Below are 57,157 nucleotides of genomic sequence, written 5' to 3' on the forward strand. Positions count from 1 at the left end.
CGGGTCGGCGAGGCCGGCGCGGTTGGTGCGGATCGCCTGCGCGATCGCGGCCAGGGCGTGCGGCTGGCCCACCACGCGCTCCTCCAGCCTGTCCTTGAGGTGCAGCACGGTGCGGATCTCGTCGGCCACCATCCGGCCGAGCGGGATGCCGGTCCAGGTCGCCACCACCTCCGCCACGGCCTGCCCGTCCACCACCGGATGCACCAGCGGCTCCTCGCCCTGGAGGGTGCGCAGCGCGGCGGTGGCCTCGGCCAGCTCCGCCTTCGCCCTGTCGAGGTCGACCGGCGACTGCGGCGTCGCGGCATCCTCGCCGGCGGCGGCGGGCTCGGCGGCCGGCCTGCCGCTCTCCACCTCCTGGCGCAGCGCGCGGATGCGCCCGACCAGCTCGCCCTCCTGCTTCCAGCGCGCGCGCAGCGCCTCCAGCTCGCCGGTCAGCCGCTCGCGCTCGGCCACCAGCGCGTCGTGGCGCTTGGCGTGGTCGGCGCCGGAGGCGGTCTCGCGGCCGATCGCGGCCAGCTCGGTGGCGATCAGCTCGATGCGGCGCTGGCGGTCCTCGATCGGCGCCGGGATCGCCGCCTGGCTCATGGCGACGCGGGCGCAGGCGGTGTCGAGCAGCGAGACGGCCTTGTCGGGAAGCTGGCGGGCCGGGATGTAGCGGGCCGAGAGGCGCACCGCCTCCTCCACCGCCTCGTCCAGGATGCGCACGCCGTGGTGCTTCTCCAGCGTCGCGACCAGGCCGCGCAGCATGGCGCCGGCGAGGCCGAGCGCGGGCTCGCCCACCGCCACCACCTGGAAGCGCCGGGTCAGCGCCGCGTCCTTCTCGAAGTACTTCTTGTATTCCGCCCAGGTGGTGGCGGCGAGGCAGCGCAGCTCGCCGCGCGCGAGCGCCGGCTTGAGCAGGTTGGCCGCGTCGTTCTGCCCCTGCTGGCCGCCGGCGCCGATCAGCGTGTGCGCCTCGTCGATGAACATGACGATCGGGATGGGCGAGGACTTCACCGCGTCGATCACGCCCTTCAGGCGGTTCTCGAACTCGCCCTTCACCCCGGCGCCGGCCTGCAGCAGGCCGAGGTCGAGCGAGAGCAGCCGCACCTTCTTCAGCGCGTCCGGCACGTCGCCCGCCGCGATGCGCAGCGCGAGGCCCTCGGCGACGGCGGTCTTGCCCACGCCCGGCTCGCCGGTGAGGATCGGGTTGTTCTGGCGCCGGCGCGTGAGGATGTCGATCACCTGCCGGATCTCGCCGTCGCGGCCGAGGATCGGGTCGATCTTCCCCGCCTTCGCCTGCGCCGTGAGGTCGGTGCAGAACTGCTCGAGCACGCCGCCCCCGCGCGGCGCGTCGCCCGAGGGGGCACCGCCCGGCGCGCCGCCGCCCGTCACGCTACCCTGGGCCGCCGGGGTCGCGGCCGCCTCGGCGGCCTCCTCGCTGCCCTCGGCCAGGGCGGCGAGGTTCTGGCGCACCGCGTTGCCCTCGATGCCGCCGAGGCTCGGCGCGCTGTCGCGCACCTTGCGCTGCAGGTCCTCGTCGGTGAGCAGCGTGGCGAGCAGGTGGCCGGAGCGGATGCGCTGCGCCGGATCCTCCAGCGAGGCGATCAGCCAGGCCTCGCGCAGCAGCGTCAGGATGTCGCGCGAGAGGCTGGGGGCGCGGGCATTGCCGCGCTGCACCCTGTCGAGCGCGCGCGTCAGCTCGGCGGCGACGCGGCCGGCATCGACGCCCTGCCGGCGCAGGATCACGGCGAGGTCGGAACCCGGCGTCTCGACCAGCTTGAGCAGGAAGTGCTCGACCTCGACGTTGTAGTTGGTGCGCGTGACGGTGAGCTTCAGCGCCTCCTGGAACTGCCGCTGGCAGAGCGGCGTCAGGCGGCCGTTGAGAGCCTTGAGGTTGATGTCCACCATGGCCGACGCCTTCCCTGGAGCGGCTCGCGGGGACATCCCACGGCGCGGCGCGGGGACTATCCACGGTGAGCCATGAAAGCCGGCGTGCGGCTTCGCACAGCATGGCGGCACGGCCCGTCGGCCGCGGGCCGGCCCGCTCCGCGTCGCGCCGGCCAACCGGCGGTTTCGGGCGGACGGTATCGGAGGGTCGCGCGGCCGTCCAGCACGGTTGCGTTCCGAATCAGTATTGCCCGTGTTATAAGCGTTTCAGGGGAGTAACCATGGCCGAGGCGTTGCTGGATCTGGAAACGCTGCTGGCGCCGCTGCCGGCGGGCGGCGGGGCGGGCGAGGACCCGCGCGAGGACATCACGCCGGCATCCCTGTACCAGCAGCTGCGCGACCGCCGCTTCGAGGCGCGCGCGGTGGAGCGGCGGCAGGATTCCGGCGACCCCGAGGCGCCCGAGGGCGTGCCGACGCAGTGGCGCGACGTGCTCTCGCTCGGGCAGCGCTGCCTCGCCGGCCAGGGCCGGGATTTCGAGGTGGGGGCGTGGCTGGCCGAAGCGCTGGTGCGCCTGACCGGCCTGTCCGGCCTCGCGGAAGCGGCGCGGCTGCTGGACGGGCTGCTCGACGCCTACTGGGAGAACGGCTTTCCGCGCCTGGACGGCGAGGACGGGCTGGACGACCGCGCCATCGCGCTGGGCGGCCTCTCGGGCAGCGGGGTCGACGGCACGCTGATGCAGCCTCTGCGCCGCATACCGCTGTTTCGCCGCGCCACCGACGGCACCGATGTCGGGCTGCACCTGTGGAAGCAGGCGGAGGACACGGCAGGGCTGCCGGCCGAGGACGAACGCAAGCAGCAGCGCCTCGATGCCGGCGTGCCGGACTTCGAGCGGCTGAGCCAGGAGGCGAAGCAGGACCTGCCCTTCGTGCGCGCGATGCGGCTGGAGGCGCGCGCGGCGCAGGCGGCGTGGCAGGCGCTGGACGAGCGCTTCAGGGAGCGCTTCGCCGGCACCGGCGTGGCGGTCCCCTCGACCAGGCAGGTCGTCGAGGCGCTCGGCCAGATGCTCGAGGTGGCGGACCGGATCGCCGGCCCGCTGCCGCGGGAGGCCGCGCCGGCCATGGCGCCCGACCCGCGGCCGGCCGGCGCGGCCGACATGCCGGCGGCGCAGGGCACGGCGCCCGCCGCCGCGGCCGCCCCGGGCGCCGCCTGGAGCGGGCAGGTGCCCGCGGGCGCGATCGCCTCGCGCGAGGAGGCGATCCACCAGCTCGGCCTGCTGGCCGAGTTCTTCCGCCGCACCGAGCCGCACTCGCCGCTGGCCTACACGCTGGCCGAGGCGGTGCGGCGCGCCCGCATGCCGCTGCCGGAGCTGCTGGCCGAGGTGCTGCCGGACGACATGGCGCGCCGCATGATGCTGACCATGCTCGGCATCAGGCCGGCCGACGGCATGGCGACGCTGTTCGGCGCCGCGCCGGCCGCGGCCGAGGCCGGCGGCCATGCCGATGACGCGTCCGCCCCCGAGGAGGCGCAGCCCGCGGCCGCGCCCGACGAGGAGACGGGCGCCTCGTCCTCCTGGTAGCCGGGCCGGTAGCCGGGCGGGCGGGTCGCGCGGGGTGCCGCGCAAGAAGTGCTCGGGCAGAGGGGCGGTGCGAATGCTTTCCGAAAGCGCGGAAGACATGCCGGGCAACTTCCGTTGACCAGGGTCCGCCCGCGGAATTAAAGTAGTCTGGACGTAAGCTGCCGCGGCGAGTGTTCCGGCGACGTCGCGTCGGATGCGGGCGCGGACGGGGGAGACTGCAGCATGAGCAGCGTGCACGACAAGCTGGCGCGGGTCCGCAAGCCGCGCGTCCACATCACCTACAACGTCGAGACCGAGGACGCGCAGATCGAGCGCGAGCTGCCCTTCGTGGTCGGCGTGATGGGCGATTTCGCCGGCGACCCCGACCCGGCCGCGCCGCTCAAGCCCCTGGCCGAGCGCAAATTCGTCAAGATCGACCGCGACACCTTCAACGACGTGATGAAGAGCATCGCGCCGAACCTGAATCTCAAGGTGGACAACACGCTGGCCGGCGACGGCAGCCAGATGGCGGTCAACCTCAAGTTCCGCTCGATGGACGATTTCGAGCCCTCGAAGGTCGCGGAGCAGGTGCCGGCGCTGAAGGCGCTGCTCGAGACCCGCGCCAAGCTGCGCGACCTGATGAGCAAGGTGGACCGCTCCGAGGAGCTGGAGAACCTGCTGGAGCAGGTGCTGCAGGACAAGCAGAAGCTCGCCGGGCTGTCGAGCGAGCTCGGCCTCGAAGAGCCGAAGAAGGAGGGCTGAGCCATGAGCGCGACGCAGTCCGCCGGCGCCCCCGGCGCCACGACCACGGAGGCCGACGGCCTCGGCCTGCTGGAGCAAGTGATCGGCGCCACCAAGCAGACCGAGCGCGACCGCGCGCAGGAGCTGATCAAGGCGCTGACCGAGGAGGCGCTGAAGGGCACCGTCACCTTCGACAAGAACCTCACCAAGACCTTCGACCGCGCCATCGCCGAGATCGACCGCAAGGTCTCCGAGCAGCTCAACGCGGTGATGCACCACCCGAAGTTCCTCCAGCTCGAGGGCTCCTGGCGCGGCCTGCACTACCTCGTGCAGAACAGCGAGACCGGGCCGAGCCTGAAGCTGCGCCTGCTGCAGATCAGCAAGCGCGAGCTGAACCGCGACCTGACGCGCGCGGTGGAGTTCGACCAGAGCCAGCTCTTCAAGAAGATCTACGAGGGCGAGTTCGGCCAGCCCGGCGGCGAGCCCTACGGCGCGCTGATCGGCGACTACGAGTGGTCCAGCCACCCGGACGACGTCGAGACGCTGCGCCTCGTCTCCAACGTCGCCGCCGCCGCCTTCGCGCCCTTCATCTCCGCCGCCGGCGCCGGCATGATGGGCTTCGCCGACTGGCGCGAGCTGACCAAGCCGCGCGACCTCGCCGGCATCTTCGAGACCGCCGAGTACGCCAAGTGGCGCGGCTACCGCGACAGCGAGGACAGCCGCTTCGTCTCCCTCGTCATGCCGCGCGTGCTCGCCCGCCTGCCCTACGGCGCCAACACCAAGCCGATCGAGGAGTTCGGCTACGAGGAGGCGCCGATCGACCAGGGCGGCCTCGCCCGGGCGATGGACCACAAGGACTACTGCTGGATGAACGCCGCCTACGTGATGGGCGCGCGCCTGACCGACGCCTTCGCCCGCAACGGCTTCTGCACCGCCATCCGCGGCGCCGAGAACGGCGGCAAGGTGGACAACCTGCCGCAGCACGTCTTCACCTCCGAGGACGGCGACCTCGACGCCAAGTGCCCGACCGAGGTCGGCATCGCCGACCGGCGCGAGGCGGAGCTCTCCGGCCTCGGCTTCCTGCCGCTCTGCCACTACAAGAACACCGACTACGCCGTGTTCTTCGGCGCCCAGACCACGCAGAAGCCGAAGAAGTACGACCGGCCGGACGCGACCGCCAACGCCGCCATCTCCGCCCGCCTGCCCTACATCATGGCGACCAGCCGCTTCGCCCACTTCCTCAAGGTGATGGCGCGCGACAAGATCGGCTCCTTCATGGAGGCGACCGACTGCGAGGCCTGGCTGAACCGCTGGATCAACAACTACGTCAACACCAACCCGCAGGCCGGCCCGGAGATGAAGGCCAAGTACCCGCTGCGCGACGCGCGCGTCGAGGTGAAGGAGATCCCGGGCAAGCCCGGCTCCTACAACGCCGTCGCCTACATGCGCCCCTGGCTGCAGATGGAGGAGCTGACCACCTCGCTGCGCATGGTGGCGCGCATCCCGCAGAAGGCGGGCTGAGCCGCCGCGCGGGCGCGGCCGGCACATGCGGCGCGGGGCCTGATTCCGGTGGCGCCGGCGCTGCGCGACATCGTGCTCCGCGGCCGCTACTTCGGCCATGCCGCGCCGGAGGGCGCGGCGGCGCTGGCGGGCTTCCTCGCCGGGCGCTCGCCGGCCGACGCGCTGCGCGCCTGGTTCGGCGAGGAGTCGCTGCGCCTGTTCGCCGGGCTGCGCGGGACGGGCGGCGACGGCGGGCCGGAGGCCGTCTGGCGCGACGCCGTCGCCTGCATCGAGGAGGCGGTGGACCGCGACATCGCGGCGATCGACGCGATGCTCGCCGCCCAGCTCGACCGGGTGCTGCACCACCAGGCGATGCGCCGCCTGGAAGGGCGCTGGCGCGGCCTTTCCTGGCTCGTCGAGCAGGTGCCCCCGGCGGCGCGCATCAGGGTCCGCCTGCTCGACCTGCGCTGGGGCGAGCTGTGCCGCGACCTCGCCCGCGCCGTCGAGTTCGACCAGAGCAACCTGTTCCGCAAGATCTACGAGGACGAGTTCGGCATTGCCGGCGGCGAGCCCTTCGGCCTGCTCTGCGCCGACTACGAGGTGCGGCACGGCCCGATGGAGGGCTACCCGACCGACGACGTGGCGGCGCTGGGCAGCCTGGCCGCCGTCGCCGCGGCCGCCTTCGCGCCGCTGCTGATCGGCGCCTCGCCGGCGCTGCTCGGCCTCGACAGCTTCGCCGGTTCCCCCGTCGCCGCCGACCTCGCCGACGCGTTGCAGACGGCCGAGCGCCAGCGCTGGCGCAGCCTGCAGGGGCGGGAGGACACGCGCTTCCTCGGCGTGCTGCTGCCGCGCGTGCTCGCGCGCGCGCCCTGGCCGGACGACGGCACGCGCCCCGACCGCTTCCGCTACCGCGAGCACGCGCCGGACGCCGAGGCGCGCGTGTGGAGCACGCCGGTCCATGCCTTCGCCGCCGTCGCCATGCGTGCCTTCGCGCGCTTCGGCTGGCCGGCCGACGTGCGCGGCGCGCAGCTCGGCGAGCAGGCGATGGGCGGCGTGGTGGACATGCTGCCCGACGAGCGCTTCCCGAGCGACCCCGAGGGCCGCCCGCCGCGTGCGCCGATGGAGCTCTACCTGACCGACGAGCAGGAGCGGCAGCTCAGCGAGGCCGGGCTGATCCCGCTCGTGGCGCTGGACGGGCTGCCGGAGGCGAGCTTCGGCACGGTGCCCTCGCTGCACCGGCCGCTGCGCATGACCGGCAGCGCGCCCGAGGCCAACCAGCGGCTCTCCGCGCAGTTCAACGCCATGCTGTGCGTCAGTCGCTTCGCGCACTGCATCAAGCTGATGGGACGGGACATGGTGGGCGTGTTCAACAACGCGAACGAGATCGAGATGCGTCTGCAACGCTGGCTCGACGGCTTCTCCAACACCCTGGCGAGCGACGATCCGGGCCTCGCCGCGCGCTACCCGCTGCGCGAGGCGCGCGTCGAGGTGCGCGAGCGCCCCGGCCAGCCCGGCGTCTACGGCTGCGTGATCCATCTCCAGCCGCACTACCAGCTCGACGAGGTGGGCGCCGCCTTCCGGCTGGTGGCCGACCTGGCGGCGCCTCGCGCGGGAGCGGCGGCATGAGCGGCAACGGCAGGGACCCCGGTCCGACCGGTGCCGGGGAGGCGTTCCGCAACGGCGACCTGCCCGGCGCCATCGCCGCCGCCACCGCCGCGGTGAAGAAGGCACCCACCGACGCCAACGCGCGCTGGCTGCTGGCCGAGATGCTGCTCTTCGCCGGCGAGGCGGACCGCGCCGACAAGATGCTGGACGCGGCCGCGTTGCAGGACCCCAACCCGGCGGTGCTGGAATTCCGCAAGCTGCTGCGCGCCGAGGTGATGCGCGGCCAGTGCTGGCGCGAGGGCCGGCTGCCGAAATTCCAGGGCGACGACCCGACGCCGGCGCAGCGCGCCGCGATGCAGGCCGCCGTGCTGCTGCGCGCCGGCGACGCGGCGGGCGCCCTGGCCGCGGCCGAGGAGGCGGAATCGCTCCGCCCGCGCGCGCCGGGCGAGGTGGCGACGGCCGCCGGTACCGTGGCCTTCGACGACCTGCGCGACGTGGACGACCTGTTCGCGCCCAACATCGAGGTGCTGACCACCAACGGCGACCACATCCTGGTGCCGGTGGAGCGCATCCGCAGCCTCTCCTTCGACCCGCCGCGCCGGCCGCGCGACCTGTGCTGGCGCCGCTGCGCCCTCGACCTGCGCGACGGCACGGAAGGCGTGGTCTACCTCCCCGCGATCTACCCGTGGAGCGACCCGGCGACGCCGGACGCGCTGAAGCTCGGCCGCGCGACGGAATGGAGCGAGGAGCCGGGGCCGGTGCGCGGCAGCGGCGCGCGGCTGCTGCTGGTGGGCGAGGAGGCGCTGTCGCTGGCCGAGATCACCTCGCTGAGCTTCGCGGGGTGATGCCGCGGCGGGGCGGCATTTCGGGGAAGGCTCTGCCTTCTCCGGACCCCATCCGCCCTCTGGGGAAGGCTCTGCCTTCCCCAGACCCCATCCGCCAGGAGGGCGAGGCCCTCCTGGACCTCTCTTCGTTTGGCGCCCGGATGTCGAAACGGTCCGGCTTTCCTCATCCATATGGGGTTTCCAAAGGGGCTTCGCCCTTTGGCGGGAGGATACCCAAGGAGGGCAGCGCCCTCCTTGGCAAGGGGGCGCGAGCCCCCGTCGCGCGATGAGCGACCGCCCCCGCCCGCGGGCCGAGACCCGCACCCGCCTGCCGCTGCTCGACCGCCTGCTCGACGGCGGCCAGCCCCTGCCGCCCGGCCACCGCGAGCCCGCGCCCCCCGAGCGCCCGCCCAGCCCCGCCGAGGCGCTGCAACGCCTGCACGACGCGGTGCGCCGCGACCTGGAGGCGCTGCTCAACGCCCGCCGCCGCCGCCTGCCGCCGCCGCCCGAATTGCAGGAGCTGTCGCTCTCGCCCATCGGCTACGGCATCCCCGACGCCGCCGCCGGCACCTTCGCCATCGAGGAGCGCCGCGTCGCCCTGGCGCGCGAGGTGGAACTGGCGATCCAGCGCTTCGAGCCGCGCCTGACCAACATCACCGTCACCCTGCGCCCGCCGGTGCGCGAATTCGAGCGCACGTTGCGCCTGCGCGTCGACGCGATGCTGCGCACCGACCCGATTCCGGAGCCGGTGGGCTTCGAGACGGTGGTCGAGGCGGGTACGCTGGACGTCGCGGTGCGGGAGGTCTGAGCCGTGTCCGGGACGCTGCTGCCCTACTACGAGAGCGAGCTGGCGGCGATCCGCCGGCTCGCCGGCGAGTTCGCCAACGCCTACCCCAAGGTCGCCGGCCGGCTGCGCCTGACGCCCGAGCAGGTGGACGACCCGCACGTGGAGCGGCTGCTGGAGGGCGTCGCCTTCCTCGCCGCCCGCGTGCAGCACCGGCTCGACGACGAGATGCCGGAATTCTCCGACGCGCTGCTGGAGATGCTCTCGCCGCATCTGCTCGCGCCGGTGCCCTCCGTGGCGACCGTGCGGCTGCTGCCGCCGCCGGAACTGGCCACCGCCGCGCGCGTGCCGCGCGGCCTCGCCGTCGAGAGCGAGCCGGTGCGCGGCGAGGTGCTGCGCTACCGCACCTGCCACGACGTCACGCTCTGGCCGGTCGCGGTGGAGAATGTCCGCCTCACCGGCCTGCCGCTGGCAGCGCCGCCCAACCCGCGCGCCGCCGGCGCCGTCGCCTCGCTGCGCCTCACGCTGCGCACCACCGTGCCGGACATGCCCTTCAGCGCGCTGGGGCTGGACCGGCTGCGGCTGCACCTGCGCGGCGTCGGCCAGCACGCGGCGCTGCTGCACGAGCTGCTCTGCACCGCGACCCTCGGCCTCTCGCTCGCCGACGGGCCGAACGACCCGCGCCCCACCTTCCTGCCCGCCGCCGCGCTGCGCCCGGCGGGGCTGGAGAACGAGGAGGCCGCGCTGCCCTGGCCGAGCCGCGCCTTCGCCGGCCACCGGCTGCTGACCGAGTACTTCGCCTTCCCGGAGAAATTCCTCTACCTCGACCTCGACGGGCTGGAGGCGCGCACGGCGCTGCATGCCGGCGCGCGGCTCGACATCTTCGTCTATCTCTCCCGCCCCGTGCCGGAGCTGGAGCGCGTCGTCGCGGCCGAGAGCGTGGCGCTGGGCTGCACGCCGGTGGTCAACCTGTTCCCGCAGCGCTGCGAGCCGATCGCGCTGGACGGCACCCAGGCCGAATGGCTGGTCGTGCCGGATGCGCGCCGGCCGGCCGCGCTGGAGGTGTACGCGCTGGAGTCGGTGCGCCTGTCGCGCCCGGACGGGCGGCGCCAGGCGGTGCTGCCCTTCCACCGCCTCGGCCGTGCCGACCGCGACGAGGAGGTGGCGCCGGTGAACTGGGTGGCGCTGCGTCGCCCGGCCGTGGCGCCGCTGCCCGGCACCGAGACGCGGCTGATGCTGCGCGAGCCCGACTTCCAGCCCGCCGCCCCGGCCGACGCGGTGCTGACCATCGAGGCGCTGTGCTGCAACCGGGACCTGCCGGTGCTGCTGCCCTTCGGCGGCGGCCAGCCGCACCTGCACGCGGGCGGCAGCGCCGCGGTGGGCGGGGTGGAATGCCTCTCGCCCGCCACCCCGACGCTGCGGCCCGTGCTGCGCGAGCGCAGCGCCTGGAAGCTCGTCTCGCACCTCGCGCTGAACCATCTGGCGGTGACGGGCGGCGAGGCGGCGGCGCTGTCGCTGCGCGAGATCCTGCGCCTGCACGACCTGCGCGACGCGCCGGAGACCCGCGCCGCCATCGCCGGGCTGCTCGCCGCCGACGCGGTGCCGGGCGTGGCACGCCTGCCCGGCGGCCGGGCTGGCGCCTTCGGGCGCGGGCTGGACGTGACGCTGACCTTCGACCCGCAGGCCTGGCAGGCGGCCGGGCTGTACGGGCTGGCGGCGGTGCTGGCGCGCTTCCTGGCGTTGCAGGTCTCGGTGAACAGCTTCGTGCGCACGCGCGTCGCGCTGCGCGGGCGATCCGGCCTCGCGGCGGAATGGGCGCCGCGCAGCGGCACGCGGGTGCTGCTGTGACGGCGCCGCCGGAAGGGCCGCCAGGGGCAGGGCCGGCGCCGCCGTCCCCCGGACCGACCCCCGGACCGACCCCCGGCATGGAAGCCGGCGGCCCGCCCGGCCCGCCGGCCGACGACGGAGAGGCAACGATCGTCTGGCGCCGGCCGCCTCTGGCGCCGGCCGCGCCGCCGGCCATGCCTGCCGTCGCCGCGCCCCCGCCGCCCGGCGCCGCGCCGGCAACCCCGGGGACGGTCCCCCGGACGGCCCCCGAAACGGCCCCCGAAACGGCCTCTGAAACGGTTCCCGGGACCGGCGCCGGCGTCCCGCCCGGGGCCGCGGCGCCGACGGTCCCGCCGATGACCCCGCTGGTGGTCGCGCCGATGCTGCCGCTGGCGCCGCCGCCGGAGAGCGCTCCGGCGCGCCCCTTCCCAGCCGGGGCGCCGTCCGCCCCGCCGTCGAGGCGGCCCGACGTCCCGCCGGGGTGGTCCCCGCAGCCTGGCGGCCCGCTGCCGGGCTTCCGGCCGCCGCCGGCGCCCTCGCCGCTCCAGCGGCTGGAGCGGGAGCCGACGCGCTTCACGCTGGACCAGGCGGCCTGGGTTCTGGCACCCGACGGAGACGCGCTCTCGATCAGCTTCCGCACCCAGCCGCGCCTCGGCCTGCCGGCGGGCGAGGTGGCGCAGGCCAACCCGGCGGCACGCGAGCTGGTCGCGCCGACCTTCGGCCTGATCGGGCCGGGCGGCGTGCTGCCGCGCCACTACACGGCGATGGTGGGGGCGGAGCTGCGCCGGCGCTCGCTCGCGCTGCACGCCTTCGTGGACGTGCTGGCGCGCCGCTTCACGGGCCTCTGGGTGCTGGCCGGCGCGAAGTACCGCCCGGCGCGCGATCCCGGCCCCACCGAGCGCGCCCTGGCCGCCGCCATCGGCCTCGGCACGCCGCACCTCGCCGAGCGGCTGGAATCGCCGCTGGCGGCGCTGCTGTTCCACGCCGGCAACCTCGCCAACCGCACCGGCTCGGCCGAGCGGCTGCGGGGCATGCTGGAGGCGGAGCTGGGCCACCGGGTCGAGATCGAGGAATTCGTCGGCGGCTGGCTGCGCCTGCCCGCCGGCGAGCGGACGCGGCTGGGCGGCGGCCGGCAGCCGGGCCAGCACGCGGCCCTGGGCGGGGGCGCGGCGCTGGGCGCGCAGGTCTGGGACCCGCAGGGCCGCTTCGTGATCCGGCTCGGCCCGCTGCGGCTGGCGCAGTTCGAGGCGCTGCTGCCCGGCGCGCCGCTGCACCGGCGGCTGATCGAGCTGTCGCGGCTGCTGGTGGGGCCGGAGCAGGGCTTCGCGCTGAATCCGGTGCTGCGGGCGGACGAGGTGCCGCCGGCGCGGCTCGGGCCGGCCGGGGCGCGCATGGGCTGGACGAGCTGGCTCGGCACCGGCAGGCCGCGCCGGCGGGACGCGGCGGAGGCGATGTTCGCGGGCGGCGACTGACGCGGGCGGCGGGATCGCCGGACGACCCTTCAGGCGGGAAGGGGGGAGGGGGCTTCGCCCCTTCGCGGCGCCGGGCCGGAGCCCTCGATGGGGTGGCGAGCGCCGCCGCGGGGCATGATCCGCCGGCGGCGTCCCCGGCCCGCACCACCCCGGACCCGCCCCGATCGGTTCCATCCCGCCGCCATGCCCGTGGCCGCCCGCCGCCGCGTGGCTGGACCGCGCCGGCGCACTTGGCCATTCTCCGCCCCCTTTCGGGCGCCGGCCGGGCGTCTCCGGCATGCCGGGCCCGGGCCGCGCCCCCTCGCGGAAGACGGAATCGTTCATGGTGGATGGGCCGCGCTACGCGCGCGTGCTGCTGACGGGCGGCACGGGCTTCCTCGGCTCGGCGGCGGCGCGCGCGCTGCTCGCGGCCGGGCACGGCGTGCGCGCCCTGGTGCGGGACGGCACGCCGCGCGACGCGCTGGCCGGGCTCGACCTGGAGATCGTGCCCGGCGACCTGACCGACCACGCCTCGCTGGTCCGCGCGGCACGGGGCGCGGACGCGGTGCTGCACTGCGCCGCCGACTACCGGATCTGGGTGCCCGACCCGGCGCGCATGACGGCGGTCAACGTCGCCGGCACCGGCGCCCTGCTGCGCGCCGCCGCCGAGGCGGGGGCGACGCGCATGGTGCATGTCAGCAGCGTCGCGGCGCTGAAGCCGCGCGCCGACGGCACGCCGGCCGACGAGACCGACGCCGCCCGCCCCGAGGAGGCGATCGGCCCCTACAAGCGCTCCAAGACCGAGGCGGAGCGGCTGGTGGAGGGGCTGATCGCCGAGGGCCTGCCCGCCGTGATCGCCAGCCCCTCCACCCCGATCGGCCCGCGCGACCGGCGCCCGACGCCCACGGGGCGGATCATCCTGGAGGCGGCGCAGGGGCGCATGCCGGCCTATGTCGAGACCGGCCTCAACCTCGTGCACGTGGACGACGTGGCGGCGGGCTGCGTCGCGGCGCTGGAGCGCGGCCGGATCGGCGAGCGCTACATCCTGGGCGGCGAGGACGTGTCGCTGCGCGACATGCTGGGCGAGATCGCCCGCCGCACCGGCCACCGCGCGCCGGTGCGCCTGCCGCGCCTGCCGCTCTGGCCCGTCGCGGTCGCCGCCGAGGCCTGGGCGCGCCTGTCCGGCCGCGAGCCGATGGTGACGCGCGACGCGCTGCGCATGGCCGGGCACCACATGTACTTCTCCTCCGCCAAGGCCCGGCGCGAGCTGGGCCACGCCCCGCGCCCCTGGACCGAGGGCATCGCCGACGCGATCGGCTGGTTCCGGGAGACGGGCATGCTGCCGGCCGGAACGCGGCCCCGGGAAGTCGCGGCTTGAGCCCCGCCCTCGCCGTCGCGCTGGCCGGGGCCCTGGCCTGGGCGGTGCTGCTGCTCGGGCGCGGCGGCTTCTGGCGGTGCCGCGAGAACGACGACGACGCGGCCGCGCTGCCCGCGCCCGCCGCGTGGCCGGACGTCGCCATCCTCGTGCCGGCGCGCGACGAGGCGGAGACGATCGGCGCCACCGTCCGCTCGCTGCTGGCGCAGGACTATCCCGGCCGCTTCCGGCTGCTGGTGGTGGACGACCGCAGCACGGACGGCACGGGCGACCTCGCCCGCGCGGCGGCGGCGGGCGATCCGCGCCTCGCCGTGGTGCCCGGCACCGGCCGGCCGCCCGGCTGGACCGGCAAGCTGAATGCGCTGCGCCAGGGCCTCGCGGCGCTGCGCGAGGGGCCCGCGGCACCGCCCGGCCCGGCGACCGCCGTCCCGGAGACCGCCGCTCCGGCCATCACCGCTCCGGCGATGGCCAGTCCGGCGATGGCCAGTCCGGCGATGGCCAGTCCGGCGATGGCCAGTCCGGCGATGGGCGGCCCGGCGAAGGCGGTGGCCGCTCCGCAGGCGCCGCCGGCCGCCTCGCCGCAGGACCCGCCGCGCTACCTCCTGTTCACCGATGCCGACATCGCCCACGCGCCCGACAGCCTGCGCCGCCTCGTCGCGCGCGCCGAGGCCGAGGGCCGCGCCATGGTCTCGCTGATGGCGAAGCTGCGCTGCGACAGCCCCGCCGAGCACGCGCTGATCCCCGCCTTCGTGTTCTTCTTCGCCATGCTCTACCCGTTCCGATGGTCCAACGACCCAGGCGCCCGCACCGCCGCTGCCGCCGGCGGCTGCGTGCTGCTGCGCCGCGAGGCGCTGGAGGCGGCGGGCGGGCTGGAGCCGATCCGCGGCGCCATGATCGACGACTGCGCCCTCGCCGCGCTGATCAAGCATCGCGGGGCAACGGCCGGGTCGAGGGGCGGCCGCGCCCCGATCTGGCTCGGGCTGACCGAGCGGGTGCGCAGCCTGCGCGCCTACGACACGCTCGACACCATCCGCCGCATGGTCAGCCGCACCGCCTACGCGCAGCTCCGCTACCAGCCGCTGCTGCTGCTCGGCATGCTGCTGGCCCTGTCGCTGGTGTTCCTGGCGCCGCCGCTGCTGGCACTGGGCGGGCTGCTCGCCGGCTTCGGGCCGGCCTCGTGGATCGGCCTCGCCACCTGGCTCGCCATGGCGCTGGCCTACCAGCCGATGCTGCGCCGCTACGGGCGCTCGCCGCTCTGGGGGCTGGCGCTGCCCGCCGTCGCGCTGCTCTACATGGGCTTCACCCTCGATTCCGCCTGGGCCGACTGGCGTGGGCGCGGCGGGATGTGGAAGGGCGAGACGCGGCCGGAGCAGCCCTGAGCCGTTCCGGCCCGACCGTATCGGGCCGGAACGGCTCCAGCCTTTCGGCTTTTCGCGGTTGCCGGGTCGCCGGGTGAGTACACCCGGCCTGAAAATGCTCCAGCCTTTCGATTCGGTGTGCTTTCCGGGCCGCTGCGCGCGCGTGCTCGGCCTGAGAACACGCCGGGGCCGGCCGGGGCAGGGGCGGGAAGCTGCCGGCCCGGCCGTCCGGCGCGGAGCCGGCATCCGCCACCGGCTCGCCGCCTGCCGCCCCGGCATCACACCCCGGCGTTGCCCCGGTGCCGCCACGTCGCGCCCGTCGCCGTCCCGATCCGCCGTTCTTGCGGCCCCGGCCGGGCTGCTGCCACGCTGTCGCGATGCAGCATGAGGGGCCGGCCGCCATGAGCGAAGGCATCAGGACCGATTTCGCGCAGCGCATGAGCTACGGCGACTACCTGCGGCTCGATACGCTCCTCTCGGCGCAGCAGCCGCTGTCGGACAAGCATGACGAGATGCTGTTCATCACCATCCACCACGTGCAGGAGCTGTGGATGAAGCTGATGAACCACGAGCTCGACCTCGCCATGCGCTGCCTGCGCGAGGACGATCCCGGCCCGGCCTTCAAGGCGATGGCGCGCGTCAGCCGCGTGCAGCGCCAGCTCATCGAGGCCTGGGACGTGCTGACCACCATGACCCCCGCCGACTACCTGGCCTTCCGCGACAAGCTCGGCTCCTCCTCCGGCTTCCAGTCCTGGCAGTACCGGCTGATCGAGTTCAAGCTCGGCGCCAAGGACCCGTTCATGCTGCGCCCGCACGCGCACCGGCCCGACCTGCTGGCGCCGCTCCAGGCCGCCTTCGACGCGCCGAGCCTCTACGACGAATCGCTCCGCCTGCTCGCCCGGCGCGGCCTGCCGGTGCCGCGGGACGTGCTGGAGCGCGACGTCACGAAGCCGCACGCCGAGGACGAGGGCGTGGTCGCCGTCTGGGCCACGGTCTACCGGGACAGCGGGCGGCTGTTCGAGCTCTACGAGCTGGCCGAGGAGCTGGTGGACCTGGAGGACGCCTTCCAGACCTGGCGCTTCCGGCACATGAAGACCGTGAGCCGCATCATCGGCATGCGGCAGGGCACCGGCGGCTCCTCCGGCGTGAGCTACCTGCGCGGCGCGCTGGAGCGCAGCTTCTTTCCGGAGCTGTGGTCGGTGCGCACCCGGCTGTAGGGGCCATGCCCGGCGCGCGGCACCCCGGCGGTCCCGCCCGCCGCCGGGGCATCGCGGCGGCGCGGCCGGGGGCGGCCCCGTGCCGGAAGTCGGGAGCGTGACGGCCTTTGCGCTTCCTGGCGGTAGCCAGGGATCATAGAACCGCGGAATGATCGCCCCCTCGCCATCGACCGCGACGCCTGCGGCCCCGACCGGGCAGGAACCGGCGGGCGGCGCCGGCGGCGCGGCGTGGCGCGGCGTGGACCGCCTGCTCGCCATGGCCGGGGGCCTGCTCGACTGGCTGGCCACGACCGCCGGCGCCGACACGCCGGCGCTGCGCGGCCGCCTGCTCGGCATGCTGGCCGGCAAGCACATGGCGCTGGTCTTCGGCGTGGCGAACGTGATGTTCCTCGCCGCGATCGCCTGGCTGCGGCTCGGCGCCCCGTGGGCCGTGGCCTGGCTGCTGGTCAACCCGATCCATCCGCTGGCGCAGCGGCACAGCATCCTGCTGCTGCAGCAGGGCCTGGCGGGCGCGGCGCATCCGGGGGCGGAGCCGGACCGGGCGGTGGTCCGGCGCATCCTGGCCGGCGGCCTGTTCTGGGCCGCCACCATGGGACTCGGCTGCTATGCCTGCGTGGCGAGCGGCGACGTGCTGCTCGCCGCGCTGGCCGGCATCCACGTCGCGGGCATCAGCGCCGGCATCGCCGCGCGCAGCGCCAACGTGCCGCGCCATGCCACCGCGCAGATCCTGATCTGCGGCCTGCCCTACATGGCCGGCTGCCTGGTCACCCCGCTCCCCGGCTTCTGGATCATGGCGATCGAGGTGCCGGCCTGCCTCGCCGCGATGGTTTCGCTGACCCGCTACCAGTCCCGCCACATCGTCACCCTGATGCGCGCCGAGGAGCGCAACCGCTTCCTCGCCTCGCACGATGGGCTGACCGGGCTGCCGAACCGCAGCCAGCTCTACGGGCGGCTGCGGGACCTGCTCGACACCGAGCGCCGGTCGCCACCGGCGCCGGCGCATCGCACCGCGGTGCTCTACCTCGACCTCGACGGGTTCAAGGCGGTGAACGACACGCTCGGCCATGCCAGCGGCGACGCGCTGCTCCAGGCCGTGGCCGAGCGGCTGCGCGGGCAGGTGCGCGAGACCGACATGGTGGCCCGGCTCGGCGGCGACGAGTTCGTCGTGCTGCTGTGCGGGGTCGGGCCGGAGCAGGTGGAGGCGACGGCCTGGCGCCTGATCGAGGCGGTGTCGCAGCCCTACGAGATCGGGCATGCGGAGCCGGTGCGGGTCGGGGTGAGCGTGGGCAGCGCCCTGTCCGTCGCCGGCACCAGCCCGGAGCGGCTGATCGTGCAGGCCGACCAGGCCCTCTATGCCGCCAAGCGCGACGGCCGCGGCGTGCACCGCAGCGGTCCCACGCGCGAGCGGCCGGGCCTGCCGGTCGCGCCCGCCGTCCCGGCCAGCGCCCCCGCGGCCCGGTTCCAGGCCGACGACTTCGAGGCGACGCTGCGCCGCGCGCTCTCGGCCGGCCACGTCGTGCTGTACTACCAGCCCCTGCGCGACTGCCGGAGCGGCCGGATCGTCGGCGCCGAGGCGCTGCTGCGCTGGACCGACCCGGATCAGGGCCCGATCCGTACCGGCGACATGGTGCGGCAGGCGGAGGAGAGCGGCGCGATCCGGATGCTGGGCGAATGGGCGCTGCGCACCGCCTGTGCCGAGGCGGCCGGGTGGCGCTATCCCATCCGGCTCGGGGTCAACCTCTCCCCCGTGCAGGTGCAGGTGCCGGGTTTCGCGGCGCGGGTCGAGGCGATCCTGCGCGCCGTCGGCTTCCCGGCGGAGCGGCTGACCCTGGAGCTGACCGAGAGCTGGCGACTCGACCTGTCGGATTCGGTGCTGGCCACGCTGAACCGGCTGCGTGAGCTGGGGACCACCCTGTCGCTCGACGACTTCGGCAACGGCTACTCGAACATGGCCTACCTGAAGGACCTGCCGATCAGCGCCTTCAAGATCGACCGCGCCTTCGTGCCCACGGGCCCCGAGGATGGGCGTCGGCTCGCCATCACCCGCTCGCTCGTGGAGCTCGGCCACGCCCTCGACCTGTCGGTGGTGGCAGAGGGCGTCGAGACCCTGCCGCAGCTACATGTGCTGCAGCAGCTGGGCTGCGATCTCGTGCAGGGCTACCTGCTCGGGCCGCCGCTGCCGGCCGAGAGCCTGCGGATGCAGCTCGAAGAGGCCAGGCCGGCGGCCTTCGCGACCGGAAGCTGAGGGTCGGCCGCGCGGCCGGGCGAGGGCCTGAAGGCCGCCCGCGCCGCGGCCCTGGACGGGACGCGGCGTCCTGCCCGCTCACGGGCCTTGGCGGCGAATCATGACCCCCCGCGATCATGACCCGGGGCGGCGTTCGCCGGCCTGCCCGGGTCGTTGCCCCGGGAGTGGGTCCCGGGGAGTGGTATCCCGGGGGAGGGGAATACCACAGGCCGCCGGGGCGCGCGGTGGCGCGCCGCCGCCGGCCCGCGCGGCTCAGCCCTGGCGGGCCTTCAGGCGCGGGTTCTTCTTGTTCAGGACGTAGATGCGGCCGTGGCGGCGCACGACGACGCAGTTCTTGTCCCGCACCTTGGCGGTCTTGAGGCTGTTGCGGATCTTCATGACGACAACTCCGGACGCTGGCCGTGCGGCACGTGGCGGTGGCGCAAGTCGGGCGCCGAGCGCCCTCTTTCTATGGGAGGGCGGCGGATACAAGTGGCGGGCGGTGCTGTCAACCTCGGCGGGCGGGGGCTTCGCCCCTGCGGCCCCACCAGGGAAGGCGCCGCCTTCCCGGGACCCGTCCGCCCGGGGGCGAAGCCCCCTCGGATCCCCCGTTCCGGGAGAGACGGCCGGATGCCGGAACACCCAGGGCCGAACGGAGAGAGGGGCGGGAGGGCCTCGCCCTCCTGCCGGATGGGGGCCCCAGGGGCATTGGCGAAGGGGCCATGGGGGAAGGGGCCATCGGGGAAGGCGGGGCCTTCCCCGGAAGGGCGGCGCGGCCCGGAGCCGGCCCTATTCCGCCGCCACCGTGCGCTGGTTCTGCTCCCCGAGGCCCGCGATGCCCAGCCGCATGGTCTGGCCGGCCCTGAGGAAGACGGGGGGCTTCTTGCCCATGCCCACGCCCGGCGGCGTGCCGGTGGAGATCACGTCGCCCGGATGCAGGGTGATGAAGTGGCTGACGTAGCTGACCAGCTTCGCCACGCCGAAGATCATGGTGCGGGTGGAGCCGTCCTGCATGCGCTCGCCGTCCACGTCGCAGAACATGGCGAGGTCCTGCGGGTCCGCCACCTCGTCCTTCGTGACGAGCCAGGGGCCGAGGGGGCCGAAGGTCTCGTAGCCCTTGCCCTTGTCCCAGGTGCCGCCGCGCTCGAGCTGCCATTCGCGCTCGGACACGTCGTTGCTGACGGCGTAGCCGGCGACGTGGTCGAGCGCCTGCGCCTCGGGGACGGAGCGCGCGGTGGTGCCGATGATGACCGCCAGCTCCACCTCCCAGTCGGTCTTGGCCGAGTTGCGCGGGATGACGACGTCGTCGTCCGGCCCCTGCAGCGCGCCGAGCGACTTGAGGAAGATGATCGGCTCCTTCGGGATGGGCGAGCCGGTCTCGGCGGCATGGTCGGCATAGTTCAGGCCGATGCAGACGAAGTTCTTCATCCCCGTCACCGGCGGGCCGAGGCGCGGCCTGCCCGCCACCTTCGGCAGCGCGGCCACGTCGAGCCCCTGGAGCCTGGCGATCCCGGCCGGGGAGAGCGCCTCGCCGGCGAGGTCGGGGATGACGCCCGACAGGTCGCGGATCATGCCTTCCGCGTCCAGCAGTCCGGGCTTCTCCTGCCCCGCGGGGCCGTGGCGCAGCAGCTTCATGGCGTGTCTCCTGGATGGGGCCCGGCACGGCCGGGGCGGGATGGCGTGGCGCCGGATCGGCCGGCCGCCAGGGCGGATCGGCGGCGGGACCCTGGCCGGCGGCGGCCCGGGAACGGGGCCCGGAACCGCACGGATCCCGGCAGGCTGGCGCCGGGCGCGGCGCGCGGCCCTGCCCGGCGGCGGGCGGCCTTCAGAGCGTCCAGCCGCCGTCGATCACCATGGCCTGGCCGGTGACGAAGGCGGATTCGTCGGCGGCGAGGTAGACGGCGAGCGACGCGATCTCCTCGGCGGTGCCGAGGCGGCCCATGGCCTGGCGGGCGACGAAGGCGCCGCGCGCCGCCTCCACCGAGCCGGCGGCGGCGGCGTTGGCGGCGACTCGCTCGCCGAGGCTCGGCGTGTCGATCGTGCCCGGGCAGAGGCAGTTGCAGCGCACGCCGCGCGCCACCGTGTCGGCCGCGACCGCCTTGGTCATGCCGATCACCGCCGCCTTGGTGGTGCCGTAGACGAAGCGGTTCGGCGCGCCTTTGATCGAGCCCGCCGCCGAGGCCATGTTGATCACGCTGCCCCGGCCGCGCTCCAGCATGCCCGGCAGCACGGCGCGCATGGTGCGCCACATGGCGCGCACGTTGAGCGCGAAGGCGAGGTCCCACTCCGCCTCGGTGCAGGTGAGCGCCGTGTTCTGGTGGACGATCCCGGCGCAGTTGAACAGCACGTCGAGCATGCCGGCGGCGGCGATGGCGGCCTCCACCGCCGCGTCGTCGAGCACGTCGAGCGCGTGCGTCTCGATGCCGTGCGCGGCGAGGCCCGCGAGCTTGCCGGCGTCGCGGTCGGTCGCGATCACGGTGCCGCCCTCGGCGGCGAAGGCCAGCGCCGTGGCGCGGCCGATGCCCTGGCCGGCGGCGGTGACGAAGCAGAGCTTGCCTGCAAGCCGGCCGGCCATGGCATGTCCCTCCCGTTGGCGGCGCCATGATGACGGCGGCGCGGGCGGCGTCAATCGGCGTGGCGGATCAGGTCTCCTTGTGGATGATCGCGGTCAGGGTGCGGCAGGCGGCGACCACCACCATCAGCATCAGCCCGTCGCGCATCAGCCGCTCCGGGCTCAGCACCCAGCCGCCCACCTCCAGCGTGCGCGGCAACTGCGCGACGATCGCCTGCACCTGCGGCTCCAGGTCGAGCCGGCCGACCACGCGCAGCACGCCCCACCAGAGCAGCCCGAGCAGGAAGGCGAGCGGCGCCAGCAGCTCCGCCACCTGCTCGGCGAGGTTCAGCAGGAAGGTCAGCGTGCCCCAGAAGACGAGGCGCGCGGTGCGGTCCGCCGCGCGCTCCAGCCGGCGGAGAAGGCCGGGTCGGGCGCGATGCCAATGGGCATCCTCATCCTCGTCGCGCATCGCCATGCCGTTCGCCATCGCCCACCCGCTTCGTCATGCCCCCGAGGGAGCGGTCCGGGCGCCAAGTGAGCGGAGGGCGGGGCGGAACGCAACCGTGGCCTGCCGGGCGGTGCCGCGCCGGGGCGGCGGCCCGGCGGCCACCCCACCGACGCCGCGCGATGCCGGCCGGCGGAAGCCGGGACCGCCGCCGGCCGGCGGTCAGTGGTTGTTCCGGCTCTCGCCGCGCGTCTCGACGATGTTGAGGTAGAGCGTCGCCGGCTCCAGGCAGCCGCCGGTGCCGAGCTGGCCGACCATGGAGCGGTAGATCTCCTCCCAGGGCGTCTTGTGCTCCAGCACCGGCGGCTTCCAGTGCTGCCGGCGCGTGCGCAGCTCCTCCTCCGGGATCAGCACGTCCACCTTGCGGGTGCGCAGGTCGATGCGGATCGGGTCGCCCGACTGCAGCAGGGCGAGGCCGCCGCCCACCGCCGCCTCGGGCGAGACGTTGAGGATGGACGGGCTGGCCGAGGTGCCGCTCTGCCGCCCGTCGCCCATGGTCGGCAGCGCCTCGATGCCCGCCTTGATGAGCGCGGCGGGGGGCTGCATGTTCACCACCTCCGCCGAGCCGGGATAGCCCACGGGCCCGCAATTGCGGATCACCAGCACGGTGCGCTCGTCCACGCCGAGATCGGGGTCCTCGATGCGCGCGTGGTAGTCCTCGGGGCCCTCGAACACCACCGCCTTCCCCTCGAACACCCCCTCGGGGTCGGAGAGGAAGCGGGCGTGGAATTCCTTGTCGATCACGCTGATCTTCATCACCGCGTTGTCGAACAGGTTGCCCGAGAGCACCACGAAGCCGGCATGCTCCTTCAGCGGCTCGGCATAGGGGCGGATCACGTTGCGGTCGATGTCGGCGACGCCCGCCAGGTTCTCGGCCAGGGTCTTCCCGCTCGCGGTCATGACGTCGCCGTGCAGGCGGCCGGCGTCCAGCAGCTCGCGCATCACCGCCGGGATGCCGCCGCCGCGGTGGAAGGCCTCGCCGAGGAAGCGCCCGGCGGGCTGGCAATCGACCAGCAGCGGCACGTCGGCGCCGACCGTCTGCCAGTCCTCGATCGCCAGCTCCACGCCCATGTGGCGGGCGATGGCGATCATGTGCGGCGGGCAGTTGGTGGAGGCGCCGATCGCCGAGGCGGTGACGATCGCGTTCTCGAAGGCCTTGCGCGTCATGATGTCGGAGGGACGCAGGTTCTCGTGCACCATCGCCACGATGCGCGCCCCCGTGGCGTGCGCCATCTGGCCGCGCTCGCGGAACGGCGCCGGGATGGCGGCGCAGCCGGGCAGGGACATGCCCACCGCCTCGGCCAGCGAGTTCATCGACAGCGCCGTGCCCATGGTGTTGCAGTGGCCGATGGAGGTCGCGGAGCTGGCCACGAGCTGCATGAACTCCTCGTAGTCGATCTCCTCGGCGGCCAGCATGCGCCGCGCCTCCCAGATGATCGTGCCCGAGCCGGTCAGCCGCCCCTTGTGGTGCCCGTCCAGCATCGGTCCGCCGGAGAGCACGATGGCGGGGATGTTCACCGTCGCCGCCGCCATCAGGCAGGCGGGGGTGGTCTTGTCGCAGCCCGTGGTCAGCACCACCCCGTCGAGCGGGTAGCCGTGCAGCACCTCCACCAGCCCGAGATAGGCGAGGTTGCGGTCGAGCGCCGCCGTGGGGCGCTTGCCGGTCTCCTGGATCGGGTGGACGGGGAATTCCAGCGGGATGCCGCCCGCGTCGCGGATGCCGGCCTTCACCCGCTCGGCCAGCGCCAGGTGGTGGCGGTTGCAGGGGGCGAGGTCGGAGCCGGTCTGGGCGATGCCGATGATCGGCTTGCCCGATTGCAGCTCGCCCCGCGTCAGCCCGAAATTCAGGTAGCGCTCGACGTAGAGGGCGGTCATGCCGGGATCGGCGGGATTGTCGAACCAGCGCTGGCTGCGCAGGCGGAATTTCGGCTCTTCGTGCGCCACGGTGCTGGCTCTCCCGGGTTCCCCGACGATGCGGCGGAGGGTGCGTAGCGCCGGACGGCGCTGTCAACGGCGCCAGAAGGTTCTGCCGAGGCGGGACCTGCCGAGAAGGGCCTGCCGAGAAGCGTGTGCCGGGGGAGGGGCGGCCGGCGGGGCGCCGCCGACAGGGGCCCGGCGCCGGCATTGCCGCCTGCCCCGCCGCCGGCCATCATTCCGCCGGACGGGGGAAACGGAGACGGCCACCCATGACGCATCAGGACGCGGCCGACGCGGTGCTGCGCGCCGCCGTCGAGGCGGGCGAGGTGCCCGGCGTGGTGGCCATGGCCGCGACGCGGGACGGGGTGCTGTACCAGGGCGCCTTCGGCCGGCGCGGCCTCGACACCACGGCGCCGATGACCGTGGACACGCTGTTCTGGATCGCCTCCATGACCAAGGCGGTGACCTCGGTGGCGGCGATGCAGCTCGTCGAGGCCGGCCGCATCGGCCTCGACGACCCGCTCGGCCCGGTGCTGGAGGAGCTGCGCGCGCCGCTGGTGCTGGAGGGCTTCGACGCCGACGGCGCGGCGCTGGTCCGGCCGGCCGAGGGCGTGGTGACGCTGCGCCGGCTGCTCACCCACACCGCCGGTTTCGGCTACGATTTCTGGCACCCCGACATCGCCCGCTACATGCGCGAGCAGGGCATCCCCTCCCTCCATGGCGGCGATCCGGCTGCCTTCCGCGTGCCGCTGCGCTTCGACCCCGGCACGCGCTGGCAGTACGGCATCAGCACGGACGTGGCGGGGCGCGTGGTGGAGCGCCTCGCCGGCCAGGGCCTCGGCGACTACCTGCGGGCGCATGTGTTCGCGCCGCTCGGCATGGACGAGACCGGCTTCGGCGTGCCGCCGGCCTGGCAGGCGCGGCTGGCCACGCGGCACCGGCGCGACGCCACGGGGGCCCTGGCGCCGATCGAATTCAGGGCGCCGGAGCGGCCGCGCTTCGAATCCGGCGGCGGCGGGCTGTTCTCCACCGGGCCCGACTACCTGCGCTTCCTGCGCATGCTGCTCGGCGGCGGCACGCTGGACGGCGTTCGCCTCCTGCGGCCGGAGACGGTGGCGGCGATGGCGGAGAACCACATCGGCGCGCTCGAGGTGGAGCCCCTGCCGGAGAGCGACCCGCCGGGCTTCTCCAACCGCGCCGAATTCTTCCCCGGCATGCCCAAGAAATGGGGCCTCGGCTTCCTCATCAACACCGGGGCGGCGCCGGGCGGCGGCCGCGCCGCGGGCAGCCTGGCCTGGGCGGGGCTGGCCAACACCTACTACTGGATCGACCCGTCGCGCGGCGTCACCGGCCTGCTGCTGACGCAGATCCTGCCCTTCGCCGACCCGGCGGTGCTGGGGCTGCTCGACCGGTTCGAGCGGTCGGTCTACGCGGCGCTCGGCTGATCCGCCTCGCCGCAGGGCCGCACCGCCGCCGGCAGGTGCTGGCGCAGATGCGCCGCGATCAGCCGGAACTCCGACTCGCGCGGCGCCGAGCGGCGCCAGACCAGCCCGATCCGCCGTCCCGCCGCCGGCTCCGCCAGCTTCCGGTAGGCCACCAGCCCGCCCATGTCGCCATGCCCGGTCGCCAGCGCCGGCAGCAGCGAGTAGCCCTCGCCGGCGCCCACCATGTGCCGCAGCATCTCCAGGCTGGTCGCCTGGCGCGCATGGCGGTCCAGGTGCCCGGCCCGGCAGAGCGACAGCGCCTGGTCGCGCAGGCAATGGCCCTCCTCCAGCAGCAGCAGCTCCTCGCCCGGCAGGTCCCGCACCCGCGCGGGCGTCGCCCCGGCCAGCGGATGCGTGGCCGGGCAGGCCAGCATGAAGGGCTCGAAGAAGAGCGGCTCGGCCAGCAGCCCCTCGCCGCCCGTCGGCAGGGCGAGCAGCAGCAGGTCCAGCTCGCCGTGGCGGAGCTGGTCCAGCAGCGCCTGCGTGGCGGCCTCCTGCAGTTGCAGCCGCAGCCGGGGGAAGCGCTCCCGCATCGTCCGCAGCATGGCGGGAACGTAGTAGGGGCCGAGGGTCGGGATCACGCCGATGCGCAGCTCGCCCGAGAGCGGCTCGGCCTCCAGCCGCGCCGCGTCGAGCAGCGCCCGCGCCCCGCGCAGCACCTCCTCGGCCTGGCGCAGCAGGCGGGACCCCTCCGGCGTCGGCTCCACCCGCCGCTTGGTGCGCTCGAAGAGCGGGCAGCCGAGCAGCCCCTCCAGCTTGCGTACCTGCTCGCTGAGGGCCGACTGGCTGACCCCGCAGCGTTCCGCCGCGCGCCCGAAATGACGCAGCTCGCCGACCGCGACCGCGTATTCGAGGTCGCGCAGGGAGAGGCCGGCGAGGTTGGTATGGGCCATGCGCTGATAGGTAGAGCCGAATACAAAGGGTGGAAAGATCGATTTCACCTGTCGCGGTGATCGGGCCATCTTCCCGGCATGGAAAGCCTCGCAGGGGAAGCCGCCATGGCCGACGCGACCGATCGCCCCGTCCTGACCACCACCGCCGGCGCCCCGGTGGCCGATAACCAGAACAGCCTCACCGCCGGCCCGCGCGGGCCGGTCCTGCTGCAGGACTACCGGCTGATCGAGAAGCTGGCGCACCAGAACCGCGAGCGCATCCCGGAGCGCGTGGTGCACGCCAAGGGCTCCGGCGCCTACGGCACGCTGACCGTCACCGGCGACATCACGCGCTACACCCGGGCGGCGCTGTTCCGGCCGGGGCAGCGGACCGAGGCGCTGCTGCGCTTCTCCACCGTCGCCGGCGAGCGGGGGGCGGCGGACGCCGAGCGCGACGTGCGCGGCTTCGCGCTGAAGTTCTACACGGGGGAGGGCAACTGGGACCTCGTCGGCAACAACACGCCGGTCTTCTTCATCCGCGACCCGATGAAGTTCCCGGACTTCATCCGCACCCAGAAGCGGCACCCGCGCAGCAACCTGCGCTCGCCGACCGCGATGTGGGACTTCTGGTCGCTCTCGCCCGAGAGCCTGCACCAGGTGACGATCCTGTTCTCGGATCGCGGCCTGCCGCAGGGCTACCGCTTCATGAACGGCTACGGCTCGCACACCTACTCGTTCTGGAACGAGGCGGGCGAGCGGCACTGGGTCAAGTTCCATTTCAAGTCGATGCAGGGCCACCGGCACTGGACCAATGCCGAGGCCAACGCGGTGATCGCCGAGGACCGCGAGAGCGCGCAGCGCGACCTGTACGAGGCGATCGAGCGCGGCGAGTTCCCGCGCTGGCGCGTCTGCGTGCAGATCATGCCGGAGGCCGATGCGGCGAGGACGCCCTACGACCCGTTCGACCTGACCAAGGTGTGGCCGCATGCCGACTACCCGCTGGTCGAGGTCGGCGTGCTGGAGCTGAACCGCAACCCGGCCCACTACTTCGCGGAGATCGAGCAGGCCTCCTTCTCGCCCTCCAACATCGTGCCCGGCATCGGCTTCAGCCCGGACAAGGTGCTCCAGGGCCGCCTCTTCGCCTATGCCGACGCGCACCGCTACCGCGTGGGCACGCATTACGAGATGCTGCCGGTGAACCGCCCGCACGCCACCGTGGCGCGCACCTACCACGCCGACGGCCCGATGCGCTTCGACTCGCCGGTGGGCGGCGACGCCTACTACGAGCCGAACTCGTTCGGCGGCCCGGCGGAGCAGCCCGCGTTCCGGGAGCCGCCGCTGCGCCTCGACGGCGACGCCGACCACCACAGCCACCGCGAGGGCAACGACGACTACGGCCAGCCCCGCGCGCTGTTCCGCCTGCTCGGCGAGGCGCAGCGGCAGCGCCTGTTCGGGAACATCGCCGGCGCGATGCAGGGCGTGCCGCGCCACATCGTCGAGCGCCAGCTCGGGCATTTCCGCCGGGTCGATCCGGCCTATGCGGAGGGCGTCGAGGCGGCGATCCGCCGCGTCCACACGGCACCCGCCTCGGACCCGCGCACCGCGGCCGACGTCACCCTGGCCGTTGAAGCGGCCGGCATCACCCGAGCCGCGGAATAGGGGCTGCGGGACAGGGCCGCGGGAGCCGCCGGCGCGCCGCCACGGGCGCCGGCCCCCCTGCAACCGAGTTCCGGCCTCGTTCATTGTTCCCGGCGCGGAGCGGCGGCCGCGCCTCGTCATCCGCCGGCGATCCCTTCCGGCGGGCACCGCACCCGGCCCCACCATCCGGGCCACCATCAGGACAGGACAATCATGACCGTTGACGTGAAGTACACCACCGAAGCCACCGCCACCGGGGGCCGCGACGGCCGCGCCGAGACCGCGGACGGCGTGCTGGCCGTGTCGCTCTCCACCCCGAAGGCGCTGGGCGGTGCCGGCGGCACCGGCACCAACCCGGAGCAGCTCTTCGCCGCCGGCTACGCCGCCTGCTTCATCGGCGCCATGAAGTTCGTCTCCGCCACCCAGGGCGGGGCCAAGGTGCCGGCGGATGCGACCGTGACCGCGAAGGTCGGCATCGGCCCGCGTTCCGAGGGTGGCTTCGGCATCACCGTGGACCTCACCGTGTCGCTGCCGGGCGTCGATCGCGCCGCGGCCGAGACGCTGGTGGAGAAGGCGCACCAGGTCTGCCCGTACTCCAACGCCACCCGCAACAACGTGCCGGTGACGCTGACCATCGCCTGACGGCATGGCGGCCGGCCCGGCCGGGGCCAGCCGCCGACGACCCGCAACGCGACGCCGGGCACGCCTCGCCCCGGCGACGGACCTCGCCGGACCGCCCCTTCCCCCTTTTCCCCCGGGGGGCGCGGCCGCACGGAGCTGCCATGTCCGCCACCCTCGCGCGCACCGCCGCGCCCGCCCGTTCCGCCGTTCCGGCTCCCGTCGTCCCGCTGCGGATCGGCGTGGCCGGGCCGGAGGCGGCGTCGCCGCTGCTGGCCGCCTTCGGTGCGGGCCTGCCCTGCCGCGTGATCGTCCATGCCCCGACGGGGGCACCGGCGGATGCCGCCGGGGCGCTGCACGACGCGCTCCGCGCGGAGAGGATCGATTGCGCCGTGCTCGGCATCGACGGGCTGCCGCTGCCCGCCGGGCTGGCGCTCGCCGCCGTGCCGCGGCGGGCGGAGACGCGGGCGGCGCTGGTGCTCGCGCCGTCCTGCCGGCCGGAACGGCGGGCGCGTCCGCTCCCGTCGCTGCCGGCCGGCGCGCGGGTCGCGGTCCGCTCGGCGCGGCAGCGGGCGCAGCTCGCGTCGTGGCGGCCGGACCTGCGCTTCGGGCTGGTGGGCGGCGGCGACGCGGAACGACTCGCGCGGCTGCGCGGCGGCGACTTCGCGGCGGCACTGGTCGGGCCGGCCGGGCTGCGCCATCCCGACCTGGCGGGCCCGCCGTTGCTGGACCCGTCGGTGCTGGACCCGTCGGTGCTGGACCTGCCGGTGCTGGATCTGCCGGTGCTGGATCTGCCGGAACTGCTGCCGGAGGCCGGGGCCGGCCTGTCCCTCATCGCCGTCCGCGCGGGGGATGCCGCCACGCGGGCGCTGCTGCGCCGCCTCGACGATGCCGGCGCGCACGCGGCCGCGCTGGCCGAGGCGGCGCTGCGCGAACGGCTCGGTCCCGCGCTGGCCGGCTGCCTTGGCGCCCGTGCCGGCCTGCTGCCTGATGGCGGCCTGCGGCTGGAGGCCGTGCTGGCGCTCCCGTCGGGCGGCTGCCTGCGTCGCGCGGTGCAGGGGGACGTGGCCGAGGCGGCCCGGCTCGGTGCCGCGCTGGCCGCCAGGCTGCTGGACGGCGGCGCAAGGGACTGAGGGCCCGTGCCGCACGGCCCGCCCGGGCCGGGTCCGGGCATCGCCCCGAGGGGCATCGTGATTCTTCCGAATCGGTCGCCGGGGCCCGAAAGCGGCGTGGCCGCTACGGCGAACCGCAGTCCGATCGGGACTGCGGTTCGTTGTGGCTCGTTGTTCCCGGCGCGGATTCACGCCGCCGGGCATGTCCGCCCGCCGGCGATCCGCTCCAGGCGCCTGCCGCCGGACGCGCCGGGCCGGCGCTTCCTTGCGGCCGGGGTGCCGGGCACGACACAACCGGAAGGTGCGGACCGCGCCGCGCCGGAGGCATGTTGCGCCGCACGCGGCCGCCTTGCCGCCAACGCCCCGCAACCCTATGGTGCGCCGCCCCCAACAGCCCGGAAATGCAGCGACCATGAGCAATTCGCCGATCTACAAGCGCGTCCTGCTGAAGGTCTCCGGCGAGGCGCTGATGGGCTCGCGCGACTACGGCCTCGACACCGGGACGCTGAAGGCCATCGCCGCCGACGTGAAGGACGTGGTGGCGCTCGGCGCGCAGGTCTGCCTGGTGATCGGCGGCGGCAACATCTTCCGCGGCATCTCCGGCGCCGCCTCGGGCATGGACCGCGCCCAGGCCGACTACATGGGCATGCTGGCCACCGTGATGAACGCGCTGGCGATGCAGTCGGCGCTGGAGATCGCGGGCGTCTCCACCCGCGTGCAGTCGGCGATCCCGATGGCCTCGATCAGCGAGCCCTACATCCGCCGGCGCGCCGTGCGGCACATGGAGAAGGGCCGGGTGGTGATCTTCGCCGCCGGCACGGGCAACCCGTTCTTCACCACCGACACCGCCGCCGCCCTGCGCGCCGCCGAGATGGGCTGCGACGCCATGCTCAAGGGCACCCAGGTGGACGGCGTCTACGACTCCGACCCGCGCAAGAACCCGAACGCCGAGCGCCTGGAATCCCTCACCTATCTCGACGTGCTCTCGCGCGACCTGCAGGTGATGGACGCCGCCGCGATCAGCCTGGCGCGCGAGAACAAGCTGCCGATCATCGTCTTCAACATCCACGAGCACGGCAGCTTCACCGCCGTGATGCGGGGCGAGGGGCGCTACACCACCATCGTCGAGGTCTGAGCGGACCGCCGGAGGTTCGCGCCCGGAGGTTCGCGCACGGACGGTGACGCAGGCCCGGTCGGCGCGGTTTCCGGTCGCGCCGGTCCCGCCAGCCGCCCCGGGGTGCCGTTCCGCGAGCCGCCTCGCCCGATCGGCCTGCTCCGGACCGAGCGGGATCCGCGCCCGGGTCGTGCCGGTGTGGCGGCCGTCCCGCTGCCTTCGGCCCGGGGGATGTCTGCCGGTGGGCGGGCCCGCCGGGAAATGTGCCGCCGCCGCCAGCGGGGCGCCGGTTCGGCGTGTCCGGTCCGGCGTGCCGGCCCATGGGACGCCCGGCCCCGGCCGCCCCGCGGCGGCGTGCCGCCGCGATGTGACGCCCGCTTTGGCGGCGTGCCGCCGCGATGCGACGCCCGCTTCATGGCGGCGCGATCATGGTCTAGCTTCCGGCCCCGCCGGTCGATGCGTGGCCGTCGATGCGTGGCCCTGGCCATGGCCCCCTGGCTCCGGCCGGCCGTCCGGTCCCGTCAGGCTTGCACGATCCGGTGCGCGGATGCCAGATGCCGGCCCCCGGCCGTGACGAGCCTGCCCGGGGATTTGTTGTGCCCAGGCCCAGGGAGGCCTGCTGAGGGAAGGATGCCCAGGCCATGCCGGCCGACCTTGCTGCGCTGAAGCGCGACCTGACCCGCCGCATGGACGGCGCCATGGAGACGCTCCGCAAGGAGTTCGTGGGGCTCCGCACGGGCCGCGCCAACCCCGCCCTGCTGGAACCCATCCGGGTCGAGGCCTACGGCACCGAGCAGCCGCTGAACCAGCTCGCCAACATCGCCGTCGCCGGTCCCGGCCTGCTCTCGGTGCAGGTCTGGGACCGTGCCGTGACCAAGGCGGTGGAGGTCGCGATCCGCGATTCCGGCCTCGGCCTCAACCCGCAGGCCGAGGGGCAGGTCATCCGCGTGCCGCTGCCCCAGCTCACCCAGGAGCGGCGCAACGAGCTGGCCAAGGCCGCCGGCCGCTACGCCGAGGGCGCCCGTGTCGCGATCCGCGGCGTCCGCCGCGACGGCATGGAGCAGGTCAAGAACGCCGACAAGAAGGGCGAGATCGGCCAGGACGACGCCAAGTCCTGGTCCGACGAGATCCAGAAGCTGACCGACCAGTACATCAAGAACGTCGATCAGGCGCTGGCCGAGAAGGAGAAGGACATCAGGCAGGTCTGATGTCCCACCCGATGCAGCGCGCCATGCGGCGAGAACCGGCCCGGCCGGCCACCATCCCCGGCCGCGTCCCTCCGAGCCTTCCCCCGTGCCTTCCGAGTCCTCCCCTGGACCCCGCCGAGGCGCCTTCCGAGGGGGCCGGCGACCGGTGAGCCTCGTCCCGAAGATGCTCGCCGCCCGTCCGTCCGTGGCGGTCCCGGCGGCCGAGCCCGGCGTGCCGAATCACGTCGCCATCATCATGGACGGCAATGGCCGCTGGGCCGCCTCGCGCGGCCTGCCGCGCGCGCTGGGCCACAAGGCCGGGGCCGACGCCGTGCGCCGCGCCATCGAGGCATCGGCGAAGGCGGGCGTGCGCTGGCTGACCCTGTTCGCCTTCTCCTCGGAGAACTGGCACCGCCCGGCCGACGAGGTGCGCGACCTCACCGCGCTGCTGCGCTTCTACCTGCGGGCCGAGGTCGCGGCGCTGGCGCGGGAAGGCGTGCGCCTGCGCGTGATCGGCGAGCGCAGCCGCTTCGGGCCGGACATCGCGCAGGCGATCGAGGCCGCCGAGGCGACCACGGCGCACGGCAAGTCGCTCAACCTCAACGTGGCGCTCTCCTACGGTGCCAGGGCCGAGATCGCCGCCGCGGCGCGCGCCCTGGCCGAGGAGGCGCGGGCCGGCCGGCTCGACCCGGCCACCATCGACGAGGCGACCTTCGGCCGCTTCCTGTTCACGGCGGACATGCCCGACCCGGACCTGATCATCCGCACCTCGGGCGAGCAGCGCCTTTCCAACTTCCTGCTCTGGCAGGCCGCCTACGCCGAGTTCGTCTTCCTCGACGTGCTCTGGCCGGATTTCGGCGCGGCCGACCTGGAGGCGGCGATCGGCGCCTACCGCCGGCGCGAGCGGCGCTACGGCGCGCGCGGGGCCTGAGTGGGCCTGCCCGACAGCGGCCCGCCGGCGCCCCGGCCGGGAACGGTGCCGCCGTCGTCCCGCCCGACCCCCGCGCCGGCCGGGACGGCCCGCGCCGGCTCCGCCCGATGGAGCGACCTGCGCCTGCGCGTGCTCTCGGCGCTGGTGCTCGGGCCGCTCGCCCTGCTCTGCGCCTGGGCCGGCGGCCCGGCCTGGACGGCGCTGCTGGCGCTGTGCGTGCTCGGGCTCGGCTGGGAATGGTCGCGGCTCTGCGGCGCGCCGGCGCTGCGGCCGCCGGCGATCGGCCTGCCGCTGGTGCTGCTGGTGTCGCTCGGCTTCGCCGCCTTCGGACACAGGCCGGCCGCGCTGGTGGCGCTGGCCGCCGGCTGCGCCATCATCGGCCCGGCCGCGTGGATGCGCGGCACGCCGCGCGGGCTGCTGCTGACCGCCGGCATCCCCTATCTCGGCCTCGCGGCCCTCTCCCTGCTCGCATTGCGCGAGGGGCCGGCCGAGGGGGCGGTGGGGCGCGGCAACCTGTTCTTCCTGCTGCTCGTGGTCTGGGCCAGCGACATCGGCGCCTACCTGGTCGGCCGCCTGGTCGGCGGGCCGCGGCTCGCCCCGGCCATCTCGCCGGGCAAGACCTGGTCCGGCGCCCTGGGCGGACTGGCCGCCGCGATGCTGGTCGGCCTCGGCGCGGCGGCGCTGTTCGATCCGCAGCCGGGCGTGCCGTGGCGCGCCATGCCGGTGGCGGGGGTGCTCGCCGCCCTGTCGCAGGCCGGCGACCTGCTGGAAAGCGCGATCAAGCGGCGCGCCGGGGTCAAGGACTCGTCGAAGCTCATCCCCGGCCATGGCGGCCTGTTCGACCGGGTTGACGGCGTGCTCGCCGCCGCCCCCGCCGCCGCCCTGCTGGGGCTGATCCTGGGGCAGGGAGTGCCGCTATGGCGTTGAACTCGGGGGCGTTGAACTCGGGAGCGTCGAATTCGGGGGCGTCGGACCCGGGCGCGTCGAATGCCGGGACATCGGGCATGGCGGCGGCGCCGGCGGGTTCCGCCCGGCCGCGGGCGGCCCCGCGCCGCGTCAGCCTCCTCGGCAGCACCGGCTCGGTCGGGCGCAGCACGGTGGCGCTGCTGGAGGCCGCCCCGCCCGGCAGCTTCGCCGTCTCCGCGCTGGTGGCCGGGCGCGACGTCGCGGCGCTGGCCGCGCAGGCACGCGCCCTGCAGTCGGCCGGCCTCGCGCCCGAGCTGGCCGTGCTGGCCGACCCGGGCGGGCTCGCCGCGCTGCGCGAGGCGCTGGCCGGGACCGGCATCGCCTGCGGCGCCGGTCCGGCGGCGGTCGAGGAGGCGGCGCTGCGCCCGGCCGACTGGACCATGGCCGCCGTGGTCGGCGCCGCCGGTCTGCGCCCCACGCTCGCCGCCGCCTCGCGCGGCGGCACGGTGGCGCTGGCCAACAAGGAGAGCCTGGTCTGCGCCGGCGCGGTGATGCTGGACGCGGTGCGCCGCTCCGGCGCCACGCTGCTGCCGGTCGATTCCGAGCACAACGCGATCTTCCAGTGCCTCGACGCGCGCGACCCGGCGGCGATCGAGCGGATCATCCTGACCGCCTCGGGCGGCCCGTTCCGCAACGCCTCGCTCGCCGAGATGCGCGCCGCGACGCCGGAGACGGCGGTGCGCCACCCGGTCTGGAGCATGGGCGCCAAGATCAGCGTCGATTCCGCCACCATGATGAACAAGGGGCTGGAGCTGATCGAGGCGGCGCGCCTGTTCCCGGTGCCGGAGCCGCGCATCGAGATCCTGGTGCACCCGCAATCGGCCGTGCACTCGCTGGTGCAGTACACGGACGGCTCGATCCTGGCGCAGCTCGGCACGCCGGACATGAAGACGCCGATCGCCTACGCCCTGGCCTGGCCGCGGCGGATGGAGGTCGCGGTGCCGCGCCTGGACCTCGCCGCGCTCGGGCGGCTGGAATTCATGGCGCCCGACGCCGAGCGCTTCCCGGCGCTGCGCCTGGCGCGCGAGGCGCTGCGCACCGGCGCCGGCGCCTCCACCGTGCTGAACGCGGCCAACGAGGCGGCGGTGGGGCTGTTCCTCGACCGGCGCCTCGGCTTCCTCGACATCGCCGCCGTGGTCGAGGAGACGATGGAGCGCCTGGGCTGCCCGCCGGCCGACACGCTGGAGGCGATCCTGGCGCTCGACGCCGAGGCGCGCGAGGTGGCTGCGGGCTTCGCGCGGTCACGCGCCGCGGCGTGAGCGGCGGGGGGGCGGCGCCCGTCCCCCCGGCCCTCGTCCTGATCCCCCGCGGAGGCGGGCACGCCGGTCGCCCCGCGCGTCGGCGCCGGGCGGTGCGCCCGGTCCGGGCGCGCCGCTACCGTCCCGCCCGGGCCCGGCGCACCGCCGCCAGCGTCGCGTCGGCCAGGGCGGGCAGGGCGGCGATTCCCCCGGCCGGGATGGTGCCGGCGCGTGCCCCGCCTTCCAGCCCGGCCGCCGCCTCGGCCAGCAGCCGGGCGCCGGCCATGCGGGCGGCACCCTTCAGCCGGTGCGCCGCCTCGGCGACGGCGCCGGCATCCTCGCATGCGGCGGCGGCGACGAGGCCGGCGACGTCGCCGGTCACCGAGTCCGCGAAGCCGGCCAGCAGCCGGCCCAGCCGCTCCTCGTCGGCGCCGAACAGGCGGCGCAGCACCTCGGGGTCGAACAGCGCGGCCGGCGGCATGCCGGCAGCCGGGGGCGCCGGGCCGGCCGTCCCGCCCGCCGGCGGCAGCCAGCGCGACAGGGTGCGCGAGAGCGAGTCCATCGAGACCGGCTTGGGCAGGAAGGCGTCGATGCCGGCGGCGAAGCAGCGCTCGTCCTCGCCCTTCAGCGCGTTGGCGGTGACCGCCACCAGCACGGTGCGCGTCGCCGGCGCCGCCTCCTGCCGGCCCTCCTCCCGTCTTATGGCGCGGGCGAGGTCGAACCCGTCCAGCACCGGCATGTGCAGGTCGAGGAGCACCAGCGGGTGCCGTTGCGCCCGCCACAGCGCCAGCGCCTCGCCGCCGTCGGTGGTCAGGTCGGCGGCGAAGCCGAGCAGCTCGAGCTGGCGCGCGATCACCTCGCGGTTCACCGCGTGGTCGTCGGCCACCAGCAGGCGCGGCAGCCCGTCGCCGTGCGGCCGCTCCGCCTCCGGCGCGGCCGGCAGCGGCAGCGCCGCCATGCCGGAGCGGCCGAGCCGCAGCGACACGGTGAAGCGGCTGCCGCGCCGCGGCGCGCTCTCGACGCCCGCCTCGCCGCCCATCAGCTCGGCGAGCCGGCGCACGATGGTCAGGCCGAGGCCGGTGCCGCCGTAGCGGCGCGTGGTGGAGCTGTCGGCCTGCACGAAGGGCTGGAACAGCCGCGCCGCCTGCTCCGCCGTCAGGCCGATGCCGCTGTCCTCCACCGCCATGGCGACGAGCACGGAATCCGCCGCCTCGCGCGTGTCGCAGAGGATGCGCACGTAGCCGCGCTCGGTGAACTTCACCGCGTTGGCCACCAGGTTGAGCAGGATCTGGCGCACCCGCACCGGATCGCCGATCACGATGTCCGGCTCCGCGCCGGGCGGGTCGGCGAAGAGGTGCAGCCCCTTGCGCCGCGCCTCGACGCCGAGCGTGTCGAGCACGCCCTCGATCAGCGAGCGCAGCGAGAAGGGCAGCTCCTCCAGCTCCAGCCGCCCGGCCTCGATCTTGGAGACGTCGAGCACGTCGTCGATGATGCGCAGCAGGGCGTCGGCGCTGCCGCGCATCACCTCGACGCAGCGCGCCTGCTCGGTCGAGAGGCCGGTGCGCTCCAGCACCTCCATCATGCCGAGCACGCCGTTCATGGGCGTGCGTATCTCGTGGCTCATGCTGGCCAGGAAGGTGGACTTGGCGCGGTCCGCCGCCTCGGCGGCGTCGCGCGCGGCCTCGGCCTCGTCGCGGGCGCGCGCCAGCTCCTCCTCGCGCTCCTTGAGGCCGGTGATGTCGCGGTAGTGGCAGAGCAGCTCGCCGCCCGGCAGGGTCTGGAAGCGGAATTCCAGCCAGTGCCCGCCCGAGGTCTTGCGGATGTAGCGCAGCCCCTGCGGCTGCACGGCCATGGCGATCTTCTCCGCGACCGCCGCCTCCAGCGCCTCCGGCCCGCCGGGGGGCGGGCCGAAGTCGCCGCGCTGCGCCTGGATGCGCATGAAGTCGGCGAGCGGCGTGCCCTCCGGGCCGAAGCCGGCGGGGAATTCCAGCAGCCGCCGGATCGGGCCGTTGGCCAGCAGCAGCCGCAGCGAGGGGTCGAACAGCGCGACGCCGTCGGTCAGCTCGTCGAGGATGCGCTGCTGCGTCGCGCGCTGGCGCTCGATCTCCTCCTCGCGCTCCTTGAGCCGCGTGATGTCGCGGTAGTGGCAGAGCAGACGGCCGTCGGGCAGCGGCCGGAAGCTGTACTCCAGCCAGTAGCCGCTGTGCGAGCGGCGGGTGTAGTGCAGGCCCTCGGGCCGCAGCGCCGGGGCGATGCGCGCGACCACCGCGGCATCCACCTCGGCCTCGGTGGCGGGGGGCGGGCCGAAGTCGCCGCGCAGCGTCTGGGCGCGCACCACGTCGGGCAGGCGCACGCCGCGCCGGAGCTGGGTGTTGGGCGAGTCGTTGAGCCATTGCAGCGGCCGGTTGGCCAGCTCCAGCCGCAGCTCGGAGTCGTAGAGCGCCACGCCGTCGGTGAGCTGGTCGAGGATGATCTGCTGCGTCGCGCGCTGGCGCTCGATCTCCTCTTCGCGCTCCTTGAGGCCGGTGATGTCGCGGTAGTGGCAGAACAGCCCGCCATCGGCCATCGGCACGAAGCGGAATTCCAGCCACGGCCCGTCCCGCATCCGGCGCGTGTACTGCGTGCCCCCCGGCGTCAGCATGGTCCGCAGCCTTGCCCGCACCAGCGCCGCCACGGCCTCCTCGGTGGCGGGGGGCGGGCCGAAGTCGCCCCGCAGGGCCTGGGCGCGCAGGATCTCCGTGACATGGGTGCCGGGCCCGGTGAAGTCGGCCGCGAAGCCCTGCACGCGGCGCATCGGGCCGTTGGCGCGCACCAGCCGCAGCTCGGAATCGTAGAGCGCCACCGCGTCGGTGAGGTTGTCGAGGATGATCTGCTGCGTCGCGCGCTGGCGCTCGATCTCCTCCTCGCGCGCCTTGAGCCGCGTGATGTCGCGGTAGTGGCAGAACAGCCCGCCATCGGGCAGGGGGATGAAGCTGTACTCCAGCCAGTAGCCGCCGGCGGACTTGCGCGTGTAGTGCGTCCCGCCCGGCGTCAGCATCACCGCGAGGCGTTCCCGCACCAGCGCCTCGATGCCCTCCGGGTCCGCCGGCGGCGGGCCGAAGTCGCCGCGGCGCGCCTGCAGCCGCAGCGTCTCGGCGAGGGGCGGGCCGGGGACCGAGTAGCGCTGGTCCGTGAAGTTCTGCAGCCGCAGCAGCGGGCGGTTGGCGAGCCGCAGCACGAGATCGGAGTCGTACACCGCGACGCCGTCCGAGAGGTTGTCGATGGCGAGCTGGTAGGTGGCGCGCTGCACCTCCAGCTCGGCCTCGTGGCGCTTCAGCGCGGTGATGTCGCGGTAGATGTTGAGCACGCCGCCATCGGGCAGCCGGGTGCGGATGATCTCCACCCAGTAGCCGCAGCGGGTCAGGCGGGTGGTGACGCGCTCGGCGGGATCGAGGATCTCGCGCACCCGCCGCTCCACGAAGGCGTCGAGCGCGGCCTCGGTCTCCGGCGGCGGCCCGTAGTCGCCGCGGTTCGTCATGAAGCGCAGGATGGCGCGCCCGTCGGCGCCGGGCAGCAGCAGGTCGGGCGGCAGGTCGTAGAAGCGCTGCAGCCGGGCGTTGGCCAGCCGCACGCGGAACCCGGAATCCCAGAGCAGCAGCCCGTCCGTCATGGTGTCGAGCACCAGCTCGTGCGTCTCCCTGGCCGCGCGCAGCTCCGACTCGCTCTCGATCAGCTTGGTGACGTCGCGGTAGGTGACGATGTGCCCGCCCGATTCCATCGGGTGGGTGATCACCTCGATCCAGCCGCCGGAGCGGCGCGGGCGCACGTAGCGCGTGCCGCCGGGGGTGAGCAGGTTGGCGGCGCGCCGCTGCGCCTCGGCCTCGACCGCCGCGGGATCGGCGGGCGGCGGGCCGAAGTCGCCGCGCCGGACCTGGTAGCGCACGAGGTCGATCACCGGCGTGCCGACCTGGATCAGCGCGCCCGGCAGCTCCAGCAGATGCTCCACCTGCCGGTTGAAGGCGCTGAGCCGGAACGCCTCGTCCCAGAGCGCCACCGCGTCGCGCATCTGGTCGAGCATGCGCTGCTGCGTGTCGAGGCGCTGACGCAGCGCCGCGTCGCCCGATGGTCGGCACGTGGCGCGGTCCTGTCGCGGCGGGGGCGGGGCGCCGGGAGGCGCGGCCCCTTCCGGCATGCTCCCGTCCGGTATGCTCCCATCTGGCATGCTCCCTTCCGGCGTGGCCCCGACCGGCGCCTCCATGGCGGATCGCCGCCGGTCGGCGGGTGCCTCGCCGGACTGGATCTCGCCGGGCGGCAGCCCGTCGGCGGCCGTCTCGCGGGGGATCGTCACGGGCATGCCGGGCGCCGTCGCGGAACGGCGCGGTGGCGGACCGGTTCGCCGTGCCTAGCGGGTTTCTGGCGCAGGGCGGGCTCCGTGTTTGACGCGGCGGAAAGCTTGCCGCCATCCTCCCGCCCGCGCGGCGGGCCGGGGAGTGCGGGATGGCGGCGAGCGAGTTGCTGCTCGTGGAGGATGACGCTTTCCAGCGGCAGGCGGTGGGCGACTATCTCACGCTGCAGGGCCTTTCGGTCACGTCGGTGGCCGACGGGGCTGCCTTCCGCCGGGCGGTGGAGAGCCGCATGCCCGATCTCGCCCTGGTCGATGTCCGCCTGCCCGGCGAGGACGGCTTCACCCTGGCGCGCTGGCTGCGCGCCCGCAGCGAGCAGGTCGGCATCATCATGCTGACCGCCGCCGACGAGCTGGTGGACCGCGTGGTCGGCCTCGAATCCGGCGCCGACGACTACGTGGTCAAGCCCTTCGAGCCGCGCGAATTGCTGGCACGGGTGCGGGCGCTGCTGCGGCGCGGGCAGCGCGCCGCGGCCCCGGCCGCGCCGGCGGCCGAGGCACGGCCCCTGATCCAGGTCGGCGCCGCCATGCTCGACCTCGAGCGGCGCATCCTGGTCGGCCCGGCGGGCGAGGAGCGCCTGACCGCGGGCGAGTACGACCTGCTCCGCCTGCTGGTAGAGAACCCGAACCGCCCGCTGCACCGCGACTGGCTGCTGGAGGCGACCGCCCGTGCCGGCGAGGAGCCCGAGGCGTTCGACCGCGCCATCGACCTGCGCATCATGCGCCTGCGCCGCAAAGTGGAGCGCGACCCGGCGCACCCGGAGGCGATCCGCACGGTGCGCGGCGTCGGCTACGTGTTCGTGCCCGCCTCCGGCTGAGCCGGGGTGGCGGCAGGGGGCCGCCGGGTCCCGGCGATCGGGCGGCGCGCCGCTCATCGCCCGGCCGCCGCATCCTTGTCGGCGCGGTCCTTGGCGACCGGGCCCGCGGCGGGCAGGGAAGGGCGGGTCGCGCCCGGCATCCCGCTGGACATCGCCGTGCGCTCGCCCTTGCCGTCGTCCTGCGCGGCGCAGACGCCGGGCCGGTCGAGGGCCGCCTTCCCGTCCTGGCGGTCGCCGCAGTCCACCGGCACCGCCTCGGTCTCCGGCCCGGCGACCGTGGTCTCGGCCTCGGCCTCGGCGCGGGCGGTGACGACGAGGCGCCAGACATTGAACGAGACATCGGCGGCCGGCGCGGCCGACGCCTCCCCGGTGTCGATCCGGTGGAGGAAGTCCGGCGAATCCCGGAGGGCGGCCTCGCCGGCCGGGGAGGCGGCGACGGGCTCCTCGGCGACCAAGGTCGGGGCCTCCGGCCAGGTCAGCTTCGCCACCGGCAAGGCGTCGCGCAACGCGGGCGGGGCGCGTTCCCCGGCGGGGGCGGCTGTCGCGCGCGCGGCGACTCCGGCGACCAGGCAGATGGCCTCGCCCAGGCAGCAGGCCAGCACCGGCAGCGCCAAGGCCAAGGCCAGCACGGCAGGTCCCTTGCGCATGGCACGGTGCATCCGGTGCGCCTCCGCCTTCCCCCGGGATGCCGTCGCCGGCCCCGACCGGTCCGGTTATAGGGCCGTCGCGTTTCACCGGCGTGTCGCCGCTGTTTCTCCGGCGGGGGCGACGATGCGCGGGCGCTTCGCGGCCGCTGCGCCGGCGCGGTTCGTGCCGGGTCGCCGCGATGCGGAACGGGGCGGCTCTACGGTCCGGCGCGCAGCACCCCGCCGGTCCCGCGCGATGCCGCTCCGCGCGGATCGGGACCGCGGTGCGTGCCGGCGGGCCCGGGCGTCCGGGAAGCCGGTGCCGCGTGCCGATCCCCGGCGCTGGCGATCAGCCGGCACCCGGCCGCCGCCGGGCACGCAGCCTCCCGCGGCGGCACGGGTCATCGGCCTGCCGGGTAGGCGATCGTCACCACCTCCAGCGCCTCGCGCCCCTGCGGCGTGCGCAGTTCCACCACGTCGCCCTCCGAGGCGCGCAGCAGGGCGCGGGCGACGGGCGAGAGCCAGCTTATCCGGCCCCGCTCCATGTCGGTCTCGTCGGCGCCGACGATGGTGACGGTCCGCTCCACCCCGGCGCCGGTCTCGTAGGTGACGGTGGCACCGAAGTAGACGCGGTCCCGGCTGCGCTGCGCCGCCGGGTCGACCACCTGCGCCCGCTCCAGCCGCTTGCGCAGGAAGCGCACGCGGCGGTCGATCTCGCGCAGCCGCTTCTTGCCGTACTGGTAGTCGGCATTCTCCGAGCGGTCGCCGAGCGAGGCGGCCCATGCGACCAGCTCCACCACCTTCGGCCGCTCCTGCGACCAGAGCGCGCGCAACTCGGCCTGCAGCCGGGCAAGGCCGTCGGGGGTGATGTAGTTGGGCGTCCCGGCGGGCAGCGGCGCGGCGCCTTCCTCGTCGTCATCGTCGTCGGGATCGGGCAAGGCCGGACTCCCCGTGGGCAGGAGGCGACGAGGATGCGTCGGCGCGGCATCCGGGTGAAGCGTCGCTGAATGAGTTTGCGAAGCGTTCGCAATTAGGCTATCGGAGGCAGCCGCCCCGAAGGCGTTGCTTGGAGGTTTCCGATGGGTTTCGTCTTTCCCCTGGCGCCGCCACCGCCCGACTATCCCTCCGCCACGGCCTGCCTCGATCCCGCCGAGAGGCTGCTGCTGCACGCGATCCGGCTCTGGGTCGCGGCGCGGCAGCGCGAGGCCGAGCCGGTCAGCCTGGTCCGCGAGGCCTTCGAGGCGGCGGGGCTGCGGCAGGGGGCCGCGGCGGCGCTGGACGGCTGGCTGCAGATCGTGCGCCGCACCGCGCTGCGGCCGCTGAACGTGGGCTGTCCGCGTTGCACGATGGTGACCGAGGACGAGACCTGGATGCTCGCCGCCGCCGCCGCCTCGCAACGGGGCGCGGCCCCGGCGGCGCTGCGCGCGCTGCGCCGCTGCATGAGCCGGCCGGGGGCGGATTTCGCGATCGGACCGGTGGACGGGCTCGCCGAGCTGTTCGCCGAGGCGGGGCTGCCCTTCCGCTGGCGCCGCCTGCCGGACGGCCTCGCGCCGGACGCGGTGCAGCCGGAGCGATCGGCCTCGCAGCGCCTGCACTGAGGCCGGCGGGGGCAGGGACGGGGGCGGAGGCGGGGCGCGGCGTCCGCGCCGCGTCCCCGCCCTTGCCCGGCACCCGCTTCCGGCAAGGCTCAGCGGGACGGGTTGTAGAAGATGATCCGGCTGCCGAGCGGGTCGAAGCCGAACTGCACCTGCCGCAGGTCGGAGAGGGCGCGGGCGATCGCCGGGTGCCGCTCCTCGGGCGCGTAGAACATCATGAAGCCGCCCGAACCCGCGCCGAGCAGCTTGCCGCCCTGCGCGCCGGCGCGCATCGCCGCCTCGTACCAGCCGTCGATCGCGCCGGAGCTGACGCCCGGCGCCAGGCTCTTCTTGAGCTGCCAGTTGACGTCGAGGATCTCGCCGACGCTGTCGATGTTGCCGTTCTGCAGCTCGTCGCGCATCTCGTAGGTGAGCTTGACCATGCGCTGCAGCGCGGCGCTCTTGTCGTTCTCGGTGGCGACGTTCTCCGACTGCGCCTTGAGGATGCCCGAGGCGCTTCGCGTGATGCCGGTGTAGAAGACGATGATCCGCCGCTGCAGCGCCTCGTTCAGCTTGCGGTCCATGATGACCGGCGAGACCAGCACGCTGTCGTCGGGCCGGAACTCGATCAGGTTGAAGCCGCCATAGGCCGCGGCGTACTGGTCCTGCTTGCCGATCGGCTCGCCGCAGCGCTCGATCTCGATGTGGCAGGCCAACTGCCCGAGGTCGTCCGACGAGACGTGCCGGCCGAGATAGGCCGAGACGGCGTTGATCAGCCCCACCGTGAAGGAGGAGGAGGAGCCGAGGCCGGTGCCGCGCGAGGGGATGTCGGCGATGGTGGTGATCTCGACGCCGCCCTGCACCTCCAGCATCTCGAAGGCGGCCTTGACCAGCCGGTGCTCGATCTCGGCGACGCTGCTCACCTCCTCCGTCTTGGAGTAGGCGAGGCGGATGCCGCCGTCGAACTTCCTGTTGATGTTCACGTAGACGTACTTGTCGATCGCCGTGCTGAGCACGGCGCCGCCGTGGCGCCGGTAGAAGGAGGGCAGGTCGCTGCCGCCTCCGACGAAGCTCATTCGCAACGGGGTGCGACAGATGATCATGGGGCCTCCGGGGGGGTGGAAAGGGGGGCGGCGTCGGCCGTCCGCAGGATGCCGTCCACGCGGAGCTCGCGTTCCGCGGCGGCGCGGGCCGCCAGGACGACCGGGGTTTCGTCGGCCGCGCGCGCGTCGTAGATGCGCGCCGCCTCGTCCGGCCCGGCGCCGCGCGCGACGAGGTCGCCGATGACCCGGTCGCGGCGCACCGACTCGTCGCTCGCCACGTGCAGCCGGTGCACGCGGCGGCTCGTCGACGGGTCGAGCAGCAGCGCCGGAACGCCTTCCAGGATCAGCACCGTGTCGGCGTCCAGCGCCACCTTGCCGGCGGCGCGGGTGGTGCGGGTGAAGCGGTCGTAGAAGGGCAGTTCCGGCGCCGCGTCCCCGCCCGCCAGCCAGGGCTCGAGCGCCGCCAGCATCGCGTCGAGGTCGAAGCGGCCGAGCACGCCGGGCCGGCGTTCCGCCGGCGGCCGGATCCAGCGGTCCATCGCCACCGTCAGGGCGCGGCGGCCCCGGGCGCGCAACTCGGCGGCCAGCGTCGCGGCGAGGGTCGACTTGCCCGAGCGCGCCAGGCCGCCCACCAGCACCAGCTCCCCGGCGCCGATCGTGTCCGGCAGGTCGCCGAGGGCGGCGGCGAGGCGGGGATACTGGTCGGCGATCAGCCGCACCGCGGCGGCGAAGTCGGGCACGGTGTAGTCGGGCACGGCGGCGTAGCGCCCGTCCCGGCCGCCCTCGCCGGTGTCGAGCAGCACGGTGCGCAGCCCGGCGCGGCTGCCGGCGAGAACGTCGCCGGTGCTGTCGCCCACCATCCAGGAGCGGGTGCGGTCGATGTTCAGCTCGGCCACGGCGCGGTCGATCATGCCGGTCCGCGGCTTGCGGCAGTCGCACGCGACCTTGAGCGACGCCACCTCGCCCGGGAAGCCGCCATGCGGGTGGTGCGGGCAGAAGTACAGCGCGTCCACGTAGGCGCCGCCCTCGCCCAGCTCGGTGTCGAGCCTGGCGTGGATGCGGCGCAGCGTCTCGAAGCTCGCCTCGCCGCGCGCCAGCACTGGCTGGTTGGTGACGACGACGACGCGATGCTCGATCTCGTTCAGCCGCTTCACGGCGGCCGTGGCGCCGGGCAGCAATTCGAGGTCCTCGGGCGTGCGCACGTAGTCGCGCAGCACGTTCAGCGTCCCGTCGCGGTCGACGAACACCGCCACCTGCTTCTCGGCCCGGCGGGCGCGCGCGACCACGCCTTCGCGCAGGTGCCGCTCGACCTTGTCGAGCCGCTTCGGCGTGCCGAGATCCTTGATGTACTCGTAGCTGTTGTAGCCGTGCAGCACGGCGCCGTCCGCCACCATCCGGGGGAACAGGTCCTTGGCGAAGTCGGAGGGCAGCCGGAAGTCGCGGTACGGCGCCAGCGCGCGCTCCTCCACCACGTAGAAGGCGGCGTTCACCAGGTTCTGCAGCCAGGCCCCGGGCGGGTGCGGGTAGGGGTGGAAGGCGGTGATGCGGCCCGCCTCGTCGACCTCGACCAGATCCGAATCGGCCGGATGGTCGTTGGGGTGCAGCAGCAGCGTGGCGACGGCGCCGTGCGCCTCGTGCGCGCGCAGCATGGCCGCGATGTCGATGTCGAACAGCGTGTCGCCGTAGACCACCAGGAACCGGTCGCGCAGCCGGTCGAGGCAGGCGAGCACGGCGCCCGACGTGCCGCGCGGATCGCCGTCGTCGACCAGCGTCACCGTGGCGCCTAGGTCGCCGCGCCCGGCGAAGAAGCGCTCGATCTGGTCGGCGGCGTGGTTGACCAGCACCACCACCTCGGTCACGCCCTGCCGCGCGAGCTGCACCACCTGCCGCTCCAGCAGCGGGATGCCGTCCACGTCCACCAGCGGCTTGGGCCGGCCGTTGAGGCGCGAGGCGAGGCGCGTGCCCTTGCCGCCCGCCAGGATCACCGCCTGCATGTCACGATCTCCATCAGGCATTCTCCTGTCCTGCGATCTCGTCCACGGCGCGCAGGATCGCGGCCGCGGAGCCGAGGCGCGGCGACCAGCCGAAGTCGCGCAGCCGCGTCACCGAGTAGCGGAAGCACGGCACGTCGCCGACCCAGCCGCGCGGCTCCGGCCCGTAGCGGATCACCGCCCCCGGCGAGACGCGGTCGCGCACCGCCTCGGCGATCTCGCGCACCGTCACGCCGTCATCCTCGGGACCGATGTTGCAGACCACGTGCCGGCCGGGCACCCGCGCCGCGACGAACAGCATGGCGTCCACCAGCTCCTCGACATGCAGGTAGGGCTTGCGCTGGGTGCCGTCGCCCAGCACGTCGAGCACCGCCGGGTCGGCGCGCAGCTTGCGCACGAGCTCGAGGATCACGCCGTGCGTCGCCGGCACGCCGACCACGTTGGGGAAGCGGAACACCGAGGCGCGCGGCAGGAAGGTCTCCACCGCGGCGCTGATCTGCGCCTCCGAGGCGAGCTTCATGGCGCCGTAGTTCGAGATGGGGGCGAGCGGTCCGGCGTCCTCCTCGGCGACGCGGTCGCCGAGGTCGCCGTAGATCGCCGAGCTGGAGGCGAAGTGCAGCGTGCGCAGGCGGAGGTCGCGCATCGCCTGCAGCACCGCGAAGGTCGTCAGGAAGGTGCGCCGCAGGTCGATGCACGGATCGTCGATGCCGGCCGGGATATCGGAGTTGGCGGCGAGGTGCCAGACCACCGCCCCGCCCGAATCCGGGCCGTGGTCGCCGGTCCCGAGCCATTCCTCGGTGGCGGCGCGCAGCGCCTCGACGTCGGCGCAGTCGATCTGACGGAAGCGCAGCCGCGGGTGTCCGGCGAGGTCGCCGAGGTTGGCGAGGCTCCCGCGCGAGAGGTCATCAATCAACAGGACGTGATTGCCTTCGGCAATCAACCGCCGCGCCAGCGTCGCTGCCACGAAGCCGGCGCCGCCCGTGATCATATGGCGGTCAGGCAAGCAGGCCTCCTGTCCCAAAAAGTCAACCACACTTCATGTATTAATACAGCTTTGCTATATTACGGCGAATTTCGTCGTCGCGCCACACCAATCCGGCTAAAAAATAGAGCATGTCACCCGCAAACGCGCTATCATGCCGCGGCAGGCTTGGCTGGCGGCCTCACGGTGCATCACGTCGTTAAATTTAGGCCGGTACAATCCCTGGTTAGGCCGGATTAGTCGAAAGGGACCTACGATGGATGGCTTTCAGGTAATTTCCTCCCGCAGCACCTACTGCAGGCCCTACCTCGACCGCCTCTCGGCGCTGCTGGCCGCGACCGACGCGGCGGCGGTGGACGAGGCGATCGACGTGATCCGGCGCGTCTGGGAGCGTGGGGGGCAGATCATCACGCTGGGCAATGGCGGCAGCGCCATGACCGCCCTGCACTTCGCCACCGACTGGAGCAAGGGCGTCTTCATGGCCACCGGCCGGCGCTTCCGCGCCCGCTCGCTGGTTGATAACATGGGCGTAATCACCGCCTATGCCAACGACGTCTCCTTCCAGGACGTCTTCGCCGAGCAGCTGAGGAACATCGCCGTCCAGGGCGACCTGGTGCTGGCCATCTCGGGCTCCGGCAACTCGGAGAACGTGATCCGCGCCATCGACTACGCCAACGGGATCGGCTGTGAGACGCTCGGCCTGTGCGGCTTCTCGGGCGGCAGGCTGAAGGCCAAGGCGCACTACGTCGTCCACGCCGACGTCAACGACATGCAGCTCTGCGAGGACGTCCACGCCATCTTCGGCCACATCGTGATGCAGGCCCTCTGCGGCATGACGGACTGAACCCGGCCGTGCTATCCTGGCGGCGGCACCCACGGGGTGTCGCCGCCGGGTCCGGCCCGGGATGCGGCCATGGGCACCGCCGGCCGTGCCCCATGGCGGCCCCGTCCTCGCCGCCCCGGTTTCCCCGCCCGGCATCCTCCCGGGCGGGCTGACGGAACCGGCCGGGCAGAGGACTGCCGAGACGGAATGATGGAACAGCAGACGGACGCTTCCGGCGCTCCCGCTCCCGATGTCGCGATGTCCGGCGACGACGTCCTGATCGTCATTCCCGCCCTCAACGAGGAGGCCCACATCGCCGGCGTGGTGGCGGCGATGCAGGCGGATGCCGCCATGGCCGGGGCGCTGATCGTGGTGTCCGATGGCGGTAGCCGGGATCGCACCGTCGAGATCGTCCGCGGCATCGGCATGCGCGACCCGCGCGTGCGCGTGGCGGTGCCCGAGCGCCCGGACTCGCTCGGCACCCCCTCGGCCAACGTCAACCGCGCCGTGCGGCAATTCGGCGCGGGACGGCGCTGGCTGGTGCGCGTGGACGCGCATGCCGCCTATCCGCCGGCCTATGCCTCCCGCCTCGTCGCGGCGGCCCTGCGCACGGGGGCGGATTGCGTGGTCACGCCGATGCTCACGCGCGGCCGCAACTGCTTCTCCCGCGCGGCGGCGGCGGCGCAGAACTCGCTGCTCGGCACCGGCGGCTCGGCGCACCGGCTGGCCGGCCGCGGCGGCTGGGTCGATCACGGCCATCACGCGCTGATGCGCCTCGACGCCTTCCGCGACGCCGGCGGCTACGACGAGGCGTTCAGCCACAACGAGGATGCCGAGCTGGACCTGCGGCTCGCCAAGGCCGGCAACCGCATCTGGCTCGCCGACGACGTGATGCTCACCTACTACCCCCGCGGCACGGCGCGCGGCCTCTGGCGGCAGTACTTCAAGTACGGCAAGGGCCGCGCCATGACGGTCTCCCGCCACGGCGGCTCGCGCAAGCTGCGCCAGACCATCCCGCTGCTGATCGCGCCGATGCTGCTGGTGGGCGCGCTCGCCCCGCTGCCCTGGCTGGCCGGCATGCCGCTGCTGGCGGCGCTGCTGGCGCTGCCCAGCCTGGGCTACGTGGCGCTCTGCCTGCTCTACGGCGCCTGGCTCGGCCGGCATGGCGATGGTTGCGCGGCGCTCGCCGGCGTGCCGGCGATGATCATGCATGTCGCCTGGTCGGCGGGCTACTGGCGACAGGTGCTGGCCGGCCCGTCGCCCGGCGCCTTCACCCAGCCCGCCATCGCCGCCTGACCCGGCGCCGCAGCCGGCGCGCGGCGCGCCGGCCGCTTCGCGACGGTGCCGCTCCCGGCGATCCGGACGCGCCGTCCCGCGTTGTGGCCGATCATGTCGGACACTCGACAGGCCTCGCCCGCGCCGGCCCGTCGCCGGCGCCATCCGCCGCGGAAGCTCCTGCCGCTCCTGATGCTGCTCGCCGCGCCGCTGGCGGGCTGCGCGCAACTGGCGGCCTCCGGCGCGCCGGGCACGGGCGGCGCGCCGAACAACGGCCAGGGCGGCAACGGCGGCAGCGCGAGCCTGCTCCGGGGCCCGGAACGGCCGCCGGGATGGCCCGCGCCCCGCATCATGGCGTGACCGGCGGGTCGAAGGCCCATCGTCGGCGCGGCCACTTTGTCGGCTGCCGGGTCGATCCGCGCCCATCCCGGCCGCCATCCGCGGGGCGGGCGCCGCCGTGGCCGTGTTGGCGCGGCATGCCGTTTCGGCCAGAGTGCGACCCCGGAGGGCACCGCCGACGGGCCACCCTTCCGGCGCGGGTCGCGGCGCCTGCCGAGTGGCGGGTCCGTCGCCTCCGCGCCCGTCCCATCGAACCGATCCGGCGCCCGGTCCGACCGGGCGGTGGCCCGCCCGGGAGCCTCCCTTGACCCTGCAAGCCGACGCGCTGATCGACCGCCGCCGCCTGAAGCGCCGCCTGACCCTCTGGCGCGGCGGCGCCGTCCTGCTGGCCGTGGCGCTGCTGGCGCTGCTGGTCGGGCGCGCCGCCGGGGTCGGGACCGGCGGGCTTGGCGGCGCCCATATCGCCCGCCTCACGGTGAGCGGCTTCATCGCCGAGGACCGGGAGGTGCTGGAGGCGCTGGAGAAGGCCGGCCGCAACCCGGCCGTGCGCGCCCTGATCGTCTCCATCAACAGCCCGGGCGGGAGCGTCGGCGGCGGCGAGGCGCTGCATGCCGCGCTGGTGCGGCTGCGGGAGAGCAAGCCCGTGGTCGCCGTGCTGCGCGGCACCGCCGCCTCCGCCGCCTACATGACGGCGGTGGCGACCGACCGGATCATCGCGCGCGAGAGCACCGTCACTGGCTCGATCGGCGTGCTGCTGCAATCCTTCGACGTGTCCGAGCTGCTCGGCCGGATCGGGGTGCGGCCGGAGATCCTGACCTCCGGGCCGCTGAAGGCCGTGCCCAACCCGTTCCGGCCACTCGACGAGGCCGGGCGCGCCGCGCTGGAGCGCATCGTGGCCGACCTGCACGCGCAGTTCGTCGCCATGGTCGCCGCGGGCCGGCACATGCCCGAGGATCGGGTGCGGCCGCTCGCCGACGGCCGGATCTTCACCGGCCGGCAGGCCCTGGCGGCGGGGCTGGTGGACTCGATCGGCGGCGAGGCGGAGGCGCGTCGCTGGCTCGAGTCGGAGCGTCATCTGCCGGCCGGACTGCCGATTCGGGATCTCTCCACCGGCACCGGAATCGGCCGCAGCCTCGGCCTGGCGCTGGGGCCGTTTCTCGGCTCGCTTCTGAAAAGCGTGGTTTCAGAATGGCTTGGCGTTGACGGTTTCATGTCGGTCTGGCAGCCTTCCGCGTGACGGTGCCCTGGCGGCACGCCAGGCGCCAGGACGCGCGCCGCGGCGCCGCCGGCGGCCCGGCGGCCGAAGCGGGGGATGCGCGTTCGATGACCAAGTCGGAGCTGATCCAGCAGCTTGCCGAGGCCAACCCGCATCTGCGGCCGAGCGACGTGGACCTGATCGTCGCCACCATCTTCGACGAGATCACCGAGGCGCTGGCGCGCGGCGACCGCGTGGAGCTGCGCGGCTTCGGCGCCTTCTCCACCAAGCGCCGCGATCCGCGCACGGGCCGCAACCCGCGCACGGGCGCGGCGGTGGAGGTGAAGGGCAAGGCGGTGCCCTATTTCAAGCCCGGCAAGGAATTGCGGGAGCGGGTCAATGGCCAGGAAAAGGCGACTCCGGACGCCGCGCCGGCCTGAGCGGCCGCCCGACGCCACGGCGGCGCGGCGCTTGCGCCACGGTGCGGCTTTGCCGATACCTCCCGCGCCCCGTCCCGCCGGGCGGTGCCGCGATGCCCGGGCCGCCCTGCCCGTGCCGCTCCGCCGGCGCCGTCATGCCCCGGCCCGCCGTGCCGTCCCGACCCTCCAACGGGCGCTGAAGGAAGACCATGCGCTGGATCCTGTTCGGACCGTTCCTGGTGCTGCTGATCCTGTTCGCCCTGTCGAACCGGCAGGAGGTCCAGCTCACCCTCTGGCCCTTCGACTACGCCTACGCCGTGCCCCTGTCCTTCGCGGTGCTGGCGGTGGCGGCGCTCTCCTTCCTGATCGGCGCCGCCGTGGCCTGGATCGCCTCGCTGCCCTACCGCCGCCGCGCCCGGCAGATGGAGGGGGCGGCCCGCCGGATGGAGACCCAGCTCGCCGGGCTGCGCACCCAGGAGGTCTATCCCGCCCGCCGCCAGGCCGAGGCGAAGGCGATGCCGGCGCCGCCGGCCGCGCCGTCGGGCCTGGCGGGAAAGCCGTGAACGCCGTCGCCGGCGGCCCGCTTCGCGCTCCCCCTGGCGGCAGCATCGTCCGGCCGGGATGCGCAATGCCGTGTCCCGACCGGCCGCGTGCCGGGCGGCGCGCCGCGTGATCGGCCGGCCTGCCTCGGCGCGCGAGCGCCTGATCGTGGCGATCGACACGGCGGACCCGGCCCGTGCCGCCGCCCTCGCCGACTCGCTCGCCCCGGCCTGCGGCCTCCTCAAGGTCGGGCTGGAGCTGTTCGACGCGGTGGGGCCCGCCGCGCCGGCCACGGTGTCGGCGCGGGCGCCGGTCTTCCTCGATCTCAAGCTGCACGACATCCCGAACACCGTGGCCGGTGCGGTGGGGGCGCTGCTGCCGCTGCGCCCCGCCATGCTCACCCTGCACGCCGCCGGCGGTGCCGCGATGATCGAAGCCGCGCGACACGCGGCCGAGCGGGCCGGGGCGGCGCGGCCGCTGCTGCTCGCCGTGACCGTGCTGACCAGCCTCGACGCCGCCGCCCTCGCCGCGACCGGCGTCTCCGACCCCCCGGCGGCGCAGGTGCTGCGCCTCGCCCGGCTGGCCCTGTCGGCCGGTGCCGACGGGCTGGTCTGCTCGCCGCGGGAGGTGGCCGCGCTGCGCGACGCGCTGGGCGCGGCCCCTGCCCTGGTGGTGCCCGGCATCCGGCCGGCCGGCAGCGCGACCGGCGATCAGGCGCGCACCGCCACCCCGGCCGAGGCGGTGGCGGCCGGCGCCGACTGGATCGTGGTCGGCCGCCCCGTCACCGGCGCCGCCGACCCGGCCGCCGCCGCGGCGGCGATCGTCGCCGGCCTGCCGTGACGCCCGTCGCTTCCTCCGCCGGGTCTCCCGCTGGGACCCCCGCTGGGCCTCCCGCTGGGCCGCTCGCTGGGACCCCCGCTGGGACCCCCGCTGGGACCCCCGCTGGGACCCCCGCTGGGACCCCCGCTGGGACCATGGTCAAGATCTGCGGCATCAACGATGCCGCCGGGTTCGATGCGGCGCTCGCGGCGGGTGCCGACCTGGTCGGCTTCGTGTTCTTCCCGCCCTCGCCGCGCGCCGTGTCGCCCGCCGTGGCGGCGTCGCTCTCCGCGCGGCAGGCCGGCGGGGCAGGGCGGGTCGGGCTGTTTGTGGACCCGGACGACGCGCTGCTGGAGGCCGTGCTCGCCGCCCTGCCGCTCGACCTGATCCAGCTCCACGGCGCGGAGTCGCCCGAACGCTGCGCCATGCTGCGTGCCCGCTTCGGGCGGCCGGTGATGAAGGCGCTCGGCATCGCGGCCGAGTCGGATCTCGCGGCGCTCGACCGCTATGCCGGCGCGGTGGACCGCTTCCTGCTCGATGCCAAGCCTGTGCCGGGCGACGCGCTGCCCGGCGGCAATGCCCGGCGCTTCGACTGGTCGCTGCCCACCCGCCGCCGGATCCCGCTGCCCTGGCTGCTGGCCGGCGGGCTGACCCCGGCCAACGTCGCGGACGCCATCGCGGAGAGCGGGGCGCCGGGCGTGGACGTCTCCTCCGGCGTGGAGCGGGCGCGCGGCGTGAAGGATCCCGCCATGGTCGCCGCCTTCGTCGCGTCGGCGCATGCTGCCCCGGACGCGGCGCCGCGGCGGATGGCCCGTCCCGCCACCTGATTCCGGTCTGCCCGCGCCGGACCGGCACGGCTCGCCGCCCGCTCCGGCGGCCTTCGCCGCCGTCCGCCGGCAGGGGCAGCGGCCCGAGCGGGGCCCCGGCCGCGACCGGTGCCCGGCCCCGGCGGGCGGATCGCCGCCGACGCGCTCCGCTTCGCCGACAGGGGCCCGTGGCGAATCGTCGTCCCGGCCGGATGGTGGCCCGAAGCGGGCCGTTCGCGCATCGGCGGCCGACCGGGCCGGGCGTCGCGAGAAACCGGCGCGGGGCGGCAGCCCGTTGGCTTATTCTCGCCGGGCCGACCGATGGCAGGTGCCGGGGACAGGGCCGTCGCGGCGACGGAGCGGGCATCGCGTCCGGTTCCCGGGCGCCTCTGCGAGGGGAGCGACGACGGAATGGCGGGGGAGCTTTCGTGCCGGTCCGGGGTTCGGCGCGCTGCGACCATGACCACGGGCCACCGCACCGCCGCAGTCCCGCCACCTCGCGCCGGGTGGACGACGCCGCCGGCGCGGGCCGGATCCAGGCCGGACCGGTCTTCCTCCGACGGGGCTCCCCGCGGCGGGCGAAGGTCCGGTCGGGAGCGCGGCCTGCCGCCGGTCCGCGCCCTCGGCGCCGCCTGCCGCTCCCGGACGGCCTCGCCTGCCGGCGATCCGACCTAGGCCCGGTCGGCGGGACCGGTGACGTTGCATCGACACCGCCGGGACGCGGCGGAACCGGGCCGGGCCGATTTCGGGCGGTCGTCCGGCCCGCCGGGCGTGGCCGATGCGCCGCGGGCGTCCGGGCAGCGGACGTGGATCGACATCCGGGCGGTTCCGGCGCTCACCCTGGTGGCGGCCTTCGCCTTCTGCCTGCTCGGCCTCGCGACGCTGCTGGACGCGCGGCGCGACGCCTGGAACGCGGCCGGCGACGAGGCCGCCAATCTCGGCCGCGTCGTCGGGCAGGAGATCAGCCACACGCTGGAGGTGCTCGACCTCTCCCTGCATGCGGTGATCGAGAACATCGATCATCCCGAGCTGCCGCGGATCAACCCCGCGCTGCGTGCCCTCGTGCTGTTCGACCGTGCGGCGATGGCCAGTCATCTCTCCGGCATCCTGGTGCTCGACCGGGCGGGCGACCCGCTCCTGTTCTCCCGCGGTGGGCAGCCGTCGGGCAGCTTCGCCGACCGCCCCTACTACCGGCGCCATCGCGACGCGGCCTCCGACCAGGGGCTGGTCGTCAGCCCGCCGATCATGGAGGAGTGGCTGGGCGGCCCGATGCTCGGGGTGAGTCGGCGCCTGGACGACGGCGCCGGGCGGTTCGCCGGCGTGGTGGTCGGCTTGGTGCGCCTGGAGTATCTGCGCAACCTGCTCGGCGGCATCGCGCTCGGGTCGGCCGGCGCATTGGCCCTCTGCCTCGGCGACGGCGAGGCGGCGGTCCGGGTGGTGGGCAGTGGCGGCCCGGCCTCGGCGGACGGGTTCCGCGGCTGCGCCGGGGCGCGGGAGGCCCGCGCCGGGCCGGTGACGCGAACCGAACCCGACGGCGCCCGCCACCTCGATCTCGTCACCCGGATACCGGGCACGGGGTTATGCGTGGTGGTCTCGCTCAGCGCCGCCGACATCGAGGCGCGCTGGTGGCCGCGGGCCTGGCAGATCGGCCTGCTCATGCTCGGCCTGTTCGCGTTCATGGCGGCGCTGGCCGTGGCGCTGCGGCTGGAGCTGAGGCGGCGGCGCCAGGCGGAGGAGACCCTGCGCGAGAGCGAGGCGCGCTTCCGGGCGCTGGCCGAGAATTCCGGCGACATGGTGGCGCGCATCGACCTCGCCGGCCGCCGGCGCTACGTCTCGCCTGTCTCCTGGCGTCTGCTCGGCTGCTCGCCCGAGGCGCTGATCGGCACCGAGGCGCTGGCCGACATGCCGGCGGAGGACCGGCCGGCGGTGCTGCGGGAGATCGCCCGGCTGCGCAGCGGCCAGACCGAGGAGGTGGTGGTGACCTACCGGGCGCGCCATGCCGACGGCCACTCGATCTGGCTGGAATCCACCCTGCGCGTGACGCGCGACGTCGCCACCGGCAGGCCGGACGGCGTGATCTCGGTGTCGCGCGACGTCACCGAGCGCAAGCGGCTGGAGATGCGGCTGGCCGAGGCCGCCCGCCAGGACGGGCTGACCGGCCTTTCCAACCGGCGCGCCTTCGACGAGGCGCTGGCGGCGGAATGGCATGGCTGCGCCGGGCGCGGACGGCCGCTTTCCCTGATGCTGATCGACGTGGACGCCTTCAAGTCGTTCAACGACCGGCACGGCCATCTGGCCGGCGACGACTGCCTGCGCGGCGTCGCCGGGCCGCTGCGCGACGCGGTCAGGCGGGCCGGCGAGATGGCGGCGCGCTACGGCGGCGAGGAATTCGTGCTGCTGCTGCCCGGCACCGGCGCCGTCGACGTGGCGCGCCTGGGCGAGCGGGTGCGGGCCGAGATCGAGGCGCTCGGCCTGCCGCATGGCGGGGCGGGTGCTCCGCTGCCGGTGGTCACCGCGAGCATCGGGGTCGCCACGGCGATCCCTGGTGGCCTGTCGGAGCCGTCGGATCCGGAAGCGCTGCTGATGGCGGCCGATCGGGCCCTCTATGTCGCCAAGCGGGAAGGCCGCAACCGGGTCTCGCAGGCGCCGCTGCCGGGGCGGATGGCGGCACGCATCTGAGAGCCTGTTCGAGAGGCCTGCGGGTCGGTCCGGCGGGTCTTTTCCGCGCCGGGCGCGTCAGGGACCTGGCACGATGCCCCGCATCGTGCCGGCGTCCCTTCCTTCCCGGCACGAAAAATCCCTCGCCATCCCTCCGCCGCAGGCCTCTCGAACAGGCTTTGAGTCCGCCCCACGCAGGTCCTGGCCTGCGCGGGGCGGTACGCGCAGGGGGCGGTGGGGCGGCGTTCAGGGACCGGCCCGTCGCACATCCTGTCAAGTGATGATGTGTAAAATATTAAATGCCTGACGGAATTTGTTGCGCCCTCGCTCGCCCTGGACCACTGACGCGTGTACAGCGGGGAAGAGTCATGGTATACGGATTTCCCGGCAGCCAACCGCGACGCAAGTTCCGCGGACTGCCCGGCCGGCCTCGCCTTTCCCGGCAGGCCGTCGACCGAACGCTCTAGAGGAGACCTCCCCATGCCCTCGATTGGCCCGGCATGGCTGCCTGCCATGGGTGTCTGTGGATGCTGGTGATCCAGACCTACCTGGCGGGCATGGGCGAATTGGCCGATCTCACCGCCCTCGCCGGCCTGCGCCTCGGCAGCCCGCTGGAGTTGCGCTGCGCACCGGCGCGGGGGAGCAGGGCGCGGCGCATCTACGTCCATGCGACGGATGGCCGGGTGCTCGGCTTCCTGCCGCCCGACGACGCGGCCTCGCTGCCGATCCTGCTGGATCAGGGAGCGAGTGCCACGGCCAGCATCACCGCGATGGTGCCGGCCTTCATGCGGCCGCGCCTGCAGATCGAGGTGCGCGTGACCGGTCAGCGGCGCCGGCGGCCCCACCTCGCGGCCTGACGGGCCCTGCGCCCGCTTCCACCGCGCGGCCCGCCCGGGACGTCGGGCTCCGACGAGTGGTCCGATGGCGAGCGATCCGGTGGGAAGCGGCCCGCCCTGTCCGGCACCCTGCCTTCCGGTCCCCCGGCCGGTCGCCGGCGGCGGTTCCTGTTCCCCTGCCGGTCCGCGCTTGCGCGGCCCGGCGTGATCCCTCGGTCCGGCGCGCGGCCGCTCACTGCCGTCCGGGCGACCCCGCGCGTGCTACCGGTCCGCGCCGGTCGGGGATGATGCGGGCGGGTATCAGTCCAGGTCGACGGCGTGCAGGCGCAGCACCTCGATGCCCACCACCTCCAGGGTGGCGACATGCGTCGCCTCCAGCAGGACCGGCGGCGCGCAACCGGCCGCCAGCGCCTCCTGCCAGCGCGCGGCGCAGAGGCACCAGCGATCGCCGGGCCGCAGCCCGGCGAAGCCGTATTCCGGCCGTGGCGTCGACAGGTCGTTGCCGCGGCGCTTCGAGAATTCCAGGAACTCTTCCGTCATCTCGGCGCACACGGTGTGCAGGCCGAAATCCTCCGGGGCGGTGTTGCAGCATCCGTCCCGGAAGAAGCCGGTGAGGGGGGCCACCGAGCAGGGCAGCAGCTTGCCGCCGACGACGTTGCGTCCTTCCGGGCGCGCGACGGGATGCCCCGCCGGGCGCCGGTCGGGGCGATCCTCCGGCGGGCCTGCCGGCCCGCCTTCGGTCCCGCGCAAGGCGGCCTTGCCCTTCGCGCGCCGTTCAGGCCGCGGTGCGGATCGCGGCGGCCTTGACGGACTCGTCCACGTTGCCCGCGAAGGTCTCGAAGTTCTTCTCGAACAGGCCGACCAGATGCGTCGCCTGCTTGTCGTAGGCCGCCTTGTCGGCCCAGGACTCGCGCGGGTTCAGCACCTCGTTCGGGATGCCCTCGACGTCCTGCGGCATGGCGAGGCCGAAGAACGGGTCGGTGATGAAGGCCGCGTCCTTGAGCGAGCCGTCGAGCACGGCGCGCAGCAGGGCGCGGGTGTGCTTGATGCTCATGCGGTGGCCGGTGCCGTAGGCGCCACCGGTCCAGCCGGTGTTGACCAGCCAGCACTGCGCGCCGTCCCGGGCCACCAGCTCGGCCAGCATCTTGCCGTACACCTCGGGGTCGCGCGGCAGGAAGGGCGCGCCGAAGCAGGTGGAGAAGGTCGCCTGCGGCTCCTTGCCCAGCCCCTTCTCGGTGCCGGCCACCTTGGAGGTGTAGCCCGAGAGGAAGTGGTACATGGCCTGCGCCGGCGTCAGCTTGCTGATCGGCGGCAGCACGCCGAAGGCGTCGGCCGTCAGCATCACCACGTTCTTCGGCAGCTTGCCGACGCCGCCGGGCACGGTGTTCGGGATGTACTCGATCGGGTAGCAGGAGCGCGTGTTCTCGGTGCGGGAGCGGTCGGTGAGGTCGAGGTTGCCCTGCTCGTCGCCGACCACGTTCTCCAGCACGGTGCCGAAGCGGTGGCTCGCGTTCCAGATCTGTGGCTCGGCCTCCTTCGAGAGGTCGATCACCTTGGCGTAGCAG

At 74.6% G+C, this 57,157-nt stretch carries 48 protein-coding genes (2 of these 48 cut by a window edge); 33 read left to right on the plus strand and 15 right to left on the minus strand.

Annotated features, from left to right (window positions below):
* Positions 1-1,890, minus strand: partial view of a type VI secretion system ATPase TssH gene (gene tssH / locus M0638_RS12170; RefSeq protein WP_248667260.1) — the 5' portion only. It extends 816 nt beyond the left edge of the window; 1,890 of the gene's 2,706 nt are visible here — the first part of the coding sequence; it begins with the start codon at positions 1,888-1,890; the stop codon falls past the left edge of the window.
* Between the two features lie 260 nt (positions 1,891-2,150).
* Here tssH and tssA point away from each other — a divergent pair, with 260 nt between their 5' ends.
* The 12 genes from tssA to M0638_RS12230 all read left to right on the plus strand — a co-directional run bounded on the left by tssA (position 2,151) and on the right by M0638_RS12230 (position 18,352).
* Positions 2,151-3,446: a type VI secretion system protein TssA gene (tssA, locus tag M0638_RS12175; RefSeq protein WP_248667261.1), complete on the plus strand. Its 1,296-nt coding sequence runs from the start codon at positions 2,151-2,153 to the stop codon at positions 3,444-3,446.
* Positions 3,447-3,668: 222 nt separating this feature from the next.
* Positions 3,669-4,187 (plus strand): type VI secretion system contractile sheath small subunit, encoded by a 519-nt coding sequence (gene tssB / locus M0638_RS12180; protein WP_248667262.1) that lies wholly within the window; start codon positions 3,669-3,671, stop codon positions 4,185-4,187.
* Between the two features lie 3 nt (positions 4,188-4,190).
* Positions 4,191-5,687 (plus strand): type VI secretion system contractile sheath large subunit, encoded by a 1,497-nt coding sequence (gene tssC, locus M0638_RS12185; RefSeq protein WP_248667263.1) that lies wholly within the window; start codon positions 4,191-4,193, stop codon positions 5,685-5,687.
* 48 nt (positions 5,688-5,735) lie between these two features.
* On the plus strand, positions 5,736-7,292 hold the full coding sequence (gene tssC / locus M0638_RS12190; RefSeq protein WP_248667264.1) for a type VI secretion system contractile sheath large subunit: 1,557 nt from the start codon (positions 5,736-5,738) through the stop codon (positions 7,290-7,292).
* A complete protein-coding gene (locus M0638_RS12195) occupies positions 7,289-8,116 on the plus strand; it encodes a type VI secretion system accessory protein TagJ (protein ID WP_248667265.1) in 828 nt (275 codons plus the stop codon). The genes tssC (M0638_RS12190) and M0638_RS12195 overlap by 4 nt, the downstream gene beginning before the upstream one ends.
* A gap of 265 nt (positions 8,117-8,381) precedes the next feature.
* Complete coding sequence (gene tssE / locus M0638_RS12200; RefSeq protein ID WP_248667266.1) at positions 8,382-8,903, plus strand: type VI secretion system baseplate subunit TssE; 522 nt, start codon at positions 8,382-8,384, stop codon at positions 8,901-8,903.
* A gap of 3 nt (positions 8,904-8,906) precedes the next feature.
* Entirely contained in the window at positions 8,907-10,727 is a 1,821-nt protein-coding gene (gene tssF / locus M0638_RS12205) for a type VI secretion system baseplate subunit TssF (RefSeq protein ID WP_248667267.1), read from the plus strand.
* A 335-nt stretch (positions 10,728-11,062) separates the two neighbouring features.
* Positions 11,063-12,178, plus strand: coding sequence for a type VI secretion system baseplate subunit TssG (tssG, locus tag M0638_RS12210; RefSeq protein ID WP_248667268.1), 1,116 nt, complete (start codon positions 11,063-11,065; stop codon positions 12,176-12,178).
* Positions 12,179-12,500: 322 nt separating this feature from the next.
* On the plus strand, positions 12,501-13,535 hold the full coding sequence (hpnA, locus tag M0638_RS12215; protein ID WP_248667269.1) for a hopanoid-associated sugar epimerase: 1,035 nt from the start codon (positions 12,501-12,503) through the stop codon (positions 13,533-13,535).
* Positions 13,532-14,911, plus strand: a complete 1,380-nt coding sequence (locus M0638_RS12220; protein ID WP_248667270.1) for a glycosyltransferase — start codon at positions 13,532-13,534, stop codon at positions 14,909-14,911. The genes hpnA and M0638_RS12220 overlap by 4 nt, the downstream gene beginning before the upstream one ends.
* 380 nt (positions 14,912-15,291) lie before the next feature.
* Positions 15,292-16,107: a tryptophan 2,3-dioxygenase gene (kynA, locus tag M0638_RS12225; protein WP_248667271.1), complete on the plus strand. Its 816-nt coding sequence runs from the start codon at positions 15,292-15,294 to the stop codon at positions 16,105-16,107.
* 148 nt (positions 16,108-16,255) lie between these two features.
* A complete protein-coding gene (locus tag M0638_RS12230; RefSeq protein WP_248667272.1) occupies positions 16,256-18,352 on the plus strand; it encodes a putative bifunctional diguanylate cyclase/phosphodiesterase in 2,097 nt (698 codons plus the stop codon).
* A gap of 252 nt (positions 18,353-18,604) precedes the next feature.
* Here the strand turns inward: M0638_RS12230 and ykgO are convergent, their stop codons facing one another.
* The 5 genes from ykgO to M0638_RS12255 all read right to left on the minus strand — a co-directional run bounded on the left by ykgO (position 18,605) and on the right by M0638_RS12255 (position 23,334).
* Positions 18,605-18,730 carry a type B 50S ribosomal protein L36 gene (ykgO, locus tag M0638_RS12235; RefSeq protein WP_248667273.1) on the minus strand — a complete coding sequence of 42 codons (126 nt, stop codon included), beginning with the start codon at positions 18,728-18,730 and terminating at the stop codon, positions 18,605-18,607.
* 390 nt (positions 18,731-19,120) lie between these two features.
* Positions 19,121-19,966 (minus strand): fumarylacetoacetate hydrolase family protein, encoded by an 846-nt coding sequence (locus M0638_RS12240; RefSeq protein ID WP_248667274.1) that lies wholly within the window; start codon positions 19,964-19,966, stop codon positions 19,121-19,123.
* Positions 19,967-20,156: 190 nt separating this feature from the next.
* On the minus strand, positions 20,157-20,906 hold the full coding sequence (locus tag M0638_RS12245; protein WP_248667275.1) for an SDR family oxidoreductase: 750 nt from the start codon (positions 20,904-20,906) through the stop codon (positions 20,157-20,159).
* A 67-nt stretch (positions 20,907-20,973) separates the two neighbouring features.
* Positions 20,974-21,372, minus strand: a complete 399-nt coding sequence (locus M0638_RS12250; protein WP_248667276.1) for a hypothetical protein — start codon at positions 21,370-21,372, stop codon at positions 20,974-20,976.
* A 180-nt stretch (positions 21,373-21,552) separates the two neighbouring features.
* On the minus strand, positions 21,553-23,334 hold the full coding sequence (locus M0638_RS12255) for an IlvD/Edd family dehydratase (protein ID WP_248667277.1): 1,782 nt from the start codon (positions 23,332-23,334) through the stop codon (positions 21,553-21,555).
* Positions 23,335-23,576: 242 nt separating this feature from the next.
* Here M0638_RS12255 and M0638_RS12260 point away from each other — a divergent pair, with 242 nt between their 5' ends.
* The gene (locus M0638_RS12260) at positions 23,577-24,752 is read left to right on the plus strand and encodes a serine hydrolase domain-containing protein (protein WP_248667278.1); all 1,176 of its coding nucleotides are present in this window, start codon (positions 23,577-23,579) and stop codon (positions 24,750-24,752) included.
* Here the strand turns inward: M0638_RS12260 and M0638_RS12265 are convergent.
* Positions 24,734-25,684 carry a LysR substrate-binding domain-containing protein gene (locus M0638_RS12265; protein WP_248667279.1) on the minus strand — a complete coding sequence of 317 codons (951 nt, stop codon included), beginning with the start codon at positions 25,682-25,684 and terminating at the stop codon, positions 24,734-24,736. The two genes, M0638_RS12260 and M0638_RS12265, sit on opposite strands and share 19 nt — an antisense overlap.
* A 105-nt stretch (positions 25,685-25,789) precedes the next feature.
* Here M0638_RS12265 and M0638_RS12270 point away from each other — a divergent pair, with 105 nt between their 5' ends.
* The 8 genes from M0638_RS12270 to dxr all read left to right on the plus strand — a co-directional run bounded on the left by M0638_RS12270 (position 25,790) and on the right by dxr (position 34,488).
* Positions 25,790-27,322, plus strand: coding sequence for a catalase (locus M0638_RS12270; RefSeq protein ID WP_248667280.1), 1,533 nt, complete (start codon positions 25,790-25,792; stop codon positions 27,320-27,322).
* Positions 27,323-27,514: 192 nt separating this feature from the next.
* Entirely contained in the window at positions 27,515-27,943 is a 429-nt protein-coding gene (locus M0638_RS12275) for an organic hydroperoxide resistance protein (RefSeq protein WP_248667281.1), read from the plus strand.
* A gap of 140 nt (positions 27,944-28,083) precedes the next feature.
* A complete protein-coding gene (locus M0638_RS12280) occupies positions 28,084-29,052 on the plus strand; it encodes a hypothetical protein (RefSeq protein WP_248667282.1) in 969 nt (322 codons plus the stop codon).
* Between the two features lie 391 nt (positions 29,053-29,443).
* Positions 29,444-30,166, plus strand: a complete 723-nt coding sequence (gene pyrH, locus M0638_RS12285; protein WP_248667283.1) for a UMP kinase — start codon at positions 29,444-29,446, stop codon at positions 30,164-30,166.
* Positions 30,167-30,786: 620 nt separating this feature from the next.
* Positions 30,787-31,353, plus strand: a complete 567-nt coding sequence (frr, locus tag M0638_RS12290) for a ribosome recycling factor (protein ID WP_248667284.1) — start codon at positions 30,787-30,789, stop codon at positions 31,351-31,353.
* A 163-nt stretch (positions 31,354-31,516) separates the two neighbouring features.
* Positions 31,517-32,263, plus strand: a complete 747-nt coding sequence (locus tag M0638_RS12295) for an isoprenyl transferase (protein ID WP_248667319.1) — start codon at positions 31,517-31,519, stop codon at positions 32,261-32,263.
* Positions 32,264-32,308: 45 nt separating this feature from the next.
* The gene (locus M0638_RS12300; protein WP_248667285.1) at positions 32,309-33,190 is read left to right on the plus strand and encodes a phosphatidate cytidylyltransferase; all 882 of its coding nucleotides are present in this window, start codon (positions 32,309-32,311) and stop codon (positions 33,188-33,190) included.
* A 77-nt stretch (positions 33,191-33,267) separates the two neighbouring features.
* Positions 33,268-34,488, plus strand: coding sequence for a 1-deoxy-D-xylulose-5-phosphate reductoisomerase (gene dxr / locus M0638_RS12305; protein WP_248667286.1), 1,221 nt, complete (start codon positions 33,268-33,270; stop codon positions 34,486-34,488).
* Positions 34,489-34,603: 115 nt separating this feature from the next.
* On the opposite strand, the gene M0638_RS12310 is transcribed toward dxr, so the two are convergent.
* The gene (locus M0638_RS12310; protein ID WP_248667287.1) at positions 34,604-38,800 is read right to left on the minus strand and encodes a PAS-domain containing protein; all 4,197 of its coding nucleotides are present in this window, start codon (positions 38,798-38,800) and stop codon (positions 34,604-34,606) included.
* Between the two features lie 143 nt (positions 38,801-38,943).
* Between M0638_RS12310 and M0638_RS12315 the strand changes: the two genes are divergently transcribed.
* Complete coding sequence (locus M0638_RS12315; protein ID WP_248667288.1) at positions 38,944-39,666, plus strand: response regulator; 723 nt, start codon at positions 38,944-38,946, stop codon at positions 39,664-39,666.
* Between the two features lie 53 nt (positions 39,667-39,719).
* Here M0638_RS12315 and M0638_RS12320 read toward each other — a convergent pair whose 3' ends face one another.
* Both M0638_RS12320 and greB read right to left on the minus strand, forming a co-directional pair.
* Positions 39,720-40,313 (minus strand): hypothetical protein, encoded by a 594-nt coding sequence (locus M0638_RS12320; protein ID WP_248667289.1) that lies wholly within the window; start codon positions 40,311-40,313, stop codon positions 39,720-39,722.
* A gap of 380 nt (positions 40,314-40,693) precedes the next feature.
* Positions 40,694-41,230 carry a transcription elongation factor GreB gene (gene greB, locus M0638_RS12325; RefSeq protein ID WP_248667290.1) on the minus strand — a complete coding sequence of 179 codons (537 nt, stop codon included), beginning with the start codon at positions 41,228-41,230 and terminating at the stop codon, positions 40,694-40,696.
* Between the two features lie 141 nt (positions 41,231-41,371).
* On the opposite strand from greB, the gene M0638_RS12330 reads away from it, so the two are divergent.
* Positions 41,372-41,890, plus strand: a complete 519-nt coding sequence (locus M0638_RS12330; RefSeq protein ID WP_248667291.1) for a hypothetical protein — start codon at positions 41,372-41,374, stop codon at positions 41,888-41,890.
* Positions 41,891-41,979: 89 nt separating this feature from the next.
* On the opposite strand, the gene M0638_RS12335 is transcribed toward M0638_RS12330, so the two are convergent.
* The 3 genes from M0638_RS12335 to M0638_RS12345 are packed head-to-tail and all read right to left on the minus strand — an operon-like array spanning position 41,980 to position 45,903.
* Positions 41,980-42,969: a GHMP family kinase ATP-binding protein gene (locus tag M0638_RS12335; protein WP_248667292.1), complete on the minus strand. Its 990-nt coding sequence runs from the start codon at positions 42,967-42,969 to the stop codon at positions 41,980-41,982.
* On the minus strand, positions 42,966-44,924 hold the full coding sequence (locus tag M0638_RS12340; protein ID WP_248667293.1) for an HAD-IIIA family hydrolase: 1,959 nt from the start codon (positions 44,922-44,924) through the stop codon (positions 42,966-42,968). Before M0638_RS12340 ends, M0638_RS12335 begins: the two co-directional genes overlap by 4 nt.
* The gene (locus M0638_RS12345) at positions 44,917-45,903 is read right to left on the minus strand and encodes an NAD-dependent epimerase/dehydratase family protein (RefSeq protein ID WP_248667294.1); all 987 of its coding nucleotides are present in this window, start codon (positions 45,901-45,903) and stop codon (positions 44,917-44,919) included. The genes M0638_RS12340 and M0638_RS12345 overlap by 8 nt, the downstream gene beginning before the upstream one ends.
* A gap of 235 nt (positions 45,904-46,138) precedes the next feature.
* Here M0638_RS12345 and M0638_RS12350 point away from each other — a divergent pair, with 235 nt between their 5' ends.
* From M0638_RS12350 to M0638_RS12395, 10 genes are all read left to right on the plus strand, one after another.
* Positions 46,139-46,726, plus strand: a complete 588-nt coding sequence (locus M0638_RS12350; protein WP_248667295.1) for an SIS domain-containing protein — start codon at positions 46,139-46,141, stop codon at positions 46,724-46,726.
* A gap of 189 nt (positions 46,727-46,915) precedes the next feature.
* Positions 46,916-48,001, plus strand: coding sequence for a glycosyltransferase family 2 protein (locus tag M0638_RS12355; protein WP_248667296.1), 1,086 nt, complete (start codon positions 46,916-46,918; stop codon positions 47,999-48,001).
* Positions 48,002-48,094: 93 nt separating this feature from the next.
* On the plus strand, positions 48,095-48,340 hold the full coding sequence (locus tag M0638_RS12360) for a hypothetical protein (RefSeq protein WP_248667297.1): 246 nt from the start codon (positions 48,095-48,097) through the stop codon (positions 48,338-48,340).
* A gap of 283 nt (positions 48,341-48,623) precedes the next feature.
* On the plus strand, positions 48,624-49,556 hold the full coding sequence (gene sppA, locus M0638_RS12365; RefSeq protein ID WP_248667298.1) for a signal peptide peptidase SppA: 933 nt from the start codon (positions 48,624-48,626) through the stop codon (positions 49,554-49,556).
* Positions 49,557-49,642: 86 nt separating this feature from the next.
* Complete coding sequence (locus tag M0638_RS12370; protein ID WP_248667299.1) at positions 49,643-49,954, plus strand: integration host factor subunit beta; 312 nt, start codon at positions 49,643-49,645, stop codon at positions 49,952-49,954.
* Positions 49,955-50,142: 188 nt separating this feature from the next.
* On the plus strand, positions 50,143-50,496 hold the full coding sequence (locus M0638_RS12375) for a lipopolysaccharide assembly protein LapA domain-containing protein (protein ID WP_248667300.1): 354 nt from the start codon (positions 50,143-50,145) through the stop codon (positions 50,494-50,496).
* A 109-nt stretch (positions 50,497-50,605) separates the two neighbouring features.
* Positions 50,606-51,313, plus strand: a complete 708-nt coding sequence (gene pyrF / locus M0638_RS12380) for an orotidine-5'-phosphate decarboxylase (RefSeq protein ID WP_248667320.1) — start codon at positions 50,606-50,608, stop codon at positions 51,311-51,313.
* Between the two features lie 134 nt (positions 51,314-51,447).
* Positions 51,448-52,119 carry a phosphoribosylanthranilate isomerase gene (locus M0638_RS12385; RefSeq protein WP_248667301.1) on the plus strand — a complete coding sequence of 224 codons (672 nt, stop codon included), beginning with the start codon at positions 51,448-51,450 and terminating at the stop codon, positions 52,117-52,119.
* 750 nt (positions 52,120-52,869) lie between these two features.
* Positions 52,870-54,777, plus strand: coding sequence for a sensor domain-containing diguanylate cyclase (locus tag M0638_RS29095; RefSeq protein WP_248667302.1), 1,908 nt, complete (start codon positions 52,870-52,872; stop codon positions 54,775-54,777).
* 506 nt (positions 54,778-55,283) lie between these two features.
* On the plus strand, positions 55,284-55,613 hold the full coding sequence (locus M0638_RS12395; protein WP_248667303.1) for a hypothetical protein: 330 nt from the start codon (positions 55,284-55,286) through the stop codon (positions 55,611-55,613).
* Between the two features lie 279 nt (positions 55,614-55,892).
* Here the strand turns inward: M0638_RS12395 and M0638_RS12400 are convergent, their stop codons facing one another.
* On the minus strand, positions 55,893-56,342 hold the full coding sequence (locus M0638_RS12400) for a DUF2237 family protein (RefSeq protein WP_248667304.1): 450 nt from the start codon (positions 56,340-56,342) through the stop codon (positions 55,893-55,895).
* Between the two features lie 25 nt (positions 56,343-56,367).
* Positions 56,368-57,157: the 3' portion of a phosphoenolpyruvate carboxykinase gene (locus tag M0638_RS12405; protein ID WP_408903487.1), read on the minus strand. The gene runs 812 nt beyond the window's last position; 790 of the gene's 1,602 nt are visible here — the last part of the coding sequence; the start codon falls outside the window, past its right edge; the stop codon is at positions 56,368-56,370.

It is taken from the genome of Roseomonas acroporae (assembly GCF_023223525.1).
In the GTDB taxonomy this organism is placed as follows: Bacteria; Pseudomonadota; Alphaproteobacteria; order Acetobacterales; family Acetobacteraceae; genus Roseomonas_E; species Roseomonas_E acroporae.

What these genes read in the sequence shown, in the direction of transcription:
- tssA (WP_248667261.1), top strand. Translation starts at nt 2,151, where the DNA reads ATGGCCGAGGCGTTGCTGGATCTGGAAACGCTGCTGGCGCCGCTGCCG.
- tssB (WP_248667262.1), top strand. Translation starts at nt 3,669, where the DNA reads ATGAGCAGCGTGCACGACAAGCTGGCGCGGGTCCGCAAGCCGCGCGTC.
- tssC (WP_248667263.1), top strand. Translation starts at nt 4,191, where the DNA reads ATGAGCGCGACGCAGTCCGCCGGCGCCCCCGGCGCCACGACCACGGAG.
- M0638_RS12195 (WP_248667265.1), top strand. Translation starts at nt 7,289, where the DNA reads ATGAGCGGCAACGGCAGGGACCCCGGTCCGACCGGTGCCGGGGAGGCG.
- tssE (WP_248667266.1), top strand. Translation starts at nt 8,382, where the DNA reads ATGAGCGACCGCCCCCGCCCGCGGGCCGAGACCCGCACCCGCCTGCCG.
- tssG (WP_248667268.1), top strand. Translation starts at nt 11,063, where the DNA reads ATGACCCCGCTGGTGGTCGCGCCGATGCTGCCGCTGGCGCCGCCGCCG.
- hpnA (WP_248667269.1), top strand. Translation starts at nt 12,501, where the DNA reads ATGGTGGATGGGCCGCGCTACGCGCGCGTGCTGCTGACGGGCGGCACG.
- kynA (WP_248667271.1), top strand. Translation starts at nt 15,292, where the DNA reads ATGAGCGAAGGCATCAGGACCGATTTCGCGCAGCGCATGAGCTACGGC.
- M0638_RS12230 (WP_248667272.1), top strand. Translation starts at nt 16,256, where the DNA reads ATGATCGCCCCCTCGCCATCGACCGCGACGCCTGCGGCCCCGACCGGG.
- ykgO (WP_248667273.1), bottom strand. Translation starts at nt 18,730, where the DNA reads ATGAAGATCCGCAACAGCCTCAAGACCGCCAAGGTGCGGGACAAGAAC.
- M0638_RS12240 (WP_248667274.1), bottom strand. Translation starts at nt 19,966, where the DNA reads ATGAAGCTGCTGCGCCACGGCCCCGCGGGGCAGGAGAAGCCCGGACTG.
- M0638_RS12245 (WP_248667275.1), bottom strand. Translation starts at nt 20,906, where the DNA reads ATGGCCGGCCGGCTTGCAGGCAAGCTCTGCTTCGTCACCGCCGCCGGC.
- M0638_RS12250 (WP_248667276.1), bottom strand. Translation starts at nt 21,372, where the DNA reads ATGGCGAACGGCATGGCGATGCGCGACGAGGATGAGGATGCCCATTGG.
- M0638_RS12260 (WP_248667278.1), top strand. Translation starts at nt 23,577, where the DNA reads ATGACGCATCAGGACGCGGCCGACGCGGTGCTGCGCGCCGCCGTCGAG.
- M0638_RS12265 (WP_248667279.1), bottom strand. Translation starts at nt 25,684, where the DNA reads ATGGCCCATACCAACCTCGCCGGCCTCTCCCTGCGCGACCTCGAATAC.
- M0638_RS12270 (WP_248667280.1), top strand. Translation starts at nt 25,790, where the DNA reads ATGGCCGACGCGACCGATCGCCCCGTCCTGACCACCACCGCCGGCGCC.
- M0638_RS12275 (WP_248667281.1), top strand. Translation starts at nt 27,515, where the DNA reads ATGACCGTTGACGTGAAGTACACCACCGAAGCCACCGCCACCGGGGGC.
- M0638_RS12280 (WP_248667282.1), top strand. Translation starts at nt 28,084, where the DNA reads ATGTCCGCCACCCTCGCGCGCACCGCCGCGCCCGCCCGTTCCGCCGTT.
- pyrH (WP_248667283.1), top strand. Translation starts at nt 29,444, where the DNA reads ATGAGCAATTCGCCGATCTACAAGCGCGTCCTGCTGAAGGTCTCCGGC.
- frr (WP_248667284.1), top strand. Translation starts at nt 30,787, where the DNA reads ATGCCGGCCGACCTTGCTGCGCTGAAGCGCGACCTGACCCGCCGCATG.
- M0638_RS12295 (WP_248667319.1), top strand. Translation starts at nt 31,517, where the DNA reads ATGCTCGCCGCCCGTCCGTCCGTGGCGGTCCCGGCGGCCGAGCCCGGC.
- dxr (WP_248667286.1), top strand. Translation starts at nt 33,268, where the DNA reads ATGGCGGCGGCGCCGGCGGGTTCCGCCCGGCCGCGGGCGGCCCCGCGC.
- M0638_RS12310 (WP_248667287.1), bottom strand. Translation starts at nt 38,800, where the DNA reads ATGCCCGTGACGATCCCCCGCGAGACGGCCGCCGACGGGCTGCCGCCC.
- M0638_RS12315 (WP_248667288.1), top strand. Translation starts at nt 38,944, where the DNA reads ATGGCGGCGAGCGAGTTGCTGCTCGTGGAGGATGACGCTTTCCAGCGG.
- M0638_RS12320 (WP_248667289.1), bottom strand. Translation starts at nt 40,313, where the DNA reads ATGCGCAAGGGACCTGCCGTGCTGGCCTTGGCCTTGGCGCTGCCGGTG.
- M0638_RS12330 (WP_248667291.1), top strand. Translation starts at nt 41,372, where the DNA reads ATGGGTTTCGTCTTTCCCCTGGCGCCGCCACCGCCCGACTATCCCTCC.
- M0638_RS12335 (WP_248667292.1), bottom strand. Translation starts at nt 42,969, where the DNA reads ATGATCATCTGTCGCACCCCGTTGCGAATGAGCTTCGTCGGAGGCGGC.
- M0638_RS12340 (WP_248667293.1), bottom strand. Translation starts at nt 44,924, where the DNA reads ATGCCTGATGGAGATCGTGACATGCAGGCGGTGATCCTGGCGGGCGGC.
- M0638_RS12350 (WP_248667295.1), top strand. Translation starts at nt 46,139, where the DNA reads ATGGATGGCTTTCAGGTAATTTCCTCCCGCAGCACCTACTGCAGGCCC.
- M0638_RS12355 (WP_248667296.1), top strand. Translation starts at nt 46,916, where the DNA reads ATGGAACAGCAGACGGACGCTTCCGGCGCTCCCGCTCCCGATGTCGCG.
- M0638_RS12360 (WP_248667297.1), top strand. Translation starts at nt 48,095, where the DNA reads ATGTCGGACACTCGACAGGCCTCGCCCGCGCCGGCCCGTCGCCGGCGC.
- M0638_RS12370 (WP_248667299.1), top strand. Translation starts at nt 49,643, where the DNA reads ATGACCAAGTCGGAGCTGATCCAGCAGCTTGCCGAGGCCAACCCGCAT.
- M0638_RS12375 (WP_248667300.1), top strand. Translation starts at nt 50,143, where the DNA reads ATGCGCTGGATCCTGTTCGGACCGTTCCTGGTGCTGCTGATCCTGTTC.
- M0638_RS12385 (WP_248667301.1), top strand. Translation starts at nt 51,448, where the DNA reads ATGGTCAAGATCTGCGGCATCAACGATGCCGCCGGGTTCGATGCGGCG.
- M0638_RS12395 (WP_248667303.1), top strand. Translation starts at nt 55,284, where the DNA reads ATGCTGGTGATCCAGACCTACCTGGCGGGCATGGGCGAATTGGCCGAT.